Below are 57,671 nucleotides of genomic sequence, written 5' to 3'. Positions count from 1 at the left end.
TCGGCGCTTCAGAGGGCAACGAAGGCATCGTCCGCTGCGACGCCTGCCCGGTCCTGTGCCGGATCAGGCCCGGCCGCTCCGGCGCCTGCTCGCGCTACGCCAATGACAACGGGCTGCTGATCCGCACCGACCCGGTCGTGCTGCTGGCGGAGGCTGTCGAGCTTGGCGGCCCTGTCGTACCTTTCGCTGAAAATGCCGAGGATTGGGACGGCAGGATCCTGCCGGCGGAGCGTGCCTTCGTCACCGGCATCGGCTCGGGCACGACCTATCCCGACTACAAGCCCGCCCCCTTCATCGTCTCCTCCCAGCATGAGGGCGTCGACACCGTCACGGTCGTGACCGAAGGCATCTTTTCGTATTGCGGCGTCAAGGTGAAGATCGACACCGACCGTCATCTCGGCCCGGAGACGGCGGCCGTGCGAGCCAATGGCGAGCAGGTCGGCCATGTCACCACGGCCGAATACGGCTCGCAGATGCTCTCGCTCGGCGGCGTTCGCCACCTCACCGGCGGTTCCAAGAAGGAAGGCAACGCTACCTGCGAGGCGATGCTTAAGCTCAGCAATGGCGAGGCGGTCGAGCTGACCATCGATGGCGGCCATGGCGTGATCGTGCAGGCCGGCCACGCGCCGATCGTCGACGGCAAGCCTGAGGCGCGCATGCGCGTCGGCTGCGGCTCGGCCACCATCGGCATCTTCGCCAAGCAGTGGCAGGGCCATGTCGACGAGGTCATCGTCGTCGACGACCACATCACCGGCGTGCTGACCGAGCATCAGGCCGGCCGCGTGCTCGACATGAAGCCCGCTGGCATTCGCGTGCGCGGGCGCAAATCGACGCCCGGTCGCTATTTCCAGGTCGCCCAGCCCGGCCTCGGCTGGGGCGGCACCGACATCACCGAACCGCTCTCGATCATCCAGAAGATCGATGCAGGCCTCGCCTGGCCCGGCATGCGCCTCCTGATGACATCGACCACCGGCGAGGATTCGCTCTATTGCGTGCTCGACGAGAACTTGCTGCCCGTCGAAGCCGAGATGCCGGCGGCCGTGCGGCAGGTCGTCGAGCGCATCGGCGAGAATTGCGAGCCCTCGCTCTGCACGGTCACCTTCATGGCCGGAGCCGGCGGCAGCTTGCGGGCCGGCGTCACCGAAAATCCCGTGCTGCTGACGCGCTCGGTTCAATCAGGCACGACGCGGGTCACGATGGGCGGCGCGCCGGTCTATGTCTGGCCCGGCGGCGGCATCACCGTGATGGTCGATGTGCTGCGCATGCCCAAAAACGCCTTCGGCTATGTGCCGACGCCGGCGATCGTCGCGCCGATCGAATTCACCCTGCCGCGCGAGCTTTACCTCGCCTCGGGCGGGCATGCCGACGAGATCGTCCCGATGGAAGAGATCTTGCGCGCCCATGGCGGGCAAGCCCGGATCGAGAGCGCCTCAGCGGAGAATCCCTGGCCGCTCCGGCGGGATGTGGGCTAGCGGCTCGATCGCCACGCACCGTCATAATGATGCGTCATGGTCGGGCTTGACCCAACCATCTCGTAAACCAGCGCGTTCGGGTCATGAGATTCTCGGGTCAAGCCCGAGAATGACGCGCTTCAGCATGGATTCCGGATCAGCGCGGCTTCGCCGCTTGTCCGGAATGACATGGTGTTTCCATATGAAGTCACCATGCCGTCCTCATTGAAAACCCATCGCATCGCCCGCCTGCCCGGCAACCGGCTGCATCTGCAGGAGGGGCCGAGCGATCTCGTCATCGCGGCCTTCGGTCCCAAGCCGCGGATCGAGCGGGCCTATGCCGCGGCCGAGGCGCGCTTCGACGGGCTTTTGACCGAACTCGCCGGTGAATTGCGCCTGCTGCGCCAGCCGCTCGACCATCAGCCGCCCTCCCTGAGAGGCGCGACGGCACAGCGCATGGCGCGCGCCTGCTGGGCCTTCCGGTCGCAATATATCACGCCGATGGCAGCGGTCGCCGGCGCGGTGGCCGATACGATCCTCACCGCGATGCTCGCCGCCGAACCCGGGCTCGAGCGTGCCTATGTCAATAATGGCGGCGATATCGCCTTCCATCTCACGCCGGGCTATCCGCTCGACATCGGCGTCGTGCCCTCGCTCGCCCGCGCCCGGCCGGAGGGTTTCCTGCGGCTCGATGCGGCGAGCCACGCGCGGGGCATCGCGACCAGCGGCTGGCGCGGGCGCTCCTTCTCGCTCGGCATCGCCGACGCGGTCACGGTGCTGGCACGCTCGGCGGCCGAAGCCGACGCTGCCGCGACCATCATCGCCAATGCGGTCGATGTGAAGGACGCGGCGATCCTGCGGCGGCCGGCGCGGGACCTCGATCCCGACAGCGATCTCAGCGAGTTGGCGGTGACGGTTGAAGTGGGGCCGCTGACGCCCGCAGCCGTGGCGGCGGCGCTGGGGAACGGCGTCAGGGTCGCTGAGACGTTGCTGCGCGAAGGCCTGATCGAGGGCGCGCTGCTGGCGCTGGCGGATGAGTGGCGCAGCGTGGGTGGGGCGTCCTTGGCCTCTAACCTGCCCACCACCTCACCGTCATCCCGGGCAAGCGAAGCGCAGACCCGGGATCCATCGTAGAGTTCCGGAGCCCTCCGATGGATCCCGGATCTGCGCCGCGGAGCCTGTCCTTGGGCCGGCCGAAGGCCGGGCCCGGGGGCGGCTGGTCCGGGATGACGTCGGAGGGTGTATCCAGGTCGGCGACTACACCGACAGATACTGCGTCCTGACCGCCTCGTTGCCCTTCAATTCATCCATCGTGCCGGTGAAGCGGATCATGCCCTTCTCGATGATCGCGGCGCGGTCGGCGACATTACCGGCGAAATGCAGGTTCTGCTCCGAGATCAGCACGGAAAGTCCCTCGGCCTTCAGGGCCAGGATGGTCTTGGCCATCTCCTCGACGATCACCGGCGCCAGCCCCTCGGACGGCTCGTCGAGCAGCACGAGCTTGGGGTTGCCCATCAGGGTCCGCGCGATCGTCAGCATCTGCTGCTCGCCGCCCGACATCGCCCCGCCCGGCCGGTCGCGCATGCGGCCGAGATTGGGGAAGAGCGCAAACAGCCGCTCCGGCGTCCAGTGCGGCGCGTCAGGGCGCGCCGGGCGCTGCGCGACGGAAAGGTTTTCCATCACGCTGAGTTCAGAAAAGACGCGCCGATCCTCCGGCACATAGCCGATGCCCAGCCGCGCGATCTCGAAGGGCTCGCGCCCCTGCACCGCCCGCCCCTCGAAGACCACGGTCCCCCCAGCTGGAGGCACCAGGCCCATGATCGCCTTCATCGTGGTCGATTTACCGGCGCCGTTGCGGCCCATCAGCGCCAGCACCTCGCCGCGGCTCATCGTGAAGCCGAGGCCCTGCAGGATATGGGCCCGGCCGTAATAGGCATCGAGACCGGCGATCTCCAGCATCGCACTCATCTCAATGGCCTCCCGAGGTCGCGCCGGAGCCGAGATAGACGGCGCGGACATTGGGGTCGCGCCTGACCTCCTCGGCCGTGCCATGGGCGATCAGCCGGCCGCGATCGAGCACGATGACGCTGTCGGAATGGGTGAAGACGACATCCATGTCGTGCTCGGTGAAGAGCACTGCGATGCCCTTGGCGGCCGCGATCTCGGCAGTCAGCGCCATCAGTTCGATACGCTCGCGCGGCGCCATGCCGGCGGTAGGCTCGTCCATCAGCAGGAGTTTCGGCTGGTTGGCCAGCGCTACCGCAAGCTCGACGCGCTTGAGATCGCCATAGGCGAGCACGCCGCAGGCTCGCTCTGCTTGTTCCAGCATGCCGACCTGGGCGAGCAGCGCGTCGGCGGCCTCGGCATGGCGGTCGCGGGCGCGCCCGAACGGGCTCCAGATCCCGCCGGCATGGGAGATCAGCGCCATCTGGACGTTCTCGCGCACCGTCATCGAGGTGAAGGTCGCGGTGATCTGGAAGGTGCGGCCGACGCCCATGCGCCAGACCACGCGCGGCTTCATGCCGGTGATCGGCCTGCCCGCCAGCACAACCTCGCCGCCATCGGGCCTGAGCTGGCCGTTGAGCATGTTGAAGCAGGTCGTCTTGCCCGCGCCATTGGGCCCGATCAGCGCCAGCATCGTACCGGCCTCAACGGAGAAGGAGACGCCGTCGACCGCGCGCACGCCGCCGAAGGATTTCTGCAGGTCGCGCACGACCAGCACCGGATCTTGCGTCGCGGCGGGGACCGCCCCCTGTAGTTGCGGGATCGCGTTCATCGCCCGCCCTCCACTGCCACCCGGGCGGCAGGCTCGGGCCGCCTCGTCCAGCGCTCGCGCAGCATAAGCGACGCGCCGACCAGCCCGCGCGGGAACAGGATGACGAGCAGCACGATCGAGAGCCCGAGCCCGAAGCGCCAATACATCGTCGCCTTCATCAATTGTTCGCTCAGGCCGGCATAGGCGAAGGCGCCAATGACCGGGCCCGCCACCGTCTGCACGCCGCCAAGCAGCACCATCAGCAAGGCATCGACCGAGCGCGGGATCGCCATATAGGTCGGGAAGACCGAGCCCTTGAAGAAGGCGAAGAGCGCGCCCGCAATGCCCGCAGCAAAAGCCGCGACCGCGAAGGCGACCCATTGGATGCGCATCACGTCGAGGCCGATGGCCTCGGCCCGCAGCGGGTTGTCGCGCCCGGCCCGCAAGGCATAGCCGAGCGGCGAGAAGATCGTCAGGCGCAAGGCGAGGATCGCGAGCACGCAGATGCCGAGCGCAAGGTAGTAGAAGCCGGTTTTCGAGACGGCCCAGGCCGAGGGCCAGACGCCGAGAATGCCGTTGTCGCCGCCGGTCAGCTCGACCCATTGGAAGGCGGTCGCCCAGGCGATCTGCGCGAAGGCGAGCGTCAGCATGGCGAGATAGACGCCCGACAGGCGCACGCAGAACCAGCCGAAGACGACGCCGGCGATGCCCGCCAGGAAGGGCGCGAAGATCAGGGCGGGTTCCATCGAGGCGCCCAGCCATTTCACCGCCAGCGCCGCGCCATAGGCGCCGAGCCCGAAATAGGCGGCGTGGCCGAAGGAGGCCATGCCGCCGGGCCCCATCATGAAATGCAGCGAGGCGGCGAAGAGCGCGAAGATCACGAGCTCGGTCAGCGTCAGCAGGATATGGTCGGGCGCGACCAGCGGCGCGAGCACGAGCAGCAGGAGCGCGATCAGGCCGGCGAGCTTGGTCAGCTTGTCGGCCGGCAGCAGCAGCGGCTCGGCCGGGCCATGGCCGCGCGCCCCGCCGATCGGCGCCTTGCCCATCAGGCCATAGGGCTTGACCACCAGGACCACCGCCATCACCAGGAAGACCAGCACCAGCGTGATCTTGGGGAAGATCAGGATGCCGAAGGCGTGCAGGATGCCGATCAGCACGGCGGCGAGATAGGCCCCGGTCACGCTGCCCAGGCCGCCGACGACCACGACCACGAAGACCTCCGAGATCATCGACAGGTCCATATGCAGGTTGACCGCCTCGCGCGGGAGCTGCAGCGCGCCGCCAAGCCCTGCCAGCATCGAGCCGAAGGCGAAGACCGAGGTGAAGAGCAGGCGCTGGTTGACGCCGAGCGCGCCGACCATCTCGCGGTCCTGCGTCGCAGCCCGCACCAGCGTGCCCCAGCGCGTCTTCTGGAACAGCAGCCAGAGGATGAGCAGCACCAGCGGCCCGACCGCGATCAGGAACAATTCATAGGTCGGGAAGCGGTTGTCGAACAGGATGACGAAGCTCTTGAGGCCCGGGGCGCGCGGCCCGAGCTTGTCCTCCGGCCCCCAGGTCGCGAGCGCCAGATCCTGCAGCATCAGCACGACGCCGAAGGTGGCGAGCAATTGGAAGAGCTCCGGCGCCTGGTAGATCCGGCGCAGAACCAGGACCTCGATCACGACGCCGAGCAGCCCGACGAGCAGCGCCGCGAGCACGACGCCGCCCCAGAAGCCGAGCGGCTCCGCCGCGCCGAAAGCACTCACCAGCGTCCAGGCGAGATAGGCGCCCAGCATATAGAGCGAGCCATGCGCGAAATTCACGATGCGCGTGACGCCGAAGATGATCGACAGCCCCGACGCAACGAGGAAGAGCGAGGAGGCCGAGGCCAGCCCGTTCAGCGTCTGGGTGAGGATGAGGTCGACCATGCTGAATCCACCTTGAGCCAAAGCTCCGCCGTCATCCCGGACGCAGCGAAGCGGAGATCCGGGATCCATCCTAGAGCTCCGGAGCCTTCCGATGGATCCCGGATCTGCGCCGCTACGCGGCTTGTCCGGGATGACAGAGGTTCATGAGCCAGTTAACCAGAGGTCGCCTCACCCCGCCGGGCGCAGCGTCTTCACCTCGGCATCGCTCGGCAGGTATTTCGCGCCGTCGGCATAGCGCCAATCGACCATCACGCCCTTGCCGTCCTTGACCGCGGTCTTGCCGACAAACGCGCCCAGCGTCGACTGATGGTCGATGGCGCGGTATTCGGCCTGGCCGAAGGCGGAGGGGAACTTCAGGCCTTTCATCGCATCGACCAGCTTCTCATTGTCGGTCGAGCCCGCCTTGGCGAGCCCGGCCGCGATCGAGTTCATCGTGTCGAAGCCGACGACCGAGCCGAGGCGCGGATAGTCGTTGAACTTGGCCTTGTAGGCGTCGCGGAACTTCACATGCTCCGGCGTCTGGATGTCGGCATGGGGATAGCCGGTGACGATCCAGCCGACAGGCGCTTCCGCGCCGAGCGGATCGAGATATTCAGGCTCGCCGGTCAGCATCGAGACGACCGCCCTGCCCTCGAACAATCCGCGCGTATTGCCCTGGCGGACGAAGTTCGAAAGGTCCGCGCCGAAGGTGACGTTGAAGATCGCGTCGGGCTTGGAGGCCTCCAGCGCCTGCACCGTCGCGCCCGCATCGATGCGGCCGAGCGCCGGGAACTGCTCGGCGACGAACTCGACATCAGGCTTGGCCTTCTTCAGCAGCTCCTTGAACCACTTCACGCCGGACTGGCCATATTCGTAATTCGGCGCGACCAGCGCCCATTTCTTGGCCGGGAGCTTGGCGGCCTCCTCGACCAGCATCGCCGCCTGCATGTAGGTGGAGGGGCGCAGGCGGAAGGTGTAGCGGTTGCCCTTGGCCCAGACGACCGCGTCCGAGAGCGGCTCGGAGGCGACATAGAGCCGCTTGTTCTGGGCGGCGAAATCGGCGATCGCGAGCCCGACATTGGAGAGGAAGCCGCCCGAGAGCAGATCGACCTTCTCGGCGTTGATCAGGTCGCCGGCATGGCGCACCGCGTCTTCCGGCTTGCCGCCATCGTCGCGGAAGATCGTCTCGATCTTGCGCCCGAGAGCGCCGCCCGCCGCATTGATCTGCTCCAGCGCCAGCTCCCAGCCCTGGCGATAGGGCTTCAGGAAGGCGGGTTGGGCCGTGTAGCTGTTGATCTCGCCCACCTTGATGGGCCCTGCCCCTTGTGCCCGCACCAGGGCCGGTGCAGCGATCAAGGCAGCGCCGGCGGAGGCGCCGGCTAGAAGTGACCGACGGTCGATCGTCATCGCTGTTCCCCGTTCTGGCCCGGTGGCGAAACGCCCCGATGCTCGTTGACAGATGTCGCATGCCGACGCCGCCGCGTCAGCCTGCATAATCATTTGTGTACCTATGAATTTGAAGAGCCCTAAATCGCTTGTCAACGCCTAAAAAACGTCAGCCTCTGCGCAAGCTGGAGGCAGGTTTCAGAGCCTGTTTCACGCTCCGGACTGGCCGCTCCGGCCGAGCCTCACTCGGCCGCGCCGAGCGACAGGCGGAGCGGCGAGACCTGCGCCTCGTGCAGGGCCTGATAGGGGCCGCCGGCGTGCACGAGGTCCTCATGCCTGCCCTGTTCGGCAATGCCGTCCTCCGTCACCACCACGATGCGGTGGGCATGGCGGATGGTGGCGAGCCGATGCGCGATGACCAATGTCGTGCGGCCGCGCGCCAGCTCGCTGAGCGAGGCCTGGATCGCCTGCTCGGTCTCGGTGTCGAGCGCCGAGGTCGCCTCGTCCAGGATCAGGATGGGCGGGTTCTTGAGGAAGATGCGGGCGATGGCGAGGCGCTGCTTCTGCCCGCCCGAGAGCTTGACGCCGCGCTCGCCGACCACGGTATCGAGCCCGGCGGGGAGATCGGCGATCATCGCGTCGAGCCGGGCGCGGCGCGCAGCCTCGGAGATTTCGGCCTCGGTGGCGTCGAGCCGGCCATAGGCGATGTTCTCGCGGATCGTGCCTGCGAACAGGAAGACATCCTGCTGCACGATGCCGATCTGCCGGCGCAGGCCGGCCAGCGTCATCTCGCGGATGTCGATGCCGTCGATGCTGATGGCTCCGGAATCGACCTCGTAGAAGCGCGGCAGCAGCGAGAGCAAGGTCGTCTTGCCGGCGCCGGACGGGCCGACGAAGGCGACGGTTTCGCCAGGCGCAATCGTGAGATCGACGCCCGCCACCACGGGCCGGCCCTTGGCATAGCCGAAGCCGACGCCGCTGAAGCGGATATCGCCTTCGAGCGCCACGGGCTCGATCGCGCCCGGCCGATCGGCGATATCGGGCTGCGTCGCGAGCAAGTCCTGATAGCGCCGGAAGCCGGCGATGCCCTTGGGATAGGTCTCGATCACGGCGGCGATCTTGTCGAGCGGGCGATAGAACACCCCGACCAGCAAGAGGAAGCCGACGAAACCGCCGATCGTCAGCGAGCCCTGCACGACATACCAGGTGCCCGCCAGCATCACCGCGAGCTGCACCAGCCGCATGCCGAGATAGTTCAGCGCCTGGCTCGCCGCCATGATGCGGTAGGCGTCGAGCTTGGTCGCGCGGTAGCGCTGGTTGTCGCCGGCGAACAGTGCGCGTTCATGCGCCTCGTTGGCAAAGGCCTGCACCACGCGGATGCCGCCGATATTCTCCTCCAGCCGGGCATTGAACGCGCCGACGCGGCCATATTGCGCCTGCCAGTTGCGCGTCATGCGCCCGCCATAGCGCGCCACGATGAAGCCGGCGAGCGGCACCACCAGCGCCGTCATCAAGGCCAGCTCGACATGGATAGAGGCCATCAGCACGAAGGCGCCGAGGAAGGTCATCACCGCGATGAACAGGTCTTCCGGTCCGTGATGAGCGACCTCACCGATCTCCTCCAGATCCTTGGTGACGCGGGCGACGAGATGGCCGGTCTTCTGCTCGTCATAGAAGCGGAAGGAAAGCTTCTGCAGATGGTCGAAGGCCTGCCGGCGCATCTCGGTCTCGATATTGATGCCGAGCCGGTGCCCCCAATAGGTCACGATCGCCATCAGCCCGGAATTGACCGTGTAGATCAGCAGGAGCCCCGCCCCCGCCGCGAGAATCAGAGGCCAGTCGCCGCGCGGCAGCAGAATGTCGACGAATCCCTTCACCGCCAGCGGAAAGCAGAGTTCGAGCAGGCCGGAGAGCACGGCGCAGCCGAAATCGACGAGGAACAGCGTCCGATGCGGGCGATAATAGGTCAGGAAGGCGCGCAGCATGGCGCTCTCATAGCAGCTTGCACCCGGCTTGTGCCCGGCTTTTCCTGCCGGGCCGGCATGCCCCAACGAGGAGCGCGGCCTGCTCAAACTGCCTCTTTGGCGCCCAGTCGCGCCAAATATGGCAGAACGGCGCATTTATGGGCAGGGCGATTAAAATAAGGACAGCCATGCTGTCCCTTTACCCTTGTGCAGGGCCAGGGGACGCCCTATCTCTTGTGCACCGCAGCAGAGATGCTGTGTCGCCCTCCTTGGGCGTTTCCTCCCTAGACTTCGGGCTGCGCTTCGGCGTAGCCCTTTTTTCTTTTGGGACTATGCGCGGCGCATTCGGCTGCGCAAAGGCCACGACAATCCGTCGTCACCGCAGATCGTCCACAAGCTCGCATTCTGCACTTGCCATCCGGTCTCGGTTTGATTAGACCCCGGCTCACCAACGCGAACGCACCGCGCCGTTGGGGGATCGTCTAACGGTAGGACCCCAGACTCTGACTCTGGTTGTCTAGGTTCGAATCCTAGTCCCCCAGCCACTTCCCGGTGGCGCCAAAAAATAAAAACCATATCCAATACTTACCGAGCACAAAGTTGCTCTGGCACCCAAGCGGATGCCCAAAGTGGTATCCAAGCATGTGGGACATTTGCGCGAATTCTCGTATTGGTCGGTCGCACCGTGGATATTGGGTCCGACGCAATTCAACTGCCGGGATGATCTAAATCGGTCTTGGGTGGCTGTCGGACCTTCGGGCGTTGTCCTTTCCGACCGCTGTTGTGAAAGACCAGGCGGGCGGGAGGTTCGCCGTTGACGGTGTACAAGACCGCCCCACTCTCACGCAGCCGCGTCCTAAAGCGGGAAGCATTTCGGCCACCCCAGACGGCAAGGTAAGCTGCCCCTGTTGCGTCATCATGATAGTAAGCGGAGCCACCAAATGCCGCTTCAAGCCCTTGCTCGCCCTTTCTCCCCCCGCCGCCAAACACCGAGACGACGAGATTGAGCGGCGCCGCGGACACGACCGCCTCGCTCTTGGCGAATTGAAGAGCGCGGAACACGTATATCGGAATGGGCTCGCTCATAGGCGTAGGCTGCCATGGAGACACAACGTCGGCGACGGGTGGGAAGTCGACATCTATTCCAAGGGCGTGATTGGAGGAAAATGCCGGTTTTCCTCCTTATCTTCGTAGGGCTCGTATCCTTCGGCGATCATCTGGCTTTCGCGGATCGACACGTAGCCCTCCGTCCACCCATCTTTATCGAGCGTATATGGGTATATGTTGAAACCCTCTGGGTAGTCTCGAAACCCCGGCTTGTCAGATAATCGCGCGATTGCCGCTCTGGCTTCCGCTTCCGATGAATAAATGCCGATGTGAAGTTCGGTGTCTTCGCGATCAGGATATTCTCGCTCGTACCAAAGATTGAAGACGACTTTTGTCATGAGAGTTTCCGGCAACCTGACCTTGAGCAGCATGGTGTCGCGCAGGGGAAGCGACCGCAATGGGTGGAAGGCTTGCTTTAACTCGCCTTGCTTACTCTGAGATATGAACAACGTCGTTTACCTCCGCATCCCCGTCGCATTGCTCGGCCGCTGGCGATCCAACGGCGAGGATGGCCGTTCAGAATATGTCATCTCGCATGAAGAGGGTTTACTTAAGGTCAGAGCCATCGACTTCGTTGATGGCGAGCAATACGTGGTCTCCGACCTTGAGTATGATCAGAACATGGTCGCCTTCGACACCTTGATGCCGTCTACGGGACGGAAAGGTCATGTCGTTGTTAGAGCACTTGCAGTTCCGGGACGCGCCGAGCAGACCTTCACATTCACCGCCAACACCGAGATGGTGCGGCAGGATTCTGACGAATGACACCATCGAGTCGACGACGGACCCTATGCGATCACCGGCAGGTGATGAAAACGCTCGCCTTCTTCGCTCTATCCGCAAGGTCAGCAGGGTCCAGCTTCTCCGCCGTCATTCCGACATCGTAAATGATCTGGTTCGCGTCGAGGAAGCTCGTGGCCAGCGACGCCTTCACAGCGAAGTTGACGTTTTGCGGAAGATCTCCCTGGTTCTCAGCCATCTTGATCGCGTCGAGCTTCGCCGTGACGATGCCCACGACATTACCCGAAGTGTCCACCAGTGGGCCCCCGGAGTTCCCCGACTGAACCGGTGCGGACACCTGAAGGTACCTGCTATCATCCCGGAGCCCTGCCAGCGCTGTGACGTTGCCCAAGGTGAAGTTCCCGGTGGTCGCAAGGATGTCGCTGTGGGGGAACCCAAAGGCAGCGATGCCTTCACCCAGCCGAACGCTTGCGCGGATCGGGAGGGTACGCTCCGCCGGCCCCAAGGCCTTCAGGACCGCGAGGTCGTTCGTGGCATCCCTGGCGACTAGCTGGACGGGCACCGGTGTGGCCCCGTCAGGCCGGGCGGTGATGGTCGTACAATCCTTGACGACATGGGCATTCGTCAGGATGTGCCCTGCCTTGGAGACGAAGAAACCCGACCCGGTCGAGAACGTCACCTTCGCGGGTCCCTGGGCCGGTGGCGGTGAAGGCGGCGGAGCAGGACGCTGTTGGCTGGCCACCTCGGGTTCTGCGGGCTTGTCCCAAGGGTAAGCGCCGCGCGGCGTGGTTGGGAAGGGTGAGCCCGTCATGCTGGCCCATAGGGATCCCGAGATGATCGTCACCAAACGGTTGCCGTAGACCGGGGCGTCATCCTCAGACCACGACATATCGAAGCCGAGGATGCCGTCGCCATCGGTGTGGTAGCGGACGTAACGGTTGTAGCGCCCCTGGTTGCCGGTGATGACGAAGAAGTCGCCCTTGATGACCTTGAAATTGATGTTGTCCCCGCTCCCGACCATCTCGCGCAGAGTGGCCTCGTAGGCCGCCCTTACTGTCGCCGCTGGGATTGCATTGAACTTCAGCTTGAACCTGTTCCTGGGCTCTCGCATTTCCACGCCGAGTTCAGTGCGGGTGGCCTGGAGGTCAAGACCGATCGGTATCCACAGTTGTCGCCCCCGGGTCGGGTGCGGGACCCAGCGCAGCCGCCAACCATCGAGGACCGGCGAAGCAGACTGGATCATCTGGCCGACTTGGACCTTCGTCAGGACGCCTGTGGGGTCCTCACCCCGAGACCGCTGGAACTGCTGGGTGGCGTCGAACAGGCGGCGCGAGTAGGTCACGTTCGGGACGGCAGGCCAGAACCCCGCGCTGGTCAATACGATCTGGAACCAGAGGCGCGTATCGACCTGAAGGCTGTTGAAGGTCTCCTGGGCAGACCGGAAGTATGAGTCTGGGACCTGTGAGCAGCGGCCGGTGAGCCGGCAAGGGCCAGCGCCATCAACATGACCACTCGCGTACGCATATCGTCCCCGCCACTCAACAACCTTAACGATAGGTTAAGGGGAGGCAGGGGGAAGTCAACGAGATGATCTCGGTAGAGTTAGCGCGGCGCCCGGCACCCTTGTGTGTACTAGAGTGCCATGAGGCACGCGAAGGCGCCTCTTGAAGCTACGGATAGGGGGCACACAGGCCCTTTGTCGGGAGAGGCCGGTGCATAGAAAGACCTTGGCAGGCTTGCGGTCTTCCCGGCACGCATAGATCTTAGCGCCATGGCGACCTTTGTACCGACGACGCAAGAGCGGGCCGATATTTTGGAAAGCCTCGCGCTCGTGGGGCCTGCAAAGCCGGTGGGTTATCTCCCGCTCCCGACGGTGATGAAAGCCCTCCGCCTCACGATACCAGCCGTCGAGCAAGAGTACGCGAACGGCAGTCGTCAGGTGCGAGTGCTTGGACCCGAGGATTGCTGCATCAAGGGAGGCGCGGTCTACGTATTCGATCAGCCGGCGCTGGCGTCCTTGCTCTCCGCTTCCAGCCGCCTTCTGACCGATCTCGGATGGCCCACAGATAGCGAGGCTTTCATCCGTAGGATCGCTGTCGAGTGGCTGACAGATGACCATCCGTTGATCGGGCTAGTGCGCCAAGCCTTCGGAGATGTGCGCTCATGACGGGGTCACATCGAGTGCGTCCTGTAGGAGCGCATTGGTTCCATCAGGACCTCCGCGCTATCGCGCTGCGCGCAGTCGAGTCCGCGCAGCGCGATATCTTCGTCGATCGACTAAGCCGCTTCCGAGCGCGCCACCTCGCCGCTGAGATAGCTGCGCTCGAAATGGCTCATCACGCAGGAGACCATGTCGCGCGCGACATGGAGCTGGTCTTCCTGGAAGGCCAGAGCGCGCGGCGAGTTGAGCACGATCTCGTAGCTCGGGAAGTAGTCGACATAGTCGAAGCGCCGGAAGAGCTCTTCGGCGACCGCTCGCAGCACCGATTTCGAGCCGCTATTGGCGACGATGACGTCGGCGTCCTTGAAGGTCGCGCCCAGCGGCACCGGCGAGACGGTGACGACGAAGCGCATCTCGGGATGGCAATGCTCGCGGATCATCGCAATGATCTGCAGCATGTCGGCGAGCGTCGCCTCATAGCCGTAGTCGATGAAGCGGAAGCGCTCCGGCATGCGTGCCAGCCAGGCCGGGCCGGGATGGGCGTTCATCGCAAGCCCCGTCTGCGCATCGAGCCAGGTCTCGGTCAGGCCCAGGGTGAAGAAGCAGATGCGCGCCTGCTTGATCGTCGCGGTCGCGGCGCTCAGGCGCTTGCGGTTGGCGAAGGCGGTCTCGCGGTCGAGCAGGCGCAGGCCGCTGGCATGCGGATCGAACCACTGGTCCGGCGCGAGCTCGATCAGGCCGTCATCCGGGTAGCTCTCGTCGAGCAGCACGCGCTTCAGTTCATGCGTCATCGAGCGCACCGAATATTTGTTCAGCGCGCCCCGGCTCAACTCGCCGCCCGCGGCCCCGCCGCCGCGCCCGGTTGTGGCGTCCCAGGTCTCGAAATGCTCGGCCGGCACGCCATGGCCCCTGGTGACCAGCGACAGGCCGCGCATCATCAGGACATTCTCGACCTCGCGCGCGAAGCACGAGCCCATGGTGAAGATCGGCCAGGACGGATCGATCTGGAATTTCGGCTTGTGCTCGATCTGGATGAAATCGCCGGTGGTCAGCCGGGTTTTCGCCATCCGCTCGGCCTTGCCCGAGGTCCAGCCGCGAACCGGGTTGCCGCGCATGATCGAGAGCGCGGTGCCTGCGTCGTATTCGATCTTCATCGGTATGCTCCTGCCGCTACGGACCGCCGGCGTCGCCGCCGCGGGCCCCCTCTAGAAATCGATCGGCAGGGCCGCCGACGCGAGCCGGCGCCCTGCCCGCTCACATCCGGTGCGGCACGCCGTTCGCCACCAGGAAATTCCGCATCCGGTCATAGGACTGGGCATAGGATTTCGAGAGCGCGTTCAGCGCCGCCTCCTGGTAGACGGCGCGCCAGCCGCCCTCCGCCAGCGCCGCTTCCGGCACGACCGGGATCTTCAGCGTCTCCGCCAGTTCCTGGCTGCGCGTGTCATAGGCGACGAGCACGCCGGGCACGCCATGCGCCACCGCCGGCAGAACGCCATGGACGCGGTAGCCCACAGCGAGGTCGAGCCCGCGGGCGAATTCGTCGTAGCGCTCGACATCGAAGAAGCTGAACAGCTTCTTCTCGTAGATCTCGCGCATGCGCGCATCGTCGGGCCCGTCCCACCAGCCGGAATGGACGAATTCGGCGACGGCCTTGGCCTTGGCGGCATCGTCGCGCAGGAAGAAGGCCTTCTCCTCCTGCTCGCCATGCGAGGACATCACCATGTCGCTCTGGCTGTCGACCTTGAGCAGGGCCTGGCGCTGGTTGCGGATATAGGTCTCGGGATTGGCGGTGTAGCTGCTGTCGAACTCGCGGCGCAGACTGAAGGCCACTTTACGGATCTCGCGCTGGTCGGGAATCTTGATGGCGAGGTCGCGGTTGCGGGTGCGGAAGATCGAGGGGCAGCCGACGACCTCGACATTCCTGACACCGTTATGGCGCAGCGTCTCGGCGCTGAAGGCGCCGCGCACGCCGATGGCGGCGCAGCGATCCCCGACGATGCTCCAGAACCGCTTCGAGCCCTCGGAGAGCTCGATCGCGCGGTTCAGGCTCGCCTGCGCGCCGACGCCGATGGCGTAGACCGGCAGCTTGACGCGCTCCAGCACCTCGACGGCGCGGAACCACTCCATCTTCTCATGGATGAAGTTCGAGCCGCGCACGAAGACATAGTCGAACTCGCTGGCGTAGCGCTCGATATCGGCCTCGGTCGGGTTCATGATCTTCATCGGCTCGAGATGCGCGTAGCGCAGGAGCTTCAGCGTCGAGTCGTAGACGATCATGTCGCCGATGTTGAAATAGTCGGAGAGCAGCTTCTCCATCGGCGCGCGATACCAGCGTACCTTGTCGTGGTCGTAGACTTCGCCCGCCGGGTAGATCACCAGCGCCCTGAGCGCCTTCGTGATCGCGACAGGGCGCAGATTCGAGCCCGGGGCGAGCGCGCCCGTCGCCGCGTCCATGACCGCGACCGCATGCGGGCGCCCGTCGGGCAGGCGCGGCAGCGGTATGGTGAGCTCGGCGACGGTCGCGTCGCCCGGGACCAGCACGCCTGGATGAATCGTGGCGTAGTCCTGCCCATCGAGCAGGAGACGCAAGCTCGGCCAGCCGCCTTCGGGCCGGCGAGCGACCGAGACGACGATCTCGCTCGTGGTTGCGCGCAGGATCTTCATGGCTTGCCCTGTCGAGCTGGCAGCGGTGAGGTTGAGGACGGGCGCGTTCATGGTGTCTCCTTCACGATCCGGACCTTGATCCGGACGAGGTCCCGCTCCGGGCCGATCTTGCAGCCGGAGACATGCAGCTTCGTCATGAACAGGAAGGCCTCGTCGCCGGTCGTTTCGAAATTGCGAGAGGGCGAGGCCGGGTCGGCGATCGCGCCATAGGCGTAGCGCTGCTGGTCGCTGCAGTCCTTGCTCCATAGCGTCGGATGCGTGACGAGCGTCTGCAGCGGCGTCCAATTCAGCAGGTCGCTCGACCAGCTATAGGCGACGCGCCCGCCGACGACGCCCTTGGACGGGTCGGGGCCGAGATGGAAGATCGCGAGCCAGCGCCCGCTGGCCTCGTGCCGCGTCACCGAGCCGACCGTCGTCGGCAATTCCTTAAGGGGCTGGCAGGGCTTCGCCTGCGACAGGTCCCCGCGATAGGGATCGACCGCGCGCAGGGTGAAATCTGCGCCGTCGAAGGCGCGCCAACTGGTCGCATCCGCGATATCCGTCGCCCGGAACAGGCAGACGCCGGGCTTCTGCCCCTCGCCGCCCGTCGTCGCGATCAGCACGTACCATGCGCCGTCACGCTGGACGATGTTGGAGGGGTTGAAGAAGCCGCGATGGCGTCCCTGCCCGACATCCTGCCGGAAGGTCGGGGCCGCGACCACGGTGGGCGGCTGATCGGGCGCGAAGCTGCGCCCGCCATCATGCGAGCGCGCCGCGGTCACGACATTGTACCAGCAGCTCATCGCCTCCTTGAAGCGACAGGCGCCGGGATGCTCATTGGCGTGATACTCGTCATGCATCAGCGCGAAGACGTCGCGGCCATTGCCGGTCCAGGTCGCGCCGATCCAGCTGAAATCGCTGAAGTCGCCGGGGTTGGCGCTGCGCTTGGCCTGGAAGGCGATGGCGCAGGACGAGGCGACCCGGTCGAGCCCGCGGCCGATCATGGCGCGGCTGCGATGGTGGCTGGCAAAGGCGACGACCTCGCCGCGATCGTCGCGATAGGCCCGCAGCGGCGCGTCGGGGATGTCCCATTGCTCGCAGCGCTGGCGGGCCCAGTCGAAGACGGTCTCCTCCTGCGCGCCGGGCGCGATCTCGACGCGGTAGCCGGGCACTTGGGCGGACAAGGCAGAGGGCACTGCCAGCAGCATGAGCGCTGCCAGCGAACCCGCAAGTTCGACGCGACATCGCCTCATCATGCGACCTTGCGCTCCGGCTCGGCGGTGGCCTTCTGCCCGAGCATCTTGTTGTCGACGCGGTTCTCGACCAGGAAGTCGCGCATCGCGCCATAGACCTGGGTGTAGTTGGCGTTGAAGCGGTCGAAGCGCGCCTGCTCCCAATACTCCTCCAGGCGGAACTCCTGCCCGGAGAAGACGTCGAAGCTCGGGATCTTGAAGGTTTCCGCGAATTCGACGGTGCGGCTGTCATAGGTGAAGTAGATCGACGGCGTGCCATTGGCGAGCGCCATCAGATTGCCGTGCAGGCGATAGCCGAGCACGAGATCGAGCCCGCGCACGAGCTGCTGATATTCGGCGACCACGTCGGAATAGAACATCCGGCTGCGGTAGAGCCGCTCCATCTCCTCATCGAGAAACCATTCATTCGCCCAGCCATTCTCACGCAGGGCGGCGATCGCCTCCTCCTTCTGCTCCGCCGTGCCGAGCGCGAGCTTCTTCTCCTCGACCTCGCCCTGGGCCATCAGGGTCACGTCGAAGCGGCCCGCCATCGTCTTCACCAGATCGCGATGGAAGGTGAGGTAGCGCTGGATATCCTGGGCATAGTCCCTGGAGACCTCGCGCCGCATCGTCACCCCGACCCTCCTGACCTGGTCGAGCGCCGGCAGCCGGATCGCGAGATTGGGGTTGTTGGCGCGGAATGCCGTCGGGCAGCCGATGATGCGGACATTCTTGATGCCGAGTTCGTTGAGCACCTCGGCGGAATAGGTGCCGCGCACGCCAAGCGAGGCGGTGGAATCCGCGATCAAACGCAGCACGGTCTTGGTATCCTGGCTCAATTCGAGCTTGCCGCTGACGGGCGCCTGCGCGCCGATGCCGAAGGCGATGACCGGGATCTTGAGCCGGCGCAGGACATCGACCGTCCGTTCCCAGTCCATTTCGGCGTGGACATAGTTGGAGCCGCGCAGGAAGACGTAGTCGTATTCGGCATTCAGCCGGTCGATCGCCGCCGGGTCGACATGGCTGATCGGCAACGCGTCGAGCTGCTCGAAGTTCAGGAGCTTGAGCGAGGAATCGAAGACGAAGGCGTCGCCGATATTGTGATAGTGGTTGATGTGGCTGGCGAGCTGACTGTGGTCGTACCAGCGCACATTATCGTGGTCGTAAACCTCCCCGGATGGGCTGATAACGAGGATGCGGGCCATCTTTGCTGTTCCCTTTTTATGTCCGCTTGGCATCAGGCGATCATTGGCGTCGCCGTGCGGCTTGCTGGCATCGGCATGCCTCGCTCTGCGATCAGGCGCTGGTAGAGCGAGACATGGGTCGCGGCGCATTCGACATGGTTGAGCGGCGGGGTGATGCCGCTGCGCAGCCGTGACCACAGATCCGGCTCGCTCAGCGCCCGGGTCATGCAGTCGACGAGATCCTCCGGGCTGCCGGAGCGGAAATGCAGGCCGCTGACTTCGTCGGTGATCTTCTCGGCCATGCCGCCGAGATTGCTGGAGAGGATCGGCCGGCCGTGGAAGAAGGCTTCCTGGATGACGATCGGCGAATTCTCCCACCAGATCGAGGGCATCACCACCCAATCGACCGAGCGCATCAGGTTCGGCATCTCATGGTTCTGGAACGCGCCGCAGAAGCGCACGCGCCGGCCAGCGCTCTCGACGAGCTTGGCGAACTTGTCCTGATAGGCCTGCGGCTGGCGCTCGAGATTGCCGCCATAGACCAGCAGGATCGAATCCTCGCCCCAGACCGCATCGGGAATGCGCGTCACGGCGTCGATCAGCACATCGGCGCCCTTATAGGGCGTGAGCTGTCCGAAATAGGCAAAGCGCGAGCGTCGCGCCGTCGGCTCCGGCAGCGGGCGCGGCGGCGCGACCTCGGGCACGTCGATCCCGTTCTCGATCACCGAGAAGCGCTCCTTCGGCAGTCCCCAGGCCTGGTAGCGCTCGGCCAGGAAGTGGCTCGGCGAAATGTAATGGTCGGCGAGGCCGAGCACGCCCTTGATGAAGGTCTCCCGCGCCAGGAAGCGGGCCGGCGAGATATCGGGGAAACAGGCGTTGCAATCCGTCGGCGAGGCCCGGTAGCAGAGCTTGAAGGCGCCGGTCTTCACCATCTGGCCGTGATGGTGGCAGATCGAGAGATATTCGTGGAACGTCACCACGATCAGCGCATCGGGCAGCGTGTCGCGCACGGCGAAGATGCATTCCAGCCCGAGCCCGATGAAATGGTGGAAATGCACCACATCGGGCTTGAGGTCGCGCAGGGCCCGGATGAAATCGCGCTCGATCTCCTCCGTGGCGCGGTTCGAGATCAGGAAGTGGTCGTAATCCTCGGCATAATACAGCAGTTCGCCGCCCTGCTGGCGCAGGCTCATCAGCGCGGTCCCGGCATGGCGCGGCGTGGGCGCTCCGACGCGGGCGAGATAATTCGTATCGACGCCCTCATGGGCCTGCAGGCCCTTATGCAGGTTGTAGGACGCGATCTCCGCGCCGCCGAGCGAAAACGACGGATGCGCATGGGACACAACAAGAACCCGCATCTTCATCCTCTCATGTTCGAGATTGCGAGCGCCCAGCGGCGGTCGAAACTGGTCCGGTCCGCGAGCTGCGCCAGCGCCCCGATATGCGGGCGCGCCATCTCGCCGTCGTCGACGACATAGACCTCGACCTCGGGCACCCAGAGCGAGGGTGCGCCGCCCATCCTGAGCTTGAGGCAGAGATCGAGTCCCTTCTCGCCGGTGGTGAAGTAGTTCCGCGCGAAGCCACCGGCCTCGATGAAGGCGGCGCGCGACATGACGCAGCATTCGGTCGCCCCGGCCGCGACCTCCATCGGCCCGAGATTGCCGATGGCCTCCAGGGGATAGCCGACATAGCGGTTTGAGACGCGCCGGTTCGCGCCCTCGCCATCGAGCCAGGCTCCGGCCCAGCGGATCGAATTATCCTCGAACAGCAGGGTCGGGCTCGCGACGCATTGGCCTCCTCGCCCACGGAAGGCGCGCTCGAGCCGGCCGAGCCAGCCCGGCATCCTGATCTGCGCGGCGCCCGAGAGCAGAGCCACGGTCTGGAAGCGGCAGGCACGCACGCCGGCCTCCAGCGCGTCGCAGGCATCCTCGACGCCCTCGACCAGGACGAGCCGGACGGAGAGCCCGTAAAAGCGCGCCAGACGCCGCGCCTCCGCGCCGATCTTGTCGAAGCTCTCGCCCGGCGCCGCCAGCACGATCGGAATGGGGCGGACCTCGGGATCGATCGCGAGCAGCGCGAACAAGGCCGACAGCTCGCGATGACGATGATCGAGCCCGATCACCAGGCCAAGCGGCGCCTCCGGGTCGAAGGCGCCGACATCGAAGGTCTCGACCACGCGCGGCGGCGCGATCTCGGCCGCCTGCAAGGCCGGGGCGACCTGGCGCTCGACCACGAGGTTGGCCGTCGAGGAGCGCGGGTCGAGCAGGCCGAAGATGCGCTCCAGCGTCGGGCGCGCCTGGCCGCGGCCAGGCTCCAGCGGCAGGAAGGCCGGGCCGGAACCTTCGATCTCGAACTCCAGATAGAGCGGCTGTCCGGGCTCCGGTATCAGTTTCGGCGCAAAGACGATGAAGCCGTGGCTGCTGCGGCGCGCGGCGAGAGCGGGACCGAAACGCGGATCCTCCATGAAGGCCGCCGAGACGTCGGGCCGCGTCACTCGCGTCCAGAGCCGGTCGATGACGCAGGATTGCGCGCCGCTGCGCAAGGTGACCGCACTGACCTTGCGCTCCGGATCGAACAGCCAGCCGATGATCAGGACACCGGCGCTCTCGATGATGGTGGCGTTGTCGATGCCCGCGCGCACGGGCACGTCCAGCAGGCAGACCGTGTCGCGGCCGTCGAAGCGCTGCGAGGCACGGCGCAATTTGTCGGTCGTCGGCTGCGGGGCCGTGCCGCGCTGCAGGCCGTCACGCAGATGGCCGGGAACGGTGATCGGCTCGAGCAGGACATAGCGCTCATAGACCTCGAGCGCACGCCAGCCATCGGTGCCGCGGAAGAACAGGCGCTCGATCTCGCTGGGATGGCGGATGGCGCAATCCTCCAGCATGCCGAAGAAACCGCGCGCGCCCTCGCCGAGATCGTCGCGCTCGAAGGTGCCGGCCTCCAGCGCCGCCGGCGAGAGGCCGCCATTGGCGATCAGCAGCTTGGTGCGTCCGGCAGCGAAGTTCGAACTCCAGCCCTGCAGGAAAACGCCTTCGTCGAGCGCGCCCATGACTTCGACGAAACCGCCGGGTTTGGCGACCGATTGCAGCAGCATCCCGACCGCGCGCAGGCGGCGCGGGTTGGATTTGCCCGCCAGCAGGATCTCCAGCAAGCCATCGACCACGGTCGGGAAGGACTGGCCCGCCTCCTCCGCCAGCGCGGCCAGGAAGGCCTGCAGCGGCAGTGGCTTCGGCGACAGGATCAGGCGCAGCGGCCGGCCCGGACGCCCGAGCAGGATGGCGCCCGGTTCGGCGCGGTCGGCCGATGGCGCGGGCGCCAGGCACAGGAAGCCCACAGCCAAGGCGGGCTCTGCCTGAGGCCGGCGCCAGGTCAGCGCCATGGTCTCGACCTTGTTGCGGGGGTTGCCGTCGACCGCGACCGGAACCTTGCCCGGTATGGCGTCGCAGGCGCTCATGATCAGGATCGCGTTCTCGCCCAGCGGCGTCCAGGCGACGGTTGGAGCGGGACTGAGGCGGGTTCGCTCGGGAACGATGACTTCGCTCATGGGCATCACCGATCAACCAGCGTCACGGCGAGCGTGACAAAGGACAGGAGGGCGGCAAGCCCCGACAGAAAGCCGAGAATGACGGTGACCTGCCGCAGCGGAGCACGAGCCTCCTTGCGGATGGTGACCAATCGATCGTCGAAGCCCGCCAAGGTCGCGTCGAAGCGCAGCTGGAAGATGTCGAGCTCGGCGAGACGCCGGCTGATATGATCCTCCCGCGCCGCCTCCACTTCGGCATCCCGCGCCGGGGCGCGGTCCTCGTTCAGGCGCAGCGCGATCTGGTCGAGCTTTTCGCCAAGCTCCTTCTGGGCGATCTGCGTGCGCCGGTTCAGCGCGATCAAAGCCTCGACGCGATCGAAGAAACGGGCCAGCGGCACCGCGATCGCCGCCTCCGCCGCAAGCTCCGCCGGCGGCGGCAGCCTGAGTTCGAGCTCCGCGCCCGTGCTCGGGGAGACGCCGATAATGGTCAGGTGATCGCGCGCCGCGGCGACGGCATCGTCGAGCTCCATGGCGAAGGCGTGCTTGCCGTCACCGATGCCGTTGCGGCGCAGATCGATCCGGCTCTGATCGGCCGTCGCCTCCTGGACCGGCGCGCCATCGCGCAGCAATCTGACCGTCAGGCGCTCCTCGGGGCGCGCCTCGTCCCAGATCCAGCCATGCAGCCGGTTGCCGTCGAGCGCATCGACGCGGCCATTCAGGCGAGCCGGCGTGACATTGGGCATGCGGATCGTGTCGTCCTGGTTCTGCGCCATCGTCATGCCGCCACCTGGAGCTTGAGCCGGTCGAACAGACCAAGATGCGTCGCCGCGCAATCAGCCATTGCGGGCTGCGGCGCGATGCCGTCGACGAGGCGCTGCCAGAGCCCGTCTTCCTCGATCGCGCGACGCAAGGTACGGGCAAGATGCGCCGGGTCGCCCGGTCGCACATGCAGGCCGTCGACATCGTCGCGCACCATCTCGGCCATGCCGCCGATGCCACTGGTGATCACCGGACGACGATGCTGGAACGCCTCCTGGATGACGAGCGGCGCGTTCTCCCACCAGATCGAGGGCATCACCACCCAGTCGATCTCGCTCATCAGGGCCGGCACATCCTCGCGACGATAAGGACCGCAATGGGTCACGACGCTGCCGGCCGCGGCGAGGGCCTGGCCGAAAGCGGTGGTGAAAGCTTCGGTCTGGAACGGCGCGCCGCCATGGATGCGCAGCTCGAAGCCGGTTTCGCCGGCGGCCTTCATCAGCTTCGCCGCCTGCAGCAGGGGCAAGGCCCCCTTCCAGGGGTTGATGTTGCCGAAATAGCCGAAGCTCGTCCTGCGTCCCTCGGTCGGACGGTGCGCGACGGCGTCCTGCGCCGGCCGGGCATTGGCGATGACCTCGATCTTCTCGCCGGGCAGTCCCCAGTCGAGATAGCGCTGGCGCAGGAAGTGGCTCGGCGCGACGAAGCGATCGACCGCGGCCAGATGCGTCTTCAGGAAGCGCTCGCGCAGCAGGAAGCGATCCGAGCCGATCTCGGGGAAGCAGCCATGGCAGGCCGTCGGCGAGGCACCGGAACAGCGCTGCTTGTCGGTCGGCCGCACCATCAGCCCGTCATGGTGGCAGATCGGATAATAGTCGTGCAGCGTCATCACGATCGCCGCGTTCGGCAGCAGCCGGCGCGCCAGCGGCAGGAACTCGGCGCCGATCAGGACGAGGTGGTGGATGTGGATGACGTCCGGCCGGAACTCCTGCAGCAGCGTCGCGAGATCCTGCAGCGTGCCGTAATGGTCGATCTGGCTGAGATGGAAGCGGTCGAAATGGCCGCTCCAGAGCAGCACGTCGCCGCTCTCGCCGGTCGCCTGGAGGGCGGTGCCGGGATGGGGCTGCCGGTGAATGCTGTTGGTGGCGCCCAGGAACAGCACCTCGCAGCCCTGCCCGCGATAGCTTTGGGCCAGGTCATGGGCGAAGATCTCGGTCCCGCCGGGATGCAGGTCCGGGTGATTATGCGCGACGACGAGGATGCGGCGCGTCATAGGCTGCGCTCCGGACCGCGCTCCGGCTTGATGGCGATCAGCAGGTCCTGGTAATGCGCCGCGCTGATCCCGCGCCAATGGCCGCGGCTCAGGCTGGAGACGGCCAGGCCGGCATTCTGCGTCGTCTCGAGCAGGAAGGCCGCGTCGATGCCGGCAGCCGCCAGCGGCGCCTCCTCGATCGCATACCAGCCCGGCCCATCCTGCCAACGCTTGAACTTCAGGCGCTCCTGCCCCGTGCTCTGGCCGTCGAGCGCGAAGGCGGTGAGGAAAAGCCGGCCGCCGGGCGCCAGCAGACGCGAAGCCTCGTTGACATAGACCGTGAGCTCGTCGGGCGGCAGATGGGTGGCGACCGACACCATCGTGATGAAATCGAAGCTGCCATTGGCGAAGCCGAACTGCACCTCCGTGCCCGGCAGCGAGCCTTGCGGATTGTAGAGCGGGTGGGCGATATCGAGCCGCTGGAAGCGGAAGCGCGGATAGGCCGGCGTGATCGTCTGCGCACACCACAGGATGCCGTCCATGACGGGGTCGACGCCGTCATAGCTGCCGCGCTCGGGATCGAGATACTGCGTCAGCGGCACCGCCATGCGGCCGATGCCGCAGCCGATGTCGAAGACGCGTTCCGTCGGAGACAACCGGCCCAGACGGACGAAATGACCGAGGAATTCCGAGCCGATCGCACGATAATCGCCATCGCCAACAAAAATGCTGTCCGGCGGCGGATGCGGCAGGAAGCGGTTGGTCTGGACCGAGGCCAGCAGCCAGTCGAACTCCGGCCCGACCGGGCAGCTGGGAAGCGCCGGTTCGGGCGCAATGGGTCTCAAGGCCAGTGTCGCCATCATGCTGCTGTCGCTCTCCTGAGATTGGCGCGGGGAAGGATGTCGGGCTCCCGCAGGGACGGCTTGCGCACCGATGCCGGGGCGTCGATCTCGCCCATCAGCAGTTCGATCTGCGCGTCCCAGCGCCGCGTCTGGAGCCAGGAATTATGCTGCGAGGCGACGCCGCGCGTGTAGTCGAGGCTCTTCGAGATCGACTGCCGCTCGAGATGATAGAGCGCCACGCTGGGCGCATAGACGATGTTGAAGCCGGCGCGCCTTATCTTCAGGCACAGATCGCTGTCCTCGTAGTCGCCGATGACATAGGCGTCGTCGAAGCCGCCGATCTCGGTGAACAGCGCCCGGGACATGACGATGCAGGCACCGGTGACGCCCGGAACCGGCCGCTCGACATTCGCCGGAGCGTAATGGCCCGGCATGCCCTTGAAGTAATGATGGTTGAGCCAGCAGCCTTTGCTGTCGCGCTTGAAGTAGAGCCCCGCATGCTGCAGCGAACCGTCGTCATAGAGCAGCTTGGGCCCCACGGCGCCGACGCGATTGCGCCGGTCGAGCTTGCGAATGAGTGCCGGCAGCCAGCCGTCGCCGGCCGGGATCACATCGGAATTGACCAGCGCCAGCGCCTCGCCGCGCGCCAGGTTCGCGCCTGCATTGCAGGCGGCCGAGAAGCCGCCATTGCGGCCCATCACGACGAGCTGCATCGGCAGGCCATAAGCCAGGTGAAGCCCGCCCAGGAGATGCGCGACCTCGGCCTCATGCTCGGGCGAGTCGAGCACATAGATCAGCTCGGCCTTGTCGGCGAACCAGGAATCCCCCGCGAAGGCCGGAATCTGGACGCGCAGGAACTCGTAGGCGCGATAGAGCGGTATCACGACCGAGACGGCCGGGCGCACTGGGGCCTTGCCGAAGCGCTTGATGCGCGGCTCCGGCCGATCCTCGCGCAGCTGCGCCTGGCATGCGGCGAGAATCGGGGCCAGCGTCCTCTCCATGATCTCGGCCGTCAGATGCTGAGGCGGGATCGCGGCGAGCGCCCGGGCGCGGACGGAAACCGCATCGGCCGGCTGAAGGGCCGGACGCAGGAACAACGACGTGCCGGATTTCAGCTTCAGCTCGCAGCGCGGTTGCAGAACCGGCGCCCCGGCCGCATAGCCTGGAACGAGCGCGGCGAACCCCGTGGCGGAACGTGGCTCATTGCCGGGACCTCCCGGCAGCAGCGCCGGAAAGCGCTCCAGGCGGTCAAGGATCGGGGTCGCGGCCCCCTCGCCGCGATGAAGCAGCATCTGATCGAGCAGGCCGTCGGGATCGCGGAACCAGCCGCCCAGCAGCAGGCCACCGGCATTGCATAACGCGATATCGAGCTCCGCCGAAGGCAGGTCGTCATTGCGGCGGACATTCTGCACCGCGAGCGGCGAGCGCCGCTGCATCTCGATCGCAAGCAGCCTGCCCTGCTCGGACAAGCCGGAGAGCTGCTCGACGATCCAGTTGCGCAATCCGTCGCGCGTGCTGGACTTGCCGGCCCACCAGCGGCCGAGCGACGGGGCCGCCTGGCGGGCCGGCACTGCACGAATGACGAAACCGGTCTCGCCCTGGAGCAGGAGCAGACCTGCACTGCGCGCCGGCCCCTCATCCAGGATGAAATGCAAGGCTCGCTGCCCGGCCCGGTCGACCGCGCCCAGGCGTGGCCGGGCGTCGAGGCGGCTGAGGCCCGCGCTGTCGAGCCGGTGGATCGATCTGATCGCGCTGAGCCCGCCTTGCACCGAGGTTTCGACAAGGACCTTGCCCTCGACCAGCGCGGCCACGGGCAAGGCCGGCGCGGGCTTGGGCGAAAGGCAGAGCAGGAACTGGCGCAAGAAAGAGAGATAGCTCGCCGTTGCGGACAGGCCGAACAGGGACGGCCAGGGACCGACAAGCGCGCTGGCAAGGGCCAGCCTCGCCTTCGGCGTCAGGTCGCGCAGAATCTCTGCCGGCTCGGTCATGCCATGGACCAGGGCCGGATCGAACCGCGCGGTGATGTCGCCGGCCGTGCCTTGATCGGCGGCCGTGCCTTGATCGGAGAGCGTCGCGACGATGCCGTCATGCCCGCCATGGCGGAAAGCCACGACGACGCGCTCGCGGCCGTCACTCAGGCCGAGCGTGACCGCAGCCGAGGCCAGGCGCCTGCCGCCACCGACCAGCGAGACACCGGGACGGCCGAAAGACGGCACGTCGAGCGTCCACGACAACAGGAAGACCGATCCGCTGAGCCGGAACAGGTCGAGCTGCGTTGATGCAGTGTCCACCGCCTGAGCGGGCGCAAGTGTGAGCATGAGCGACATCCGACTGAGCAGGGCGCGACGCCGGCCGGAAAGGCCGGCGTCGCAGTTTCATCAGGCGACCGAGAAGTAGGAGTGCGGATCGCTTTGGATGTCTTCGGCCGTGACGCCGACGAGGGTCAGCGTATCGCCATGGCCGAGATCGATGATGGCGTTGCCGCCAACCGTCGTCGCACGCGCCGCCACATCCTCGGCGGAGTGAACGCCCGTGCCGTTGATGTCCGAGGCGATCTGCAGCATGTCCGAGCCGGCCTGGAAATCGAGCACGACATCGTTGCCGCCGCCACCGGCGAAGACGAAGACGTCATGGCCAGCGCCACCCGAAAGGATGTCGTCGCCCGCGCCGCCGAACAGCAGGTCATCACCCGCTCCACCCTGCAGGATGTCGTTGCCGGCGCCGGCAATGAGCACGTCATTGCCCGCACCGCCCTGCAGAAGGTCGTTACCTGCACCACCTTGCAGGATGTCGTTGCCGGCGCCGCCTTGCAGGATATCGTCCCCGGCACCGCCGAGCAGGATGTCATTGCCGGCGCCGCCCTGCAGGATGTCGTCCCCGGAACCACCGTCCAGGACGTCGTTGCCGGCTCCACCGGTCAGGAAATCGGAACCGTCATCGCCGAACAGTGCGTCATTGCCCGCATCGCCGGTCAGGAAGTCGTCGCCATGCCCCCCGAAAAGGACATCCTCGCCGCTGCCGCCGAAGACGGCGTCATCGCCGGCATCACCGAAAATCACGTCATTGCCGCTGTCGCCGAAGAGAAAATCATCTCCGCCGCCACCGTGAATGACGTCATGCCCCGCGGCGCCGTGAATGACGTCGCTGAATCGACTACCTATCAAAAAGTCGTCGAATGCACTTCCTTCTATCGTGGCCATTAGTCACCTCCTAGGCGATCTGAAAGCACCGCCAGGTCTACGGAACCAAGCCGCAGCGCCCCCTGGGTTTCGGTGCCGTTCCGATGACGCTGAAGAAGCACGCCATCGCTCGACAAGCCAAAGATTAGCCAATATGTGCAGCGCAGCAAGCCTTTTATTGTGACCATTTTGCGATGCAGCAGGATTTATACTTTAAATATCGCGGTTTAATCTGGAAAACACTCCAAAATAATCTCGAAATTCAAAACGATAAGCGCGCAGCAATTGTCTAAAATTGATGCGACATTCGATGAATCTTAGCTAAACATTTGTTTTTGCTGATGAAATCAGTCTTCGCGGAAGGCCCGGTGGAAGCTGTCCGTGATGGGCGAGAGCAGATAGTCCACCGCGCGGCGCGAGCCGTTGACGATCAGCACCTCGGCCGCCATGCCGGCCTGCAGCGATATTTTATTCTCGGCGAGGCTCTCGGGCCTGATCTCGGCGCGCACGATGAAGTAGGCCGCGCCGGTCTTGTCGTCGACGAGCTGATCGGCGGCGACATAGTTGACGGTCGCCAGCAGGGGCGGCAGCAGCCGGGCGTTGAAGGCCGTGAGCCGGATGCGGGTTTCGGCCCCCATCCGCACGACATCGATGTCGCGCGGATCGACCTTGGCCTCGACGATCAGCGGCTCATGCTCGGGCACGATGTCGAGAATCGCCTCGCCCGCGGCGATGGCGCTGCCGGCGGTGCGCATCCGGATATTGGCGACGATACCCTCTTGCGGCGAGAGAACGACGAGACGCCGCAGGATATCCTCGGCCTGGATGATCCGCTCGACCACTTCCGACAGCGACAGCTGCGTATCCTGCAATTCCTTGGCGATCTCGCTCTGACGATCGAGCCCGATCGAGAGAATCTCGAGATTGGCGCCGGCCACGGCCTGCTCGGCCTTGGCCTTGCGCGCCGCCATCTCACCGGCGCGCCCGGTCAGCTCGCTCTGCTTGGTCTGGAGATCGACGAGCTGGGTGCGCTTGGCGTAGCGCTTCTCATAGAGCTCGCCGACGACGCGCGTCTCTTCGTCGATCAGCGTGCGCTGATAGCGCGTCGCGTCGATCTGAGCCTGAAGCGCCTCGGATTCGGCCTGATATTGCTCGATGACGCGCTGCTGGATGCGAATCTTTCCGTCATAGACCTGCGCACGGGCGCGAAACAGCGTGCGCTCGGCCACCATGACCTCGCGCGCGATCGGCGTCTGCGCCCGGTCGATATCGTCGGGAAAATCGATTTCGGCAGAGCCAGTCTGTTCCGCCTTGAGCCGGGCGAGCTTGGCCTCGAAACCGACCCGCTTGCCCTGGAGCTGCTGCAGCTCGGCCTTGGCGCGGGCGTCCTCCAGACGCAGCAGCGGCTCGCCCTGGGCGACGCGATCGCCTTCGCCCTTGAGCAGCGTCTTGAGGACGCCGCCCTCGAGATGGCTCACCGTCTTGCGCTTGCTGTCGACGATGACGGTGCCGGCCGCGACCGCTGCGTTGTCGAGATGGGCGGTCAGCGCCCATGCGCCGAAACCGCCGAAGCCGACAGCGATCGCCGTCACTCCGGCCAGGATGAGGCTGCGCAGCGTCGGCACGCGCTCATCGTCTGGCTCCTCGGCTTGCGAGAACGGAACGAGCGACCGGCCAGGCTCTTTCAGTATCGGAAGCCCACTCATGCCGTCACCTCGCGCACCGGCTTCGGCTGCTCGGCCTGCTTGCCCGGCTCCATCTCGACCAGCCCGCCGGGCGTGATCATGCCGGCGATCGCCGAACGCGGGCCGAACTGGTTGATGCGGCCCTCGCGCAACACCAGGATCTTGTCGACCACCTGCATGATCGAAGGCCGGTGCGCGATCAGCACCACGATCGCGCCGCTCTCGCGCGCGGCATTGACCGCACGGATCAGGCTCTGCTCGCCCTCGGCATCAAGATTGGCGTTGGGCTCGTCGAGCACGATCAGGCGCGGCGAGCCGTAGAGTGCGCGCGCTAGCCCGATGCGCTGGCGCTGGCCGCCCGAAAGCTTGAAATCGCCGTCATTGACATTGGTGTCGTAGCCCAGCGGCATGCGGCCGATCAGCTCGTGCACGCCGGCGATGCGCGCCGCCTCCAGGATGGCGTGCGGATCGGGATTGCGCATGCGCGCGATGTTCTCGGCGATGGTGCCGTTCAGCAGCGAGACCGATTGCGGGAGATAGCCGACCATGTCGCCGAAGGAGCTGCGCTCCCAGAGAAAGACATTGTGGCCGTCGAGATAGACGCCGCCGACATTCGGCTTGAGCACGCCGACGAGCAATCGCGCCAGGGTCGACTTGCCGGCACCCGAGGGCCCGACGATACCCAGGACCTCGCCCGGCTCGAGCGTGAAGGAGACGCTCTTGATCACGGTCTGCTCGGAGCCTTGCGGCGCGAAGACGACGCGGTCGATGACGAGAGCGCCCTGCGTCCGCGGCGTCGGCACGGTCTGGCGCTGCGAGACGCGCGACTGCACCAGCTCGCGCACCCGCTTCCAGGCGGAGGCCGCCAGCACCCATTGCCGCCAGTCCCCGATCATCGAATCGAAGGGCGCGAGCAGCCGGCCGAGCAGGATGCTCGCCGCCATCAGGGTGCCTGCCGAGACCTCGTTGCGGATGATCAGCACGGCGCCGGTGGCATAGATCGCCAGCTGCATCGTCATGCGCGAGGAGCGCGTCAGCGCGGCGATGAACTTGCCGCGTCTTGTGCCGAGGTCGAGATGCTCGATCATGGCCAATTGCTGGCCGCGCCAGCGCTTGGCCAAGGCCGGCAGCATGCCCATCGCCTCGATCGTCTCGGCATGTCGCAGGCTGGCGCCGACCTCATTGATGCTGGCCACGCCCGCCTCGTTGGCCTCCTTCAGGATGCGCCGCGTCAGGACGTCGGAGAGCACGCCGAGGATGAGCAGGATCAGGAGAGAAACGGCGCCGACGAGCCCGTAGATCGGGTGGAAGATGAACAGCACCGCCAGGAAGATCGGCGACCAGGCCGCCTCCAGCGGCGTCGCGATCGCCGAGCTCGCAATGAAATAGCGGATGTCGTTGAGATCGCGGATCGCCTGCGTGGACTGGCCGGAGCCCTGCTCGAGCGAGGCCGAGACCGCCGCCTGCAGCGCAGGAAGGTTGAGCCGGCGCGCAAAGATGCTCGCCATCGCCTGGAAGGTCAGGGAGCGGATGAACTCGATCGTGCCATAGAGCGCGAGCGCCCCCACCGCGATCACCAGGAGCATGGTCAGCGTATCCAGGCTGCGGCTGACCACGACGCGTTCCTGCACCTGGATCATGAACAGCGGAACTGTCAGCAGCAGGATATTGACGCAGAAGCTCAGGAAGCCGGCATAGGCCAAGCCCCCCGCAAAGGAGCGCTGCAAATCTCGGATCAAGGCGTCTGGCGCCTGGGTTGCAGCCTTCATTCACGTCTCCGGATGAGAATCTGCGACGGCCGGACACGAGCCCTGGGACCGAAGCGACAGTGTGCATGCACAATTAACAGCATGCCCTTCAACTCGTGTCGAGAGTATGACAGAATAGGTTGTCATAACAATTGAACAAAGCCGACAATTAAGTCAAAAAGATGCGATAGTTTGAATTTCGAAACAGTTCACATCTATCCACAGGTCGATAAAATCTTACGCCTGCGACATCTTGGATGGCATGTGCTTTGCGTATAGGCTATTTGGTGGCGGCGGGGGATTCATGGGGGACAGATTGCACATTTTGAAATCAGGCGGAGCAGGGAATGCATTCCAAACCGCACAGCGGCGATCAAATCCTAGGCACGACCTTCAACGGCGATCACAGGAGTCCGAGCAGGCGAAGCGACGCAGACGCTAGTCCCATGCGCGGCTTCGTCTCGCAGCTCGATCTCGCTCGCATGATCGAGCGGGTCAGCCGGCGCTTCCTCGACTATTTGCGGCTTGAATTGACCAAGCTTGGAGTCGACGACATCTCACCGTCACAGGTGATGGTGCTGCTGACGATCGGCGCAGGCGAGATCGCGGTGCGCGATCTGCTCGACCGGGGCCATTATGTCGGGTCGAACGCGTCCTATAATCTCAAGCAGCTGGTCGAGAGCGGCTATCTCGATCGCGGCGCGTCGCCGCGCGACCGGCGCCTTGCCCGGATATCGCTCTCGCCCAAAGGACAGCTTCTCTGCGAGCGGCTGCGCCTGCTCGATGAGACCAGCCAGTTCGGCCAGAATCCGGAGATCGACCTCGAGTCCGATCTTCAGACCACCCACGACACGCTGCGCCGCCTGGAACAATGGTGGAGCGATGCGTTGCGCTATGGAGGGATCCTGCTCGCCTCATGCACATCTTATTCGTTCATCGTTCAGGATCAGGTCAATTTGCTCACCTGATCGCGCGCCTCCTCGCCGAGGGCGCCGAGGTCACGCTCATCACCGAACGGGCCGAGCAGGAGCGGCCGGGCCTCAGGCAAGTGATCTATTCGGTCGGCGAGCCGTCGACGGCCCATGCCACCCTGGCGGCGACCGACTACCATGTCCGGACCGGAGAGGCCGTGGCGGCCGAACTCGCACGGCTGCGGCGCCACGATCCGCCCGACGCCGTCATCGGCCATATCGGCTGGGGCGGCCTGCTCTTCGCCAGGGATGCGCTGCCGGACGTGCCGCTAATCGGCTATTGCGAATATTACTACAACGGCGCCGGCTCGGATCTCGATTTCGATCCGTCCTCGCCGGTCTCCGATGCGGAGCGCCGACGCATCCGCATGCGCAACGCGGCTCAGCTCGTCACGCTGGAAACGCTTGACGCCGCCTATGCGCCGACGCGCTGGCAACAGCTGCAGTATCCCCGCAGCCTGCGCTCGCGCATCGCGATCTGCCATGACGGCATCGACATGGCGGTGTGCCACCCCAATCCGGACGCCAGTTTCAGCTTGCCCGACGGCCGCCAGCTGCGGCGCGGTGATCCGGTCGTGACCTTCGCGGCGCGCGATCTCGACCCCTATCGCGGTTATCCGCAGTTCATGCGCGCCGCGGCGCTCGTTGCACGCAGGCGGCCTGACACGATCTTCGTCGCGGTGGGCGGAGACGGGCCCGGTTATGGCAGGCCGCGTCCGGATGGGCGGACATGGCGCGAAGCCATGCTGGAGGAAACCGGCTTCGGCGCGCAGATGGTCCACATTCCCTGGCTCGCCTATGAGGAGTTGATCCGGCTGTTCCAGGTTTCGGCCGCTCATGTCTATCTGAGCACGCCCTTCGTGCTGTCCTGGTCGGTGCTGGAGGCGTTGGCTTGTGGCAGCCTCGTCATCGGCTCGCGCACGCCACCGGTCCAGGAAGTGATCACGGACCGGGTCAACGGCCTGCTTGTGCCGTTCTTCGACGAAGCGGCGCTGGCCGGGACCATCACTGAGGCGCTGGAGAAGCAGACCTCCTTCGCGGGGCTGCGTCAGGCGGCACGCAACTCGGTCGTGGCAAAATACGATCTCCAGGCCTGCCTCGACCGGCAGCGCGGCCTGATCGGCCGCCTCGTCGTGCAGGACGACCTGCTCCTGGCCTGACGGCGACCTCTTGGCCTGACAGGCTGCTTGGCCCTCTCATCGAGCTACTGCAGCCGGCCGAACCCCGCCCGGCGGAACGTCATCGCCTCGGTGATGAAGCGCCCGCTGCGCACCGGCCTAAAGCCGGCCTCTTCCCAGCCATTGGCTGCCATCAGGCGCGCCACCATCTCATGCAAGCGCCGCAGGTGATCCTCGCGATCATCGTCCAGCCACTGACCCCACCACTCTTCAATCAATCCAATCAAAGGCTCAAGTGGAGGAGCCCCTCCTTCCGCTGCGTATTGCAACGCAGCATTTCCGGCGGGCGAAGATATGATTTCCCAAATCTGGAGAGGCTCAGTTCCTCTCAACATCAATACAACCCCTAACCGTGCCAGCCCCGCCCACTGGCGTCCTACCCTGGAGGCAATACTAATTGAGGCCGAGGCGGGATGCAAAGCGGGAAACCATCGCCATCGCTAGATTAGGTTACAGAACACGAAACCGAATACAACACCAACGGCCGGTTCCCATATTGTCTGGCAGCTTGACCGGCCGGCGATCCACATCATGGATCGCCGGCCATTGTTCATATATTGTCGGTTAATGTGGCAATGATAGTCCTAAATTAATTCAGATTTTATTCGAATTCGCCGACTTTCCGGAGAAAACAAGTCTTTGTGACCTCCCCCCTGCCCGCGGGCTGCGCAGCTCCTGCAAGAGCGGCCCCCGTGCAAATTTAGCCAATAACCGTGCCCGCACGGGCCTACACTCCCCCGAGCCACAACGAAGGGGAGGATTGGCATGCCGTCGATGATCGATGCGCGGATCTATCCGGCGACGACACATGAAGTCACCAACCAGTCCGGCGCTCTGACCGGTGTCAATCTCTTCGAGGCGGACCGGATCCTGCGCGAGGCGGTCGATCGCGAAGGAGCGGGATGGGTCGCAGACCGCGCCTCAAGGCTCGGCGCCGCCGCCGGCGACCCGGAGATTCAGGAACATGCCCATCTCGCCAACAAGCACGGCCCCGCGCTGAAGAGCCATGACCGCTTCGGGCACCGGATCGATGCCGTCGAGTTCCATCCGAGCTACCATGCCTTGATGGGGCTCGCCTTCGGGTCGGGCGTGCATTCCCTCGCCTGGACCGCGAACCGGCCCGGCGCCCATGCCGGAAGAGCGGCTCTCAGCTATCTCTGGAATGAAATCGAGAATGGCGTCGGCTGCCCCACCGGAATGGCCTATTCGGCAATACCAAGCCTGCGCCTCGTGCCTGCCATTCGCACGCTGTGGGAAGGCAAGGCTCTCGCGGAAGCCTATGATCCGCGCGCCATTCCCGTGGATGACAAGACCGCCGTCACGATCGGAATGGCCCTGACCGAGAAACAGGGCGGCTCGGACCTGCGGGCCAATACGACAGGCGCCGAGCCGGTCAATGGCGGCGGAACCGGCGGCGAATACCGTTTGACGGGCCATAAATGGTTCTGCTCGGCACCGATGAGCGACGCCTTCCTGACGCTTGCCCAGACCGAGAAGGGGCCATCCTGCTTCTTCGTGCCGCGCTCATTGCCGGACGGGACGCGCAACCGCTTCTTCATCCAGCGGCTGAAGGACAAATGCGGCAACCGCTCCAACGCTTCGAGCGAGATCGAATATGACGACACCTATGCCATCCTGCTGGGCGAGGAAGGGCGCGGCGTCCGGGCCGCGATCGAGATGGCCCATCTGACCCGGCTCGACTTCGCCATCGGCTCGGCCGGGCTGATGCGCTGGGCCTTGAACCTGACGCTGCACCATACCCATGGCCGCCGGGTCTTTCAGCGCGTGCTCGCCGACCAGCCCTTGATGCGCAATGTGCTGGCCGATCTCTGCCTCGAATCGGAAGCTGCAACCGTGATCGCCTTCCGTCTTGCCCGCGCCGTGGACGAGAGCGCGGCGGGCTCGGAGCAGGCCCGCCTCCTGGAGCGCATCCTCACCCCCGTCGCGAAATTCTGGAACTGCAAGCGTGTGCCGGCCTTCATCGCCGAAGCCCTGGAATGCCATGGCGGCAATGGCTTCATCGAGGAGCAGCCGATGGCGCGGCTCTATCGCGAGGCGCCGCTGAACGGGATCTGGGAGGGCACGGGCAATGTCATCTGCCTCGACGTCCTGCGCGCGCTGCAGCGCGAGCCCGATTCGGTTGCCGCACTGCTCGACGAACTCGCTCTGGCGCGAGGCGTCGACCATCGTCTCGACACCGCAATCGACGCCCTGGAAGTGGAGCTCTCCGACCCGCTCGAGCTGGAGCACCGCGCGCGCCAGATCACGGCGATGATCGCAACCGTCATGGAGGCCTCCCTGTTGGTACGCCACTCGATCCCGGCTGTCGCCGATGCCTATCTCGCGTCGCGGCTGGAGGGTTTGCCGAACCGGGCCTTCGGCAGCCTGCCGCGCGGGGTCGACGCCGCAGCGATCATCGCACGCTCGCGGCTGCAATAGGTCGCGGAACGAAAGGTCGCGACGGCCACCGGCTTTGGTTATGCTGTGATCCGGGAGATTGGCGGTTTGGCTCGCATCGATACGCGCAACAGCTCACGTTACTGGCGGGATCGCCATGTTCCCGGTCTGAGCTGCCTTGCGGCCGATTTCACCAGCCACGAATACGCGCCGCACAGCCATGACGCCTTCGTCGTCGCGGTCACCGAGGCCGGCGGCTCGGAATTCAAGAGCCGGGGGGCGACCGAGGAGGCAAGCGCTGCCACGTTGCTGGTGTTCAACCCGGCCGAGCCCCATTCGGGACGTATGGGCTGGAGCACACGCTGGCGCTATCGCGGCCTCTATCTGAGCAAGCCCGCCATTGAGGCGGTGGGCCGTTCGCTCGGTATTGCTGCGACGCCCTATTTCACCGCCAATGCCGTCAGGGACGAGGCTCTGGTCGCCGCCTTCCTGGCCCTGCACCAGGCGCTCGACGACGGCCGCGACGCGCTGGAGGAGCATGAGCTGCTCGTGAGCAGCTTCGGCGTGCTGTTCCGCCGCCATGGCAGCGGCGGCGAGCCCATTCCCGCCGCGCCGCGCGACCGCGAGCTCGCCGGCCTGGTCCAGGCGCTGATGAACGAGCGCTACACTGAAGAGCTCACGCTCGACGAAATGGGTGCGGTCGTTGGCCTGACGCCGTTCCAGATCATCGGGTTGTTCAAGCGGGCGACGGGCCTGACGCCTCACGCCTATCTGACGCAGGTCCGGCTCAAGGCGGCTTTCCGCGAACTCAAGGCCGGCACGCCGATCGTCGAGGCCGCCCTCGCCGCGGGTTTCTGCGACCAGAGCGCGCTCAACAAGCACTTCAAGCGCTGCTTCGGCATCACGCCGCTGCAATGGCTGCGGGCAACGCGGGGCTGAACGCCGCCGCGCAATTCCAGCCAATAGCGCCCGCCGCGATTCTGCCAGGCTGTCCTGAACACCGGACCGCCGGCTGCCGCTATGGAGCGGCGGCCGCCGGCTCAAGCCTCAGGACATCACCGGCATGGCCCGCCACTACTGCCTCGACAATCCAGACACGCTCACGCTCGCCACCACGGTGACGGAAACAGCGCCCGGGCGCCTGCTCCTCGATGAGAGCCCGTTCTACCCCGGCGGCGGCGGGCAATTGCCCGATCGCGGCCTCCTGCGCTGGGCCGGCGGCGAGAGCCGTGTGGTCGGCTTCGAGGCGCAGGAAGGCAAGCTCTGGCATGTTCTGGCGGGGCCTGTCGAACTGCCCTCAGGGTCGGTCGAGGCCGTCGTGGATCCGGTCTTCCGCCAGCTCATGCGCGAGCTCCATACCGGCCTCCATGTCGTCAATGCGCTGGTCTACCAGTCCTTCAACGGCGCGCTCGTCACCGGCGTCCAGATGAACGAGGACGGCAGCGCCCGGATCGATTTCGACCTGCCGGAGGCCGATAACGACCGGCTGCGCGCTCTGGAGCCGGCGATCAACGACGTCATCAGGCAAAACCTGCCCGTCCGCGATGCCTACGTCACCGAAAGCGCGGCCTTCGACGAACCGGGCCTGATCCGCTCGCGCTCGGTCGCGCCACCGCCGGCCCCCGACGGCACGATCCGCGTCGTCGAGATCGTCGGGCTCGACCGCCAGGCCTGCGGCGGGACGCATCTCGCCGCGACCGGGGCGTCACGCCCGATCCGCATCCTCAAGATCGACAACAAGGGCCGTCACAACCGCCGCCTGCGCATCGGCCTCGACGGTGCGGCATGATACATCCCGTCCCGGGGCTCGCCGCTCGCCTTTGGGCGCGCCCTGCGCTTCTGCTTTGGCTGCCGCCCTTGTTCTGGGCCGGCAACCTCGTGCTCGGCCGGGCACTCGGGTCGACCTTTCCACCGGTCTCGCTCGCCGTCGGGCGCTGGCTCGTGGCATTCGTCGTACTCGCCCCGTTTGTGGCGCGGCGCGCCTATGGGCAGCGGCAGCTCCTGCGTCAGCACGCTCTTCTCATCCTCGCCTGCGGAGCCTTCGGCGTCGCCGGCTACAACGCATTGGGCTATCTCGCCCTCCAGACCGTGCCGGCGGCCAGCGTTGCCTTCCTGAACTCGACCTTGCCGCTGATGGTGCCGCTCGCCGCCTTCGCGCTCGGTGTCGAGCCCGTGCGGCCCAAGACCCTGTTCGGCATCGCCCTCTCCTTCCTGGGCGTCACCTGGATCGTGTCGCGCGGCGATCTCGTCGGCCTCGGGCATCTGTCGCTCGGCGGCGGCGAGATCCTCGTCCTGATCGCGGTCGCAAACTACGCACTCTACTCGGTCCTGATCCGGCGCAAACCCGCCGCGCTGGACCCGCTCGTCTTCCTCGCCGCGACGATGGTGACGGGCCTGCTCGTGCTGATGCCGTTCTGGGTGACCGAACTCGCCCGCGGCGCGACAATCCCGCTCGATGCCGGCTCGATCGCCGCCGTGCTCTATATCGGCGTCTTCGCCTCGCTCCTGGCCTTCGTGCTCTGGAACCGTTGCGTCGCCATGCTGGGAGCGACCGTGACCGGCGCGTCCTTCCACCTTGTCGCGCTGTTCACGGCGACGCTCGCCTTCCTCCTGCTGGGCGAGCCCGTCCGCTCGTTCCATCTCATCGGGGTCGCGCTGATCCTGGCAGGCTTTGCCGTCGCCAGCCGGCAGGCGCCAGCCCCTCGGCTCGACCAGGCCGACAGCCCCCCCCGACCCTGACCCTCAACAAGCTCAGCGTGAGAACCTGACCGGCACGGCCAGAGCGATCGTTCCGCCACCGATGCCCTGCGGCGGCGCCGGCACCGGGCTCGCACGCCGGACCATCGCCACGGCCTCCTCGTCGAGGATCGCGTCGCCCGAGGACCCCGCCAGACGCGCCGAGAGCACGCGCCCGCCTCGATCGATGCTGAAGGCGACCTGCACCGTGCCGGGGCTCGCCCCGCCGGGGAAGCGCTTGTAGCGATTGAGATGAGCGATCAGCGTGCCGCGCCAGCTCGCCGGCGACACCGACGGCGCAGAAGCGGCCCCGGCCGAGGGAGCGGCCATGCTGGGCGCCGTCTGGGCCTGCGCGCTCGGCGGTGCCGAGGTCTGGCGCATCTGCGGGCGGTCAGGCTCGATCGGCTTGCGCCTCTCGGCCACGCGGGGCTTGGGCGGAGGCGGCTTGCGCTGCACCACCGGGCGTGGCGGCGGCGGAGGCGGCGGCAGCACCACCGGCGCATCGGCGACCTGCGGCATGTCGGGCAGCTTGATCTCGGGCTCGGGATGCACCGCCGGCAGCGGGACCTCCGGCATCGGCTCGACCGGCTTCACCACCGGCTCAGGCTCGGGCGGCGTCTCCTCGGGCGGCTTCTCGACGACCTGTTCAGGCGCTGGCTCCGGCTGGGCCTCGACCATTTCAGGACCGGGGGCGACCTCCTGCGGCGGCGCTTCTGGCGCAACCGCGATCGGCGCGAGTTCGATCATCACGGCCGCCGGCGGCTCCCCCACCGCAGCCTCGGCCTGCTGCCAGTTCAGGATCGTCCAACCGGCTCCGGCATGGGCGCCGGCGACGACGAGCGCCGCCACGCTCCAGCGCAGCGCGCCCGGCCAGAAGCGCGAGACGCTCACATCACGACGCATGCTCATGGCCGCCACATCGAGGCTGCGCCGCAATCGAGATTGCAACGCGCCCGCTCGCAACGGCGGACCTTGCCCTGGCGTTTCGTTTCCAGGCGGATGACACGCTTCCTACAATCCATCGCTGTGTCTGGTCCCAATCGTCAGCGCCCTGGGTCCTTACGGCCCCGTTGCGGCTTAAGTCCGACATGGCCGAGCGGGCGCACATCCAAGAAACGGCTGGCTCACCCCAAAACGGGCTGGCGGCGAAGGCTCGGACATCGCCAAACCACGCGCATTCCGCATGGCCACGACAACTCAGCGGCACTGCGACGTGCCATAGCAAATGGAAATTTCTATTGCAACAACAGTAGTTTACATCGATTCTAGAGAAGCTTGGAATTCCGAATCGGATACTGCGCAGGCCCGCGTGCAACGCAGCCCTGCGCCCGCTCAAATCAGAGGGCGGTCGCGCGCGCTTGCGAGCCCACCAACCACGGCGCCCGCCATCTCCCTCGGCACAGTGGGAGCGGACAGGCAGGCCATGGAGCGCCCCGGAGGGAGCACGCCGTCATTTCTGCAAAATCGGCCTGCGCCCAATGCTGCAACGCATGGCTAAACGCGATGCTGCAACCATGATGAGGTAGCGCGGCACGGGATTGATATTATACCTGCATAAATGAATCGCGGTCTTTCCGAACACGCTCGAAATCTTCGAAAAGTGAAGATGTCTTTTCTATATAACCAATTTCCGACTACCGATCTGACAAATCGGCCGCACGGGCTGCGACAGCGCCATTGCAGCCCGTCGCTGGCTGCGGTCCGGATCAGCTTCTCGCCGGATCGCATGACGGTCGGCCAAGCAAAACGCCACGAGCATGATGATGCCTGACATCGCCATATCGGCGCTGAGGACATTCGCGTTGTTCTCCGACGCACGGGAAAACACGCTGCGCGAGCTCGCGCCAAGCTGCATCTTCCAGTCCTTCTCGGCCGGCATCGAGATCAACAAGGTCGGCCAGATTCCGCGCTACATCTACTGCCTGCGCTCCGGCTCCATCGAAGCCTGGGCCCGGTTGAACGATGCCGAAACCATCCTCGCCACGACAACGGCACCGATGGTGTTCGAGGTGGCCGCCACCATCCGAAATCAACCCGCCGCGTTATCGATCGTCACGCGCGAGCCTTGCCAAGCCATCGCCGTCGAAACGGCGGCTTTTCTGAAGGCGGTGCGCGACGACCAGGCCGTCTGCAACGCCGCGCTGGTGCATGTCTCAGGGACCTATCTGGCGATGACGCAGCGGCTTCTCGACCAGAAGCTGCGGACGGCGGAACAGCGGCTCTCGCAATGGATTCTGGCCGAGATGGATCCGAGCGGTCGCTCCGCGACCGTCGAGATCGTCTTCTCAAAACGCGCCCTGGCCTATGAACTCGGCATGTCGCCGGCCAATCTGTCGCGGCTGTTCAATGTCCTGCGCGAGCACGGTATCGCGGTCGACGGCAAGACCATGACCATCACCGACCTCAAAAAGCTCGAGGCATTGGCTCAAGGCTGAGAGCGGGGCTCACGCTCCGCTCAAGGTCCGGCGCACGCTGTCGCGCCAGCCTGCGACCTTGCGCTCCCGCTCGCTCCCGGCCATCGCCGGCAAAAAGCGCCGGTCGAGCCGCCAGAGATCGGCGAAACGATCGGGCTCCGGCAGCAGCCCCGCATCCAGCCCGGCGAGATAGGCCGCGCCCAGCGCTGTGGTCTCCAGCACCGAGGGGCGATCGACAGCGAGGTCTAGAATGTCGGCCAGCCGCTGCATCGTCCAGTCCGAAGCCACCATGCCCCCATCGACCCGCAAGACCGACTGGCCCTGCCCCGCTGCCGGCCAGTCGGCCCGCATCGCCTCGATCAGATCGAGCGTCTGGTAGCAGACGCTTTCGAGCGCAGCCCGGGCGAATTCGCGCGGACCGCTGTTCCGCGTCAGTCCGAACATCGCGCCGCGCGCCTGCGCATCCCAATGCGGCGCGCCAAGGCCGACGAAGGCCGGCACCAGATACACCTCCTGCGCCGGATCGGCCGCTTGCGCCAGGGGCCCGGTATCGCTCGCCTTTTCGATGATGCCGAGCCCATCACGCAGCCATTGCACCGCAGCTCCCGCGATGAAGATCGAGCCCTCGAGCGCATAGGTTCGTTCGCCGCCGAACTGGTAGGCGATGGTGCTGAGCAGCCGGTGCTTCGAGGCGACCGGCGCGGCCCCCGTATTGAGCAAGGCGAAGCAGCCCGTGCCATAGGTCGACTTCACCATGCCCGGCGAGAAGCAGGCCTGCCCGATCGTCGCCGCCTGCTGATCTCCGGCGATGCCGCGCACCGGGATCGGCTTGCCGAAATGCTCCGCCGCGCTCTCGCCAAACAGCGCAGCGCAATCCTTGACCTCGGGCAGGAGCGCGGCCGGAACCCCAAACAGTGCCAGCAGCTCCGCATCCCAGACGCCGCGCCCGATGTCGAACAGCATGGTGCGCGCCGCATTGGTCGCGTCGGTCGCATGCACCGCCCCGCCTGTCAGCCGCCAGAGCAGGAATGAATCGACCGTCCCGAAGGCGAGCTCCCCGGCCTCCGCCCGGCGGCGGGCGCCTGGTACATTGTCGAGCAGCCAGGCGATCTTGGTCGCGGAGAAATAGGGGTCAATCCGCAAGCCCGTCCGCTCGGCGACGAGCGCCTCATGCCCTGCCTCGACCAGCTTCGCGCAAGTTTCCGCCGTGCGCCGGTCCTGCCAGACAATGGCGCGGTGGATAGCGTGGCCCGTGCTGCGGTCCCAGATCAGCGTCGTCTCGCGCTGATTGGTGATTCCGATTGCCGCGACGTCGCCCGCACTGAGGCCGGCCTTCGCGATCGTTGCGCGGCAGGTCGCCAGCACAGTCACCCATAGGTCTTCAGGCTCATGCTCGACCCAACCCGAAGCAGGGAAATGCTGCGTGAATTCCTGCTGGGCACTGGCGACGGCGCGCAATCCCTCATCGAACAGAATCGCGCGCGAGGAGGTCGTTCCCTGGTCGATCGCGAGGATATGGCGTGCTGCGCCCATGAGGCTTCCGTCCCTGGCCAATTGACGATCGACTTGCTGCGACCTGACCGCAGACTGGCCGAAACCGGGAGCGCGCGGCAAGAGCATGATGACCAGCATGATGGCCGGTGTCGGCCGCAGCGAAAGGTTCCGCTTGGCACTGCCATCGTGCTGTTGTTACGCTCGCGTCCGAAGCAAGCGGCCGGGCGTGTTGTCCGGCTCCCGCCACAGCGTGAAAGCGCCTGCAGGCGGCCAGGGGATTGGAAGCGGTGGCGGTGGAGGACCGGCAGGAGCAAGGCGTCGCGACCATGGCGCCGGTGCAGGCCCATAACGGCGATTCGCTCATGATCGGCGCGATGCCCGGTGGCGCGGTCACGCCCTTGCCCGTGCACGTCTATGCGCAGCGCCCGCCCGCCGCCACCTATGCCGCGCTCGACCTCGGCACCAATAACTGCCGCCTGCTGATCGCCAGACCCGCGCAGCACGGCTTTCGCGTCGTCGACGCCTTTTCGCGCATCGTCCGGCTTGGCGAGGGCCTGGCCGCCAGCGGCAAGCTTGGCGAGGCGGCGATGGACCGCGCCGTCGAGGCGTTGAAGGTCTGCCAGACCAAGATGACGAATCGCGGCGTCACCCGCGCCCGATTGGTGACGACGGAAGCCTGCCGCGCCGCGACCAACGGACTCGAATTCGTCCGCCGCGTCGCTGACGAAGCCGAGCTCGAACTCGAGATCGTCGACCAGCGCACCGAGGCCTCGCTCGCAGTATCGGGCTGCGCCGCCCTCGCCGATCCCGCAGCCGAAGGCGTCATCGTCTTCGATATCGGCGGCGGCTCCACCGAGATCGTCTGGATGGGCGGGCGCAACGAAGCGCGTGACCCTGCCGCGCGCATCCGTGAATGGGCTTCGCTGCCGATCGGCGTCGTCACAGTCGCCGAGCGCTATGGCGGTGTCGATGTCGATCGCGCCCTCTTCGAGCGCATGGTCGAGGATTGCACGCAGGCGCTCGAGCCCTTCGCGAAGAAGGCCTCGGCGGTGCGCTGCGCCAAGAGCTTCCATCTGCTCGGCACCTCCGGCACGGTGACCACCGTCGCCGGCATCCATCTCGGCCTGCCCCGCTATGATCGCCGCGTCGTTGATGGCCTATGGATGCGGCAGGAAGATATCCTGACGGTCATCGACCAATTGGTCGAAATGGACTATGCCGCTCGGGCGGCGAATGCCTGCATCGGCCGTGAGCGCGCCGATCTGGTGCTCGCGGGCTGCGCCATCTTCGAGGCGATCCGCCGGGCCTTTCCGAGCGACCGCGTCCGCATCGCCGATCGCGGCCTGCGCGAGGGCATCCTGCTCAGGATGATGCACGAGGATCGCGCCTGGTGGCGGCGCAGGCAGGCATGAGGCCGGCACGACGATGAAAGCTGGCTGAGCGCCGGCAAAAGGATATGGGCGAACAGCCATGAGTGTCGGCAAACTGGGCGGCAAATCGAATGTCGCCGGAGCCCGCGACCTGCGGGTCAAGGTCAAGAAGGCGGGGAAGCTCAAGCATTCCTCACAGCTCTGGCTCGAGCGCCAGCTCAACGATCCCTATGTCAAGCGGGCCCGCGAACTCGGCCATCGCTCGCGCGCCGCCTTCAAGATCGAGGAGATGGACGACCGCTACAAGTTCCTCAAGACGGGACAGAAGCTGATAGACCTCGGCTGCGCGCCCGGCGGCTGGTGCCAGATCGCAGCCAAGCGCATCGGCCTTGAACAGGGCAAGGGCCGCATCGTCGGCATCGATCTGCTCCATGTCGATCCGATCCCCGGCGTCGATCTGATCGAGATGGACTTCATGGCAGAGGAGGCCCCCGCCCTCCTGACGGAACGGCTTGGCGGGCGCGCCGACGGCGTGATGTCCGACATGGCGGCCAACACCACCGGCCACAAGAAGACCGACCATCTCAAGATCATCGCGCTGGCCGAGGCGGCGCTCGAATTCGCCAATGGCATCCTGGCGCCGGGCGGCTTCTTCCTGGCGAAACTCTTCCAGGGCGGCGACAGCGCCGAACTGCTCAAGCAGCTCAAGCGCGATTTCACCTTGGTGCGCAACGTCAAGCCAGCGGCGAGCCGTCCGGATTCCTCTGAGCTTTACGTGCTGGCGACGGGATTTCGGCGCAAGCCTGAAACCAACGACGCAGCGCCGACCGGCTGAGATGACGGGCCTTCCATTGCTGGAGACCGGGCAGGCTTTCGCGGCCTGGCGTGAGGAGACGGCAGGCTGGTTGCCGGCAGCGCTCGACATCGCGCGCAGCCATGGCTTGCCTGCGGACAATCCTCATATCTTTGCCACGGGTACCAATCTCGTCCTGGGTCTCGGCCCGGATCTGGTCCTGAAGATCTTTCCCCCCGCCCTCAGAAGCCAGTTCATCTCCGAGCGCATCACGCTGAAGCAATTGCGCGGGCGGCTCGATATCCCCACGCCTGAGATCGTCCTCGAAGGCGAGCGGGATCAGTGGCCCTATCTCGCGATGACCCGCCTCAGCGGCACGCTCGGCTCGGACGTCTGGCCGCTCCTGCCCGAAAGCTGGAAGGAGATCGTTCTCCGCCAGATCGGGGAGACGATCGCTCAGGTCCAGCGGGCGCCGATCGGCGAGCTCGCGCTCATCGAACCCGGCTGGGCCGCGTTCATGTCCCGACAGATCGCGGGCTGCCGGACGCGCCAGATCCGCTTGGGATTGCCGGAGAAATACTGGGACGAACTCGATGCGCTGATCGCCGCCGCCCCGGTCCTGATCCCGATGGATGCTGCCCCCGTCATCCTGACCGGCGAATACATCCCCGAGAATTTCCTGCTCGAGCCCGATGGTGATGGCTGGCGGCTCGCCGGCCTCTTCGATTTCGGAGACGTCCTCGCCGGCTGGAGCGAATACGATCTTCTGGGCCCCAGCGCCTTCATGACCGAGGGGCGACCGGGCCGCGTGCGGAGCCTGCTGCAGGGTTTCGGCTATCCGCCCGCCGAGATCGATCCGGCCCTGACGCGGCGGTTATTGACGCTGACCTTCCTGCATCGCGCCAGCGATCCCATGCGCAAGATCGCCATCCCGGACTGGCACGAAAAGGCGGCGACACTGGCCGAGCTCGAACGCATGCTGTGGCCGCTCGACGCCATCTAGCCGCGCGCCCGATGTTTCCCGCCAAGGCCACGTCACCTGAGGAGCGCATCGAGCCTGGCCGCCGCAGCGCGCAGTTCGTCATCCGCAAACCCTGAAAATCCCAGGACCAGCCCCTGCTGCGGTTGGGCCGTCACGAACATCGAGGACAGCGCCCGCGCGCCGACGCCTGCCGCCTTCGCGGCCGCGACGATCTCGACATCGCGGCGCGCGGATATGAGCTTCGCCACCAGATGCAGCCCCTGCTCCGGCACGGTCACATCCAGAGCGCCGGCGCGGGAAGCCTGAAGTCCCGCCACCAGCGCATCGCGTGCCGCATGGACCCGCCGGCGGCTGCGGCGCAGATGCGCGGCGAAATGGCCCTCGTTCAGCAGATCCGCCAGCGCGCCTTCGGCCAGGCTCGGCGGATGCCTGTCCGTGCGAGCGCGCAACTCGAGCACGGCATCGAGCAGCGGCTCCGGCACGACGGCGTAGCCGACCCTCAACCCTGGAAACAGCACTTTTGAGAAGGTGCCGAGATAGGCGACACGGCGCTCGGCATCCATGCCCTGCAAGGCGGTGAGCGGCGGCCCGGCATAGCGGAACTCGCTGTCGTAGTCGTCCTCGATGATCCAGGCCTCGTTGCGCCGCGCCCAGTCGATCAGGGCCAGGCGGCGGCGCATCGTCATCGTGATGCCAAGCGGAAACTGATGCGAGGGCGTGACGTAGACGGCCCGCGCTCGCGGACAGAGCGCCTCGCCGAGAGCCGGATCCAGCCCCTCGGAATCGACGGGTACGCCGACGACATGGCCGCCGGAATTGGCGAGCGCCGCATGCGCCATGGGATAGCAGGGATCTTCGATCCAGACGGCGTCACCTGGGCGGATCGCAGCGCGGATCAGCAGATCGAGCCCCTGCTGGGAGCCCGAGGTCACGATGATCTGCTCCGCATCGCAGCGGACGCCCCGCGCCGAGCGCAGATAAGCGGCGATGGCTTGGCGAAGCGCGAGCCCGCCACGCGGATCGCCATAGTGAAAATGCTCCGGGCCGGGCCGCGCCAGGCGCCGCGCCAGGAGGCTCCGGAACACCCGCAGCGTGCGCGCATCGGGCGTGGCTACGCCGAGCGCACAAGGCAGAGGCGGCGGGACCTCGAGATCCGGCCCGCGATCCTTGACGGCCGCCACCGGCAGATGCGGGACTTGCGCCGCGACGAAGGTTCCCGCGCCGACCCTGGCCTCGGCGAAACCGTCCGCCGTCAGCATCTCGAAGGCCGCGACCGCCGAAGCGCGCGAGAGGCCGAAGCGCCCGGCGAGATCGCGCGTCGTCGGCAGCTTGGCCCCGGCCGGCACGGCGCCGGCTTCAATCAACCGCCGGATCGCCGCGTAGAGCTCTCTCGTGCGAGGCCCCTCGCCTGGCAGCACCGGTATGAGCGTCGACCAATCCGGCAGATTGGTTGGCTTTTTCAGCACAAGATTGGTTCTTTTATGAGCCAATGTCATGCCGCAGATTGCACAGGCACGACAGAAGGATGCAAGTGCGGTGACAGACGCTCAAATCGACGATGCCTTCCCCATCACCAGCCGCAACCGGGTGAGGCGCCTGCATGACCGCGGCCGCTACGACCGGGCCGCCGTCTTCGCCATCCTCGATGCGGGGCTTCTGTGTCACGTCGCCTATGTGCTCGACGGCCAGCCCTATTGCACTCCCACGATTCACTGGCGCGAGGACGATGTCCTCTACTGGCACGGCTCCTCGGCCAGCCGCATGCTGCGCCATTTGCGCACGGGAACACCCGCCTGCCTGACCGTTTCCCATCTCGATGGGCTCGTGCTGGCCCGCTCGGGCTTCAATCATTCCGCCAATTACCGCTCGGCGATGTGCTTCGGCACGGCCCGGATCATCGACGATCCCGAGGAGAAGGCACGGGCACTGCTCGGCGTCGTCAACCGCTTCTATCCCGGCCGGGCTGGGACGCTGCGCCCGATCAGCGCGCAGGAGACCAAGGCCACGATGGTCATCGGCATGCGCATCGAGGAGGCCTCGGCCAAGGCCCGCGCCAAGGGCGTCGGCGACGACGAGGAGGATTACGATCACCCCGTCTGGGCGGGCGTGATCCCGGTCAGAACGGTGATCGGCGCCGAAGAACCCTGCCCGCGCTTGCTGCCGGGCGTCTCGCGGCCCGAGAGCCTGTCGGCCTACCGTGCAGGCGCGCGGCTGGACGAAGCTCTCGCGGAAACCCAGCGTCTCTATGAGCGCGAGCCTGAGCATCAGGGAATGGTGGCGAAGCCTTGAGGCATGCGGGGTCGGCGCGGCGCATTGTTCGCAGCCTCGAAACGCCCCTGACAGAACGGTGCCAGGAGCCTGCTAGAGCTTTCCCGGGCAAGGGGAAGCTCGATGCATCAGGACAAGGACAAATGGCTCGGCACGCTGCTGATCGTGGCGTCCGCGTTCGCCTACAGCTTGTCGGGCTATTTCACGCGCCTGGTCGATCACGATGTCTGGACCATATTGTTCTGGCGCGGAATCTTCGGCGGCGTGTTCTTGGGCGCCTATATCGCATGGCGTCATCGGCGTGATTTACTGGGTTCTGTCCGTGCGATGGGATGGCCCGGGCTGTGGGTCACCATCCTGTCGGCTACCGCCACGATCTGCTTCATCAATGCTCTGCGGCTGACCCCGGTCGCCGATGTCATGACGATCCACGCCGCGATCCCCTTCATGACCGCCGTCCTCGCGCTCGTCATCGCCGGCGAGAAGGAGGATTGGACGACGTGGGCAGCGAGCATTGCGGCGCTTGCCGGGGTTGCAATCATCGTGAACCCGCAGGCACCGGCCGGGCATCTCGCCGGCTACGCCTTCGCAGTCGGGATGGCGCTGTCATATGCTGCGGTGATGGTGGTCATCCGCAAGAACCGGCATGTCTCCATGCTGCCGGCGGCCTGCCTGTCGGCCTTCCTCTGCACATTCGTCGCCTTGCCCTTTGCAAGTCCCGCTCATGTCACGACGACAAGCCTGTTCAACCTGTTCTTGTTCGGCACCGTCCAGTTCGGCTTGGGCCTGCTGCTCATGACGACCGGCACACGGCTGATCTCGGCGACACGTTCGGCACTGATTGGCAGCATGGAAAACCCGCTCGCACCGCTATGGGTTTGGCTGGCCTTCAGCGAGCAGCCGTCCTTGTCCGCCTGGATCGGCGGCAGCATCGTCATGGCCGCCGTCATCACCGATGTGCTCGTCAAATCGGCGCGAAAGCGGAATCCCGCCGGAGACATCGAACAGATGCCCCCAGCGCCGCAGCCTTCGCGGTGATCCAGCAGGCCGATCCTCGAATCGCTACTCCAGCGGCTTCTGGTCCGCGATCGCCTCTGCCGTCGCCCTGCGCGCGCTGAACGGAGCGTGGCCCGAAACCTCCGCGCCGGCGTCCGGTGCAAGCCGCACCATCCAGAACGCCGACGAGGCCGAAACCAGCCCGACCAGCGCGAAGGCCGGCCAGAAATCGCCTGCTCCCAGCGCCTTGCCGCCATTGAAGGCGTTGGCCGTCTCGAGCGCGAAGGCGCCGATGGTAACGCCGACGCTCAGCGACAATTGCTGGGCGACGCTGGAGAAGCTGGTCGCGCTCGACATCTCGCGATTGGAGACGTCGGCATAGCTCAATGCGTTGATGCCGGTGAATTGCAGCGAACGGAAGCAGCCGCCGATCAGCAGGACCGAGAGCATCAGCCAATGCGGCGTCAGCGGCGTGAACAGGCCCGACGCCGCCAGAAACGCCGCGCCCAACAGCGCGTTGACTGCCAGCACGTTGCGGAATCCGAAGCGGGCCAGGATCGTCCTGGCGAGCGTCTTCATGATCAGCGCGCCAGCGGCCGAGGCGAAGGTGATCAGCCCCGATTGCAAGGCGTCGAGACCGAAGCCGAGCTGCAGCATCAGCGGCAGCAGGAAGGGAATGGCGCCGATGCCGGTGCGGAAGATCGAACCGCCGACCACGCCGATGCGGAAGGTCGGAATCCGCAGCAGCGACAGGTTGAGCACGGGATAGGCGACGTTGCGCGCATGGAACCAGTAGGCGGTCAGCGCCACGACGCCGGCTGCAACGCAGGCATAGGAGACCGCCTCCGGCACCAGATGGCGCCCGCCCGTGGCCAGGCCCAGCATCAGGCTGGCGAAGCCGAACGAGGACAGAATGAAGCCGCGGATGTCGAGCGGTGCGACATCCTCCTCGCGTATGTCCTCGAAGAACAGGCTCGACAGCACGATGCCGACGAGGCCTATCGGAATGTTGATGAAGAAGATCCAGCGCCAGTCGAAATAGGTGGTGATGAAGCCGCCCAGCGGCGGTCCGACGACAGGGCCGACCAGCGCCGGCACGGTGAGATAGGCAAGCGCACTGACGAGTTCCGATTTCTCGACGCTGCGCAGGATCACGAGCCGACCGACCGGCACCATCATCGCCCCGCCCATGCCCTGGATGAAGCGCGCCCCGACGAAGGCTCCGAGCGAATTCGACAAGGCGCACAGCACCGAGCCGGCCATGAAGACGCAAAGCGCCGCCCTGAAGACCGTGCGTGCGCCATAGCGGTCGGCCATCCAGCCCGAGATCGGGATGAATACGGCGAGGCTGACGAGATAGGAGGTCAGCGCCAGCTTCAGCGCGATCGGATCCTCGCCCAGCGATTGCGCGATCACCGGCAGCGAGGTCGCGATCACCGTGGAGTCGGTGTTCTCCATGAACAGCGCGCAAGCGACGATCAGGGGCAGGAGCTTGGCACGCTGCATCAAGACGGAAGACTCTCGACAAGAGGCCGGACGATTTAGGCGAACCATATGGAGCAGAACGCAACGGAAACATAGCTCCCGAGGAACCGGATTGGTGGGAAGCCGAATTGCTTTCAGGTCATGACGGAGCGCTCGACCACGGCCGCGTCAGAGCCTCCACTGACGACGACGCATCGCTGCCTTGCGTCGCCGTCCGAACGTTTTTCGACAACGGCCCTAGCGGCGGCGTCACACGCATGATAACGGGCCTCGTCAACCCGATCACGGCTCCCCCGCCAGATCTTGAAAACGGCCGCTCGAACCGGCCCCGGAGTTGACGATGGCATTTCCGACTGACGGTCTCATTCGCGACGGTTTGACCTTCGACGACGTGCTGCTTGAACCCGGCCCGTCCGAGGTCATGCCGGCCGATGTCGACATCTCGACCAAGCTCACCAAGACGATCTCGCTGAACCTGCCGATCATCGCCTCGGCCATGGACACGGTGACGGAAGCCAGGATGGCGATCGCGATGGCGCAGGCAGGCGGCCTCGGCGTCATCCATCGCAATCTCGAGGCCGATCAGCAGGCCGCCCAGGTCCGCCTCGTCAAGAAGTTCGAATCCGGGATGATCGCCAATCCGATCACGATCTATCCCGACGAGACGCTCGCCGACGCGCTTGGATTGATGAAGCAGAACGGCATCTCCGGCATTCCGGTGGTCGAGCGCGGGCCGCAGGGCCATAAGGGCAAGCTCGTCGGCATCCTGACCAACCGCGACGTCCGCTTCGCCGCCAATCCGCAGCAGCCCGTCGCCGAACTGATGACCAAGGACCGGCTGATCACGGTGCGCGAGGGCGTCGATCAGGACGAGGCGCGCCGCCTCCTCCACCAGTTCCGCATCGAGAAGCTCCTGGTCGTCGACGACCATTATCGCTGCATCGGCCTGATCACCGTCAAGGATATGGAGAAGCAGGTCGCCCACCCCAACGCAGCCAAGGATTCGCATGGTCGCCTCCTGGTCGCGGCCGCGACGACGACCGGCGATCTCGGCTTCGAACGCTCGGAGCTGTTGATCGACGCGGGCGTCGACATCATCGTCGTCGACACTGCCCATGGCCATTCCGCCAAGGTGCTGCAGGCGGTGACACGGGTGAAGAAGCTCTCCAACGCCGTGCAAATCATTGCCGGCAACGTCGCCACCGCCGGCGGCGCCCAGGCGCTGATCGACGCCGGCGCGGATGCGATCAAGGTCGGCATCGGCCCAGGCTCGATCTGCACCACCCGCATCGTCGCCGGCGTCGGCGTGCCCCAGCTCACCGCCGTGATGGACGCAGCCTCCGCCGCGCAGAAGCTGGGCATCCCGGTCATCGCCGATGGCGGAATCAAATACTCAGGCGATCTCGCCAAGGCATTGGCGGCAGGGGCTTCTTGCGCCATGGTCGGTTCGCTTCTGGCGGGCACGGACGAGACGCCGGGCGAAGCCTTCCTCTATCAAGGCCGCTCCTACAAATCCTATCGCGGCATGGGCTCGGTCGGCGCGATGGCGCGCGGCTCTGCCGACCGCTACTTCCAGCAGGACATCAAGGACGCGCTCAAGCTCGTGCCCGAGGGCATCGAGGGCCAGGTCGCCTATAAGGGCCCGGTCTCCAGCGTCCTGCACCAGCTCGCCGGGGGCCTGCGCGCCGCCATGGGCTATGTCGGAGGCAAGGATCTGGCCGATTACCAGGCCAAGGCTCGCTTCATTCGCATCACCAGCGCGGGCCTGCGCGAGAGCCATGTCCACGACGTCACGATCGTGCGCGAGAGCCCGAACTATCCGACCCGTTCTTGAGCGCGAGAGCAGGATGCGAAAAAGTGGAAGCCGGTTTTTCGCATTAGATCCTGCTCTCACTCTTTGATGAGAGACGGATTCAGATGTCAGATGGGATCATCAAGTGATCCCATCTGACATCATCCGGCTCTTGCAGGATGCGAAAAAGTGGAAGCCGGTTTTTCGCAATCGATCCTGCTCTCCACTCTTAGATGAAAGACGGATTCTGATTTGAGCTGGGATCACTCTGTGATCCCAGCTCAAATCATTTGGCTCTAGCACAGCCTGTACGTAGCCTCAGGAAAGCCGAACGGGAGCGCGCGATGACGTTGAAGCTGGTCTACCCCACCTTGGCGATGATCCTTTGGATCTTCGTGGTGCTCGTCATCGTCTTCCTGCGCCGCCAGGCTGCCTTCAAGAGCAAGCAGGTGCGCCTGGCCGATGTCGCCGTCTCCAGCGAGGGCTATCCCGAACCCGCCCGGTTGGCGGCAGCGAATTTCTCGAACCAGTTCGAGACACCGGTCGTCTTCTTCGCATTGATCATGCTGGCGATGGAGGTCGGCGCGAGCGGCTATGCGATGGCGGGGCTGGCCTGGGCCTTCGTCGCCAGCCGCGTCGTCCACACATTGATCCATGTCGGCTCGAACGCGATGAAGCCGCGCGCCGGCGTGTTCGCGCTCGGCGTACTGATCCTGTTCCTGATGTGGGTCGGGGTGGTCCTCGCGGTCGTCTGAGACGACGCACGCCAGAGACGATTCGCGGGCCTGATATATCCCGTCTGGACGCCTGTCACTTCCTCGCTACATGCCGCGATAAACCGTGTTTACTGCTTGCGCCCCTGACCCAGCGTCGGCATGCTAAATGCTTGCGGCGGTAACGGTTTGGGGACAACCGTTTGGTTGGGATCAGAGGCTCGTCCTCCCTCTGGCGCAAGGCTTGACATGGCAGTTCTGACTTTTGGGCGCGTGGCTCTTTTGGCCGTTGTCGGCGCCGTCGGCGCAGGCGCGGGTTTTCACTATGCCGGCAAGCCGGTGCCATGGCCTCTCGACAAGATACCCTACGGCAAGGTCATACCGCCTCTGACGGAAGCCGCGCAGCCCGCGCAGCGCGCAGCAGCCCCGCAACGCCCGCCAGTGACGATCGTTACCGCCAAGGCCGAGCGGATGCCGATGCCCGTGCGGCTCGACGCCATCGGCACGGTGCAGACGCTATCGGCCGTCACGGTACGCTCCCGCGTCGAAAGCCAGATCATGGAAGTCGGCTTCAAGGACGGCGACTACGTCAAGAAGGGCGACCTGCTCTTCCGGCTCGATTCCCGCCAGCTCGAAACGCAGCTCAGGCAGGCCGAGGCGAATGTCGTGCGCGACAAGGCCTCACTGGTCTCCGCCGAGGCCGATCTGCGCCGCGCCGAGGAACTTGCCAAGCGCGACTTCGCAACCGACCAGCGGCTCGAGACCGCGCGTGCCGCAGCCGCGACCTTGCGGGCCTCGATCCGCGGCGGCGAGGCGGCGGTCGACGGGCTGAAGGTCCAACTCAGCTACTACACCATCGTCTCGCCGGTTTCGGGCCGCATCGGCGTCGCGGCGCTGAAGGAGGGCAACATCGCCAAGGTCGGCGATACCTCCGGCGCCTTGGCGACGATCAACCAGATCGACCCGATCTATGCCAGCTTCGCCCTGCCCCAGCGCCATCTGCCGGCGATCCGCGCCGCGATGAACGCCGACACGGCCACGGTGCTGGCAACGCAGCAAGGCGTCGCCAAGGGCGTCGAGGGCAAGATCGCCGTGGTCGATAACACGGTCGACGCCACCACCGGAACGATCCAGCTGCGTGCCATCTTCGACAACGCAGCCGAGGTGCTCTGGCCGGGCGCACTCTGCCAGATCCGCGTCACCTTGCGCGTCGAGCCCGATGCGCTGACCGTGCCGCGCGAGGCCGTTCAGAACGGCCAGAACGGCCCCTTCGTCTTCGTCATCGAAGACAACATTGCCAAAGCGCGTACCGTCGTGCTCGACCGCACCGTCGACGGGCGCGTCGTGCTCGCCTCGGGCCTGACGGGTGGCGAGGCGGTCGTGGTCGACGGCGCGCTGCTGCTGACCAACGGCGCCCGCACGATCGAACGCAATCGCGGCGGCCAGCAGGTGCCGAGCAACCAGACCTCTCAGCGCGGGAGTGCCGGCTGATGAACCTGCCCGAGGCCTGCATTCGTCGTCCGGTGATGACGACGTTGATCATGGCGACCTTCCTGATCTTCGGCTTCTTCGCCTTCAAGCAATTGCCGGTCGCGGCGCTGCCGCGCGTCGATTTCCCGACGATCAATGTCAGCGCCCGCATGCCCGGCGCGAGCCCTGAGACGATGGCATCCTCGATCGCAGCTCCGCTCGAGCGCGAATTCGCCTCGATCTCCGGCATCACCTCGATGTCCTCGGTCTCGCAGCAGGGCTCGACCTCGATCACGCTGCAATTCGACCTCAACCGCAACATCGATGGCGCTGCGCTCGACGTGCAGGCGGCGCTGAGCGCGACCGCCCGGCGACTGCCGCCGGAGTTGCCGACCCCGCCGAGCTTCAGGAAGGTCAATCCGGCCGATACGCCGATCCTGTTCATGGTACTGACCTCGGCGACCAAGCCGCTCTACGAGGTCCATGAGTTCGGCGAGAACGTGCTGCAGCAGCAGATTTCGCAGCTCAACGGCGTCGCCCAGGTCAACATCTTCGGCGCGCAGAAATACGCCGTGCGGGTCAAGATCAATCCCGATGCGGTCTCCTCGCGCGGCCTTGCGCTTTCGGATGTGCGCACCGCCATCGCCGCAGCCAACTCCAATTCGCCCGTCGGCACGCTGAACGGCGAGAACCAGCGCCTGACGCTGGGCGCGACCGGCCAGATGGAGCGCGCCGGCGAATACGGCAATCTGATCGTCGCCCAGAAGAACGGCGTGCCGATCCGGCTCGAGGATCTCGCGACGGTCTATGACTCGGTCGAGAACGACCAGACCGCGAGCTGGTACAACGGCCAGCGCTCGATCCTGCTCGCCGTCTATCGTCAATCCGACGCCAATACCGTCGATGTCGTCGACAGCATCAAGGCCCGGCTCGAGAGCTATCGCTCGCAGTTGCCTGCCGCAATCGAGCTGCACGCGCTGAACGACCGCTCGATCCCGATCCGCGAAGCGGTCGAGGATGTCGAGTTCTCGCTCGTCGTCGCCATCGCGCTCGTCATCATGGTGATCTTCCTGTTCCTGAAGAGCCTGGCGGCAACCGTGATCCCGACGCTGGCGCTGCCGATCTCGCTGATCGGCACCTTCGCGATCATGCACGCGCTCGGCTATTCGCTCGACAACATCTCGCTGCTGGCGCTGACGCTGGCGGTCGGCTTCGTCGTCGACGACGCCATCGTCATGCTGGAGAACATCATCCGGCATATCGAGATGGGCAAGAAGCCGTTCCAGGCGGCACTCGACGGCTCGCGCGAGATCGGCTTCACCATTCTCTCGATCACCATCTCCCTGGTAGCGGTGTTCATCCCGGTCTTCTTCATGGGCGGTGTCGTCGGCAAGGTCTTCGCCGAGTTCGCCGGCACGATCGCCGCCTCGATCATCGTCTCGGGCTTCGTCTCGCTGACGCTGACGCCGATGCTGTGCGCCCGCTTCCTCAAGGCGCATGATCACCACAAGAAGCCGAACATCCTCGAGCGGGTCTTCGAGGCCGGCTTCCAGGCGATGCTCGACGCCTATCGCTGGACGCTGGACTGGGTCCTCAAGGCTCGCGTCCTGATGCTGATCTTCACGCTCGGCACCGTCTGGGTCTCGGCGTCGCTCTATACCTCGATCCCGAAGGGCTTTTTCCCGACCGAGGACACCGGCCTGTTGCGCGCCTCGACCGAAGGACCGCCCGACACCTCCTTCGAGGCCATGGCCGAGCGCCAGCAGCGTGTCTCGGCCATCGTCAAGGCCGATCCCGCAGTCGATTATCTGAATGCCAATATCGGCGGCTTCAACGCCACCAGCAACGGCTTCATGTTCATCTCGCTGAAGCCGAAGGAACAGCGCGACAAGGCGGAGGTGGTCATCGCAAGACTCAGGCGCGCGACCGCTGAGGTGCCCGGCATCACCGCCGTGTTCCAGCAGGTTCAGAACATCAACCTGAACGCCGGACGCTCCTCGCGCGCGCAGTACCTCTATTCGCTGCAGGGGCCGGACCTGAATCAACTCTTCACCTATGCCCCGCTGATGCAGCAGCGCCTGTCGCAGATCCCGCAATTGCGCGACGCCAATATCGACCTGCAACTGCGCAATCCGCAGCTCTCGATCGATATCGACCGCGAGCGCGCCGCCAGTCTCGGCATCACCAGCGACCAGATCCGACAGGCGCTGGGCAACGCCTTCGGCTCGCGGCAGATCGCGACGATCTTCACCCCGGCGACCGATTATCAGGTCATCATGGAGGCCGACCGCATCTACCAGCAGGATCCGGGCGTGCTCTCGCGCCTGCAGCTCAAGGCCGCGAACGGCCTCAACGTACCCTTGGAATCAGTCGCGACGATCAAGCCGAGCGTCGGGCCGCTGGCGGTCAACCGCATCTCGCAGCAGCCGGCGGTGACGATCTCGTTCAACACCGCGCCGGGCATCTCGCTTGGCGACGCGGTCAACGCCATCCGGGCGGCCGAACGCGACGTCAACCTGCCCGCCACCATCGTGACCAGCTTCGCAGGGTCCGCGCAGCTCTTCCAGGATGCGCTGAAGGGCCAGGGCCTGCTGATCTTCGCCGCCATCCTGGTGATCTACATCATCCTCGGGATTCTCTACGAGAGCTTCATCCACCCGATCACCATCCTGTCCGGCCTGCCCTCGGCCGGCCTGGGCGCCCTGCTCGCGCTCGAATATTTCGGCATGGACCTGTCCGTGATCGCGATCATCGGCATCCTGATGCTTGTCGGTATCGTCAAGAAGAACGCGATCATGATGGTCGATTTCGCGATCGAGCGGCGCAAGATGGGCGACGACGCGCTCAGCGCCATCCGCGAGGCGGCGCTGGTGCGCTTCCGGCCGATCATGATGACGAGCTTTGCGGCGATCTTCGGCGTGCTGCCAATCGCGCTCGGCCATGGCGCCGGCGCCGAATTGCGCCAGCCCCTCGGCATCGCCGTCGTCGGCGGCCTGATGGTCTCGCAATTGCTGACGCTCTACATCACCCCCGTCGTCTATTTCTATCTCGACAAGGTCGACAGCTGGCTCTCGGGCCGCAACCGGCGGGACAGCCAGCAGGACATGCTCGTACCTG

Annotated in this window: 45 protein-coding genes and 1 tRNA gene (2 of these 46 running past the window's edge); 21 read left to right on the top strand and 25 right to left on the bottom strand. The window is 65.8% G+C overall.

Annotated features, from left to right (window positions below; all coding sequences use genetic code 11):
- Positions 1-1,472 carry the 3' portion of a 6-hydroxynicotinate reductase gene (locus CYD53_RS08025; protein WP_103717534.1) on the top strand. The gene continues 61 nt to the left of window position 1, outside the view, so only the last 1,472 of its 1,533 coding nucleotides appear in the window; its start codon lies beyond the left edge, outside the window; the stop codon is at positions 1,470-1,472.
- Between the two features lie 192 nt (positions 1,473-1,664).
- Positions 1,665-2,585, top strand: a complete 921-nt coding sequence (locus tag CYD53_RS08020) for a UPF0280 family protein (protein WP_103717576.1) — start codon at positions 1,665-1,667, stop codon at positions 2,583-2,585.
- 123 nt (positions 2,586-2,708) lie between these two features.
- Here the strand turns inward: CYD53_RS08020 and CYD53_RS08015 are convergent, their stop codons facing one another.
- The 5 genes from CYD53_RS08015 to CYD53_RS07995 all read right to left on the bottom strand — a co-directional run bounded on the left by CYD53_RS08015 (position 2,709) and on the right by CYD53_RS07995 (position 9,463).
- Complete coding sequence (locus tag CYD53_RS08015) at positions 2,709-3,419, bottom strand: ABC transporter ATP-binding protein (RefSeq protein ID WP_181011756.1); 711 nt, start codon at positions 3,417-3,419, stop codon at positions 2,709-2,711.
- A 1-nt stretch (position 3,420) separates the two neighbouring features.
- On the bottom strand, positions 3,421-4,227 hold the full coding sequence (locus tag CYD53_RS08010; RefSeq protein WP_103717533.1) for an ABC transporter ATP-binding protein: 807 nt from the start codon (positions 4,225-4,227) through the stop codon (positions 3,421-3,423).
- Entirely contained in the window at positions 4,224-6,113 is a 1,890-nt protein-coding gene (locus tag CYD53_RS08005) for an ABC transporter permease (RefSeq protein ID WP_103717532.1), read from the bottom strand. Before CYD53_RS08005 ends, CYD53_RS08010 begins: the two co-directional genes overlap by 4 nt.
- Before the next feature lie 168 nt (positions 6,114-6,281).
- Positions 6,282-7,499, bottom strand: coding sequence for an ABC transporter substrate-binding protein (locus tag CYD53_RS08000; protein WP_092177858.1), 1,218 nt, complete (start codon positions 7,497-7,499; stop codon positions 6,282-6,284).
- 221 nt (positions 7,500-7,720) lie between these two features.
- On the bottom strand, positions 7,721-9,463 hold the full coding sequence (locus tag CYD53_RS07995; RefSeq protein ID WP_103717531.1) for an ABC transporter ATP-binding protein: 1,743 nt from the start codon (positions 9,461-9,463) through the stop codon (positions 7,721-7,723).
- A 450-nt stretch (positions 9,464-9,913) separates the two neighbouring features.
- Between CYD53_RS07995 and CYD53_RS07990 the strand changes: the two genes are divergently transcribed.
- Positions 9,914-9,987, top strand: a tRNA-Gln gene (locus tag CYD53_RS07990).
- A gap of 594 nt (positions 9,988-10,581) precedes the next feature.
- On the opposite strand, the gene CYD53_RS07985 is transcribed toward CYD53_RS07990, so the two are convergent.
- Positions 10,582-10,887, bottom strand: a complete 306-nt coding sequence (locus tag CYD53_RS07985; RefSeq protein ID WP_181011755.1) for a hypothetical protein — start codon at positions 10,885-10,887, stop codon at positions 10,582-10,584.
- A 103-nt stretch (positions 10,888-10,990) separates the two neighbouring features.
- Here CYD53_RS07985 and CYD53_RS07980 point away from each other — a divergent pair, with 103 nt between their 5' ends.
- A complete protein-coding gene (locus CYD53_RS07980) occupies positions 10,991-11,314 on the top strand; it encodes a hypothetical protein (RefSeq protein WP_103717530.1) in 324 nt (107 codons plus the stop codon).
- Between the two features lie 31 nt (positions 11,315-11,345).
- On the opposite strand, the gene CYD53_RS07975 is transcribed toward CYD53_RS07980, so the two are convergent.
- Positions 11,346-12,632, bottom strand: a complete 1,287-nt coding sequence (locus CYD53_RS07975; protein WP_146055853.1) for a S1C family serine protease — start codon at positions 12,630-12,632, stop codon at positions 11,346-11,348.
- A gap of 429 nt (positions 12,633-13,061) precedes the next feature.
- Between CYD53_RS07975 and CYD53_RS07970 the strand changes: the two genes are divergently transcribed.
- The gene (locus tag CYD53_RS07970) at positions 13,062-13,457 is read left to right on the top strand and encodes a hypothetical protein (protein WP_103717528.1); all 396 of its coding nucleotides are present in this window, start codon (positions 13,062-13,064) and stop codon (positions 13,455-13,457) included.
- A gap of 110 nt (positions 13,458-13,567) precedes the next feature.
- Here the strand turns inward: CYD53_RS07970 and CYD53_RS07965 are convergent, their stop codons facing one another.
- From CYD53_RS07965 to CYD53_RS07910, 13 genes are all read right to left on the bottom strand, one after another.
- The gene (locus tag CYD53_RS07965) at positions 13,568-14,605 is read right to left on the bottom strand and encodes a GSCFA domain-containing protein (RefSeq protein ID WP_103717527.1); all 1,038 of its coding nucleotides are present in this window, start codon (positions 14,603-14,605) and stop codon (positions 13,568-13,570) included.
- A gap of 100 nt (positions 14,606-14,705) precedes the next feature.
- Positions 14,706-16,166, bottom strand: a complete 1,461-nt coding sequence (locus CYD53_RS07960) for a polysaccharide pyruvyl transferase family protein (protein ID WP_181011754.1) — start codon at positions 16,164-16,166, stop codon at positions 14,706-14,708.
- Positions 16,163-17,350 carry a hypothetical protein gene (locus CYD53_RS30185; RefSeq protein ID WP_181011753.1) on the bottom strand — a complete coding sequence of 396 codons (1,188 nt, stop codon included), beginning with the start codon at positions 17,348-17,350 and terminating at the stop codon, positions 16,163-16,165. The genes CYD53_RS07960 and CYD53_RS30185 overlap by 4 nt, the downstream gene beginning before the upstream one ends.
- Complete coding sequence (locus CYD53_RS07955) at positions 17,347-18,531, bottom strand: polysaccharide pyruvyl transferase family protein (protein ID WP_103717525.1); 1,185 nt, start codon at positions 18,529-18,531, stop codon at positions 17,347-17,349. Before CYD53_RS07955 ends, CYD53_RS30185 begins: the two co-directional genes overlap by 4 nt.
- A 32-nt stretch (positions 18,532-18,563) precedes the next feature.
- Positions 18,564-19,874 (bottom strand): glycosyltransferase family 4 protein, encoded by a 1,311-nt coding sequence (locus CYD53_RS07950; RefSeq protein ID WP_103717524.1) that lies wholly within the window; start codon positions 19,872-19,874, stop codon positions 18,564-18,566.
- Entirely contained in the window at positions 19,871-22,054 is a 2,184-nt protein-coding gene (locus CYD53_RS07945) for a glycosyltransferase family 2 protein (protein WP_146055852.1), read from the bottom strand. Before CYD53_RS07945 ends, CYD53_RS07950 begins: the two co-directional genes overlap by 4 nt.
- Positions 22,055-22,059: 5 nt before the next feature.
- Complete coding sequence (locus CYD53_RS07940) at positions 22,060-22,812, bottom strand: hypothetical protein (protein WP_146055851.1); 753 nt, start codon at positions 22,810-22,812, stop codon at positions 22,060-22,062.
- A complete protein-coding gene (locus tag CYD53_RS07935; protein WP_103717521.1) occupies positions 22,809-24,062 on the bottom strand; it encodes a glycosyltransferase family 4 protein in 1,254 nt (417 codons plus the stop codon). Before CYD53_RS07935 ends, CYD53_RS07940 begins: the two co-directional genes overlap by 4 nt.
- Complete coding sequence (locus CYD53_RS07930; RefSeq protein WP_103717520.1) at positions 24,059-24,904, bottom strand: class I SAM-dependent methyltransferase; 846 nt, start codon at positions 24,902-24,904, stop codon at positions 24,059-24,061. The genes CYD53_RS07935 and CYD53_RS07930 overlap by 4 nt, the downstream gene beginning before the upstream one ends.
- A complete protein-coding gene (locus tag CYD53_RS07925) occupies positions 24,901-27,201 on the bottom strand; it encodes a glycosyltransferase (protein WP_181011752.1) in 2,301 nt (766 codons plus the stop codon). The genes CYD53_RS07930 and CYD53_RS07925 overlap by 4 nt, the downstream gene beginning before the upstream one ends.
- Before the next feature lie 60 nt (positions 27,202-27,261).
- Positions 27,262-28,083 carry a calcium-binding protein gene (locus CYD53_RS07920; protein ID WP_103717518.1) on the bottom strand — a complete coding sequence of 274 codons (822 nt, stop codon included), beginning with the start codon at positions 28,081-28,083 and terminating at the stop codon, positions 27,262-27,264.
- A gap of 326 nt (positions 28,084-28,409) precedes the next feature.
- The gene (locus CYD53_RS07915) at positions 28,410-29,768 is read right to left on the bottom strand and encodes an HlyD family type I secretion periplasmic adaptor subunit (RefSeq protein WP_103717517.1); all 1,359 of its coding nucleotides are present in this window, start codon (positions 29,766-29,768) and stop codon (positions 28,410-28,412) included.
- Positions 29,765-31,516, bottom strand: a complete 1,752-nt coding sequence (locus CYD53_RS07910; RefSeq protein ID WP_103717516.1) for a type I secretion system permease/ATPase — start codon at positions 31,514-31,516, stop codon at positions 29,765-29,767. Before CYD53_RS07910 ends, CYD53_RS07915 begins: the two co-directional genes overlap by 4 nt.
- 425 nt (positions 31,517-31,941) lie before the next feature.
- Between CYD53_RS07910 and CYD53_RS07905 the strand changes: the two genes are divergently transcribed.
- Positions 31,942-32,463, top strand: a complete 522-nt coding sequence (locus tag CYD53_RS07905) for a MarR family transcriptional regulator (RefSeq protein ID WP_103717515.1) — start codon at positions 31,942-31,944, stop codon at positions 32,461-32,463.
- Positions 32,412-33,626 (top strand): glycosyltransferase, encoded by a 1,215-nt coding sequence (locus CYD53_RS07900; protein ID WP_103717514.1) that lies wholly within the window; start codon positions 32,412-32,414, stop codon positions 33,624-33,626. The genes CYD53_RS07905 and CYD53_RS07900 overlap by 52 nt, the downstream gene beginning before the upstream one ends.
- Positions 33,627-33,670: 44 nt before the next feature.
- Here CYD53_RS07900 and CYD53_RS07895 read toward each other — a convergent pair whose 3' ends face one another.
- Complete coding sequence (locus CYD53_RS07895; RefSeq protein ID WP_146055850.1) at positions 33,671-33,913, bottom strand: hypothetical protein; 243 nt, start codon at positions 33,911-33,913, stop codon at positions 33,671-33,673.
- A gap of 496 nt (positions 33,914-34,409) precedes the next feature.
- Here CYD53_RS07895 and CYD53_RS07890 point away from each other — a divergent pair, with 496 nt between their 5' ends.
- The 4 genes from CYD53_RS07890 to CYD53_RS07875 all read left to right on the top strand — a co-directional run bounded on the left by CYD53_RS07890 (position 34,410) and on the right by CYD53_RS07875 (position 38,780).
- Positions 34,410-36,083, top strand: coding sequence for an acyl-CoA dehydrogenase family protein (locus CYD53_RS07890; RefSeq protein WP_245928132.1), 1,674 nt, complete (start codon positions 34,410-34,412; stop codon positions 36,081-36,083).
- 66 nt (positions 36,084-36,149) lie between these two features.
- Positions 36,150-36,980 (top strand): AraC family transcriptional regulator, encoded by an 831-nt coding sequence (locus tag CYD53_RS07885; protein ID WP_103717573.1) that lies wholly within the window; start codon positions 36,150-36,152, stop codon positions 36,978-36,980.
- Between the two features lie 124 nt (positions 36,981-37,104).
- Entirely contained in the window at positions 37,105-37,830 is a 726-nt protein-coding gene (locus CYD53_RS07880) for an alanyl-tRNA editing protein (RefSeq protein WP_103717512.1), read from the top strand.
- A complete protein-coding gene (locus CYD53_RS07875) occupies positions 37,827-38,780 on the top strand; it encodes a DMT family transporter (protein WP_103717511.1) in 954 nt (317 codons plus the stop codon). The genes CYD53_RS07880 and CYD53_RS07875 overlap by 4 nt, the downstream gene beginning before the upstream one ends.
- A gap of 12 nt (positions 38,781-38,792) precedes the next feature.
- Here CYD53_RS07875 and CYD53_RS07870 read toward each other — a convergent pair whose 3' ends face one another.
- A complete protein-coding gene (locus tag CYD53_RS07870; RefSeq protein ID WP_103717510.1) occupies positions 38,793-39,686 on the bottom strand; it encodes an energy transducer TonB family protein in 894 nt (297 codons plus the stop codon).
- Positions 39,687-40,540: 854 nt separating this feature from the next.
- Here CYD53_RS07870 and CYD53_RS07865 point away from each other — a divergent pair.
- A complete protein-coding gene (locus CYD53_RS07865; RefSeq protein ID WP_181011751.1) occupies positions 40,541-41,212 on the top strand; it encodes a helix-turn-helix domain-containing protein in 672 nt (223 codons plus the stop codon).
- 9 nt (positions 41,213-41,221) lie between these two features.
- On the opposite strand, the gene glpK is transcribed toward CYD53_RS07865, so the two are convergent.
- On the bottom strand, positions 41,222-42,724 hold the full coding sequence (gene glpK, locus CYD53_RS07860; protein ID WP_103717572.1) for a glycerol kinase GlpK: 1,503 nt from the start codon (positions 42,722-42,724) through the stop codon (positions 41,222-41,224).
- Positions 42,725-43,011: 287 nt separating this feature from the next.
- On the opposite strand from glpK, the gene CYD53_RS07855 reads away from it, so the two are divergent.
- The 3 genes from CYD53_RS07855 to CYD53_RS07845 are packed head-to-tail and all read left to right on the top strand — an operon-like array spanning position 43,012 to position 45,851.
- Positions 43,012-44,097 (top strand): Ppx/GppA phosphatase family protein, encoded by a 1,086-nt coding sequence (locus CYD53_RS07855; RefSeq protein WP_181011759.1) that lies wholly within the window; start codon positions 43,012-43,014, stop codon positions 44,095-44,097.
- A gap of 58 nt (positions 44,098-44,155) precedes the next feature.
- Positions 44,156-44,890, top strand: coding sequence for an RlmE family RNA methyltransferase (locus CYD53_RS07850; RefSeq protein ID WP_103717508.1), 735 nt, complete (start codon positions 44,156-44,158; stop codon positions 44,888-44,890).
- A 1-nt stretch (position 44,891) separates the two neighbouring features.
- Complete coding sequence (locus CYD53_RS07845; RefSeq protein WP_103717507.1) at positions 44,892-45,851, top strand: aminoglycoside phosphotransferase family protein; 960 nt, start codon at positions 44,892-44,894, stop codon at positions 45,849-45,851.
- Between the two features lie 32 nt (positions 45,852-45,883).
- On the opposite strand, the gene pdxR is transcribed toward CYD53_RS07845, so the two are convergent.
- Complete coding sequence (pdxR, locus tag CYD53_RS07840) at positions 45,884-47,296, bottom strand: MocR-like pyridoxine biosynthesis transcription factor PdxR (protein WP_103717506.1); 1,413 nt, start codon at positions 47,294-47,296, stop codon at positions 45,884-45,886.
- Positions 47,297-47,366: 70 nt separating this feature from the next.
- On the opposite strand from pdxR, the gene CYD53_RS07835 reads away from it, so the two are divergent.
- Together CYD53_RS07835 and CYD53_RS07830 are read left to right on the top strand one after the other, a co-directional pair.
- Positions 47,367-48,119, top strand: a complete 753-nt coding sequence (locus tag CYD53_RS07835; RefSeq protein WP_245928130.1) for a pyridoxamine 5'-phosphate oxidase family protein — start codon at positions 47,367-47,369, stop codon at positions 48,117-48,119.
- Positions 48,120-48,221: 102 nt separating this feature from the next.
- Positions 48,222-49,136 carry a DMT family transporter gene (locus tag CYD53_RS07830; RefSeq protein ID WP_103717505.1) on the top strand — a complete coding sequence of 305 codons (915 nt, stop codon included), beginning with the start codon at positions 48,222-48,224 and terminating at the stop codon, positions 49,134-49,136.
- A gap of 24 nt (positions 49,137-49,160) precedes the next feature.
- On the opposite strand, the gene CYD53_RS07825 is transcribed toward CYD53_RS07830, so the two are convergent.
- Positions 49,161-50,600, bottom strand: coding sequence for an MFS transporter (locus tag CYD53_RS07825; RefSeq protein ID WP_103717504.1), 1,440 nt, complete (start codon positions 50,598-50,600; stop codon positions 49,161-49,163).
- Between the two features lie 319 nt (positions 50,601-50,919).
- On the opposite strand from CYD53_RS07825, the gene guaB reads away from it, so the two are divergent.
- From guaB to CYD53_RS07805, 4 genes are all read left to right on the top strand, one after another.
- Complete coding sequence (gene guaB, locus CYD53_RS07820) at positions 50,920-52,413, top strand: IMP dehydrogenase (RefSeq protein WP_103717503.1); 1,494 nt, start codon at positions 50,920-50,922, stop codon at positions 52,411-52,413.
- Between the two features lie 302 nt (positions 52,414-52,715).
- Entirely contained in the window at positions 52,716-53,126 is a 411-nt protein-coding gene (locus tag CYD53_RS07815) for an MAPEG family protein (protein ID WP_103717502.1), read from the top strand.
- Positions 53,127-53,333: 207 nt separating this feature from the next.
- Positions 53,334-54,575, top strand: coding sequence for an efflux RND transporter periplasmic adaptor subunit (locus tag CYD53_RS07810; protein WP_181011748.1), 1,242 nt, complete (start codon positions 53,334-53,336; stop codon positions 54,573-54,575).
- Positions 54,575-57,671, top strand: partial view of an efflux RND transporter permease subunit gene (locus CYD53_RS07805; RefSeq protein ID WP_103717500.1) — the 5' portion only. Its footprint extends 47 nt past the window's final position; only the first 3,097 of its 3,144 coding nucleotides appear in the window; the start codon lies at positions 54,575-54,577; the stop codon falls past the right edge of the window. Before CYD53_RS07810 ends, CYD53_RS07805 begins: the two co-directional genes overlap by 1 nt.

The sequence above is a fragment of the Allobosea psychrotolerans genome, from assembly GCF_002917105.1.
Taxonomy (GTDB): domain Bacteria; phylum Pseudomonadota; class Alphaproteobacteria; order Rhizobiales; family Beijerinckiaceae; genus Allobosea; species Allobosea psychrotolerans.
Note: the sequence above shows the minus strand (reverse complement) of the source record. Positions and strands in the feature narration are given on the sequence as shown.

Coding starts and splice junctions, on each gene's coding strand:
- CYD53_RS08020 (WP_103717576.1), top strand. CDS start 1,665: ATGCCGTCCTCATTGAAAACCCATCGCATCGCCCGCCTGCCCGGCAAC.
- CYD53_RS08015 (WP_181011756.1), bottom strand. CDS start 3,419: ATGAGTGCGATGCTGGAGATCGCCGGTCTCGATGCCTATTACGGCCGG.
- CYD53_RS08010 (WP_103717533.1), bottom strand. CDS start 4,227: ATGAACGCGATCCCGCAACTACAGGGGGCGGTCCCCGCCGCGACGCAA.
- CYD53_RS08005 (WP_103717532.1), bottom strand. CDS start 6,113: ATGGTCGACCTCATCCTCACCCAGACGCTGAACGGGCTGGCCTCGGCC.
- CYD53_RS08000 (WP_092177858.1), bottom strand. CDS start 7,499: ATGACGATCGACCGTCGGTCACTTCTAGCCGGCGCCTCCGCCGGCGCT.
- CYD53_RS07995 (WP_103717531.1), bottom strand. CDS start 9,463: ATGCTGCGCGCCTTCCTGACCTATTATCGCCCGCATCGGACGCTGTTC.
- CYD53_RS07985 (WP_181011755.1), bottom strand. CDS start 10,887: ATGACAAAAGTCGTCTTCAATCTTTGGTACGAGCGAGAATATCCTGAT.
- CYD53_RS07980 (WP_103717530.1), top strand. CDS start 10,991: ATGAACAACGTCGTTTACCTCCGCATCCCCGTCGCATTGCTCGGCCGC.
- CYD53_RS07970 (WP_103717528.1), top strand. CDS start 13,062: ATGGCGACCTTTGTACCGACGACGCAAGAGCGGGCCGATATTTTGGAA.
- CYD53_RS07965 (WP_103717527.1), bottom strand. CDS start 14,605: ATGAAGATCGAATACGACGCAGGCACCGCGCTCTCGATCATGCGCGGC.
- CYD53_RS07960 (WP_181011754.1), bottom strand. CDS start 16,166: ATGAACGCGCCCGTCCTCAACCTCACCGCTGCCAGCTCGACAGGGCAA.
- CYD53_RS30185 (WP_181011753.1), bottom strand. CDS start 17,350: ATGATGAGGCGATGTCGCGTCGAACTTGCGGGTTCGCTGGCAGCGCTC.
- CYD53_RS07955 (WP_103717525.1), bottom strand. CDS start 18,531: ATGGCCCGCATCCTCGTTATCAGCCCATCCGGGGAGGTTTACGACCAC.
- CYD53_RS07950 (WP_103717524.1), bottom strand. CDS start 19,874: ATGAAGATGCGGGTTCTTGTTGTGTCCCATGCGCATCCGTCGTTTTCG.
- CYD53_RS07945 (WP_146055852.1), bottom strand. CDS start 22,054: ATGAGCGAAGTCATCGTTCCCGAGCGAACCCGCCTCAGTCCCGCTCCA.
- CYD53_RS07940 (WP_146055851.1), bottom strand. CDS start 22,812: ATGACGATGGCGCAGAACCAGGACGACACGATCCGCATGCCCAATGTC.
- CYD53_RS07935 (WP_103717521.1), bottom strand. CDS start 24,062: ATGACGCGCCGCATCCTCGTCGTCGCGCATAATCACCCGGACCTGCAT.
- CYD53_RS07930 (WP_103717520.1), bottom strand. CDS start 24,904: ATGATGGCGACACTGGCCTTGAGACCCATTGCGCCCGAACCGGCGCTT.
- CYD53_RS07925 (WP_181011752.1), bottom strand. CDS start 27,201: ATGCTCACACTTGCGCCCGCTCAGGCGGTGGACACTGCATCAACGCAG.
- CYD53_RS07920 (WP_103717518.1), bottom strand. CDS start 28,083: ATGGCCACGATAGAAGGAAGTGCATTCGACGACTTTTTGATAGGTAGT.
- CYD53_RS07915 (WP_103717517.1), bottom strand. CDS start 29,768: ATGAGTGGGCTTCCGATACTGAAAGAGCCTGGCCGGTCGCTCGTTCCG.
- CYD53_RS07910 (WP_103717516.1), bottom strand. CDS start 31,516: ATGAAGGCTGCAACCCAGGCGCCAGACGCCTTGATCCGAGATTTGCAG.
- CYD53_RS07905 (WP_103717515.1), top strand. CDS start 31,942: ATGCGCGGCTTCGTCTCGCAGCTCGATCTCGCTCGCATGATCGAGCGG.
- CYD53_RS07900 (WP_103717514.1), top strand. CDS start 32,412: ATGCACATCTTATTCGTTCATCGTTCAGGATCAGGTCAATTTGCTCAC.
- CYD53_RS07890 (WP_245928132.1), top strand. CDS start 34,410: ATGCCGTCGATGATCGATGCGCGGATCTATCCGGCGACGACACATGAA.
- CYD53_RS07880 (WP_103717512.1), top strand. CDS start 37,105: ATGGCCCGCCACTACTGCCTCGACAATCCAGACACGCTCACGCTCGCC.
- CYD53_RS07875 (WP_103717511.1), top strand. CDS start 37,827: ATGATACATCCCGTCCCGGGGCTCGCCGCTCGCCTTTGGGCGCGCCCT.
- CYD53_RS07870 (WP_103717510.1), bottom strand. CDS start 39,686: ATGAGCATGCGTCGTGATGTGAGCGTCTCGCGCTTCTGGCCGGGCGCG.
- CYD53_RS07865 (WP_181011751.1), top strand. CDS start 40,541: ATGCCTGACATCGCCATATCGGCGCTGAGGACATTCGCGTTGTTCTCC.
- glpK (WP_103717572.1), bottom strand. CDS start 42,724: ATGGGCGCAGCACGCCATATCCTCGCGATCGACCAGGGAACGACCTCC.
- CYD53_RS07855 (WP_181011759.1), top strand. CDS start 43,012: ATGGCGCCGGTGCAGGCCCATAACGGCGATTCGCTCATGATCGGCGCG.
- CYD53_RS07850 (WP_103717508.1), top strand. CDS start 44,156: ATGAGTGTCGGCAAACTGGGCGGCAAATCGAATGTCGCCGGAGCCCGC.
- CYD53_RS07845 (WP_103717507.1), top strand. CDS start 44,892: ATGACGGGCCTTCCATTGCTGGAGACCGGGCAGGCTTTCGCGGCCTGG.
- CYD53_RS07830 (WP_103717505.1), top strand. CDS start 48,222: ATGCATCAGGACAAGGACAAATGGCTCGGCACGCTGCTGATCGTGGCG.
- CYD53_RS07825 (WP_103717504.1), bottom strand. CDS start 50,600: ATGCAGCGTGCCAAGCTCCTGCCCCTGATCGTCGCTTGCGCGCTGTTC.
- guaB (WP_103717503.1), top strand. CDS start 50,920: ATGGCATTTCCGACTGACGGTCTCATTCGCGACGGTTTGACCTTCGAC.
- CYD53_RS07815 (WP_103717502.1), top strand. CDS start 52,716: ATGACGTTGAAGCTGGTCTACCCCACCTTGGCGATGATCCTTTGGATC.
- CYD53_RS07810 (WP_181011748.1), top strand. CDS start 53,334: ATGGCAGTTCTGACTTTTGGGCGCGTGGCTCTTTTGGCCGTTGTCGGC.